This is a genomic window from Leisingera sp. S232 (genome assembly GCF_049800895.1).
Taxonomy (GTDB): Bacteria; Pseudomonadota; Alphaproteobacteria; order Rhodobacterales; family Rhodobacteraceae; genus Leisingera.
The window spans coordinates 56396-104466 of the sequence record NZ_JBNAFX010000008.1 but is presented as its reverse complement, the minus strand read 5'-3'; the positions used below and the strand labels follow the sequence as shown (position 1 = coordinate 104466).

47 protein-coding genes and 2 tRNA genes (1 of these 49 cut by a window edge) are annotated in these 48071 nt (G+C 61.2%); 25 read left to right on the top strand and 24 right to left on the bottom strand.

The window, feature by feature from the left end; genetic code table 11:
- Both ACP151_RS08175 and ACP151_RS08170 read right to left on the bottom strand, forming a co-directional pair.
- Positions 1-356 (bottom strand): transposase (locus ACP151_RS08175; protein WP_424978388.1); only part of this gene is annotated, 356 nt, incomplete at its 3' end.
- Between the two features lie 282 nt (positions 357-638).
- The gene (locus tag ACP151_RS08170) at positions 639-1958 is read right to left on the bottom strand and encodes an ATP-binding protein (protein ID WP_424978387.1); all 1320 of its coding nucleotides are present in this window, start codon (positions 1956-1958) and stop codon (positions 639-641) included.
- 72 nt (positions 1959-2030) lie between these two features.
- Here ACP151_RS08170 and ACP151_RS08165 point away from each other — a divergent pair, with 72 nt between their 5' ends.
- The 4 genes from ACP151_RS08165 (at position 2031) to ACP151_RS08150 (ending at position 4140) form a co-directional block, all read left to right on the top strand.
- Positions 2031-2948: an MBL fold metallo-hydrolase gene (locus tag ACP151_RS08165; protein ID WP_424978386.1), complete on the top strand. Its 918-nt coding sequence runs from the start codon at positions 2031-2033 to the stop codon at positions 2946-2948.
- Between the two features lie 68 nt (positions 2949-3016).
- Positions 3017-3091: transfer RNA gene (locus tag ACP151_RS08160), tRNA-Asn, on the top strand.
- Between the two features lie 155 nt (positions 3092-3246).
- Positions 3247-3930: a GntR family transcriptional regulator gene (locus ACP151_RS08155; protein WP_424978385.1), complete on the top strand. Its 684-nt coding sequence runs from the start codon at positions 3247-3249 to the stop codon at positions 3928-3930.
- A gap of 135 nt (positions 3931-4065) precedes the next feature.
- Positions 4066-4140, top strand: a tRNA-Asn gene (locus ACP151_RS08150).
- Between the two features lie 142 nt (positions 4141-4282).
- On the opposite strand, the gene dmdD is transcribed toward ACP151_RS08150, so the two are convergent.
- Both dmdD and ACP151_RS08140 read right to left on the bottom strand, forming a co-directional pair.
- Positions 4283-5089: a methylthioacryloyl-CoA hydratase gene (gene dmdD, locus ACP151_RS08145; RefSeq protein ID WP_424978384.1), complete on the bottom strand. Its 807-nt coding sequence runs from the start codon at positions 5087-5089 to the stop codon at positions 4283-4285.
- 55 nt (positions 5090-5144) lie between these two features.
- The gene (locus tag ACP151_RS08140; protein WP_424978383.1) at positions 5145-6899 is read right to left on the bottom strand and encodes an acyl-CoA dehydrogenase; all 1755 of its coding nucleotides are present in this window, start codon (positions 6897-6899) and stop codon (positions 5145-5147) included.
- Between the two features lie 104 nt (positions 6900-7003).
- Here ACP151_RS08140 and ACP151_RS08135 point away from each other — a divergent pair, with 104 nt between their 5' ends.
- Entirely contained in the window at positions 7004-8038 is a 1035-nt protein-coding gene (locus tag ACP151_RS08135; RefSeq protein ID WP_424978382.1) for an AraC family transcriptional regulator ligand-binding domain-containing protein, read from the top strand.
- Between the two features lie 165 nt (positions 8039-8203).
- Positions 8204-8566, top strand: a complete 363-nt coding sequence (locus tag ACP151_RS08130) for a TfoX/Sxy family protein (RefSeq protein ID WP_424978381.1) — start codon at positions 8204-8206, stop codon at positions 8564-8566.
- A gap of 72 nt (positions 8567-8638) precedes the next feature.
- On the opposite strand, the gene ndk is transcribed toward ACP151_RS08130, so the two are convergent.
- Complete coding sequence (ndk, locus tag ACP151_RS08125) at positions 8639-9061, bottom strand: nucleoside-diphosphate kinase (protein WP_019298521.1); 423 nt, start codon at positions 9059-9061, stop codon at positions 8639-8641.
- Positions 9062-9204: 143 nt separating this feature from the next.
- Positions 9205-10407 carry a multidrug effflux MFS transporter gene (locus ACP151_RS08120; protein ID WP_424978380.1) on the bottom strand — a complete coding sequence of 401 codons (1203 nt, stop codon included), beginning with the start codon at positions 10405-10407 and terminating at the stop codon, positions 9205-9207.
- Positions 10408-10524: 117 nt separating this feature from the next.
- Between ACP151_RS08120 and ACP151_RS08115 the strand changes: the two genes are divergently transcribed.
- From ACP151_RS08115 to ACP151_RS08105, 3 genes are read left to right on the top strand one after another with little or no spacing between them, the layout of a single operon-like run.
- Positions 10525-12381 (top strand): ABC-F family ATP-binding cassette domain-containing protein, encoded by a 1857-nt coding sequence (locus tag ACP151_RS08115; RefSeq protein WP_424978379.1) that lies wholly within the window; start codon positions 10525-10527, stop codon positions 12379-12381.
- Positions 12378-12998: a MarC family protein gene (locus ACP151_RS08110; RefSeq protein ID WP_424978378.1), complete on the top strand. Its 621-nt coding sequence runs from the start codon at positions 12378-12380 to the stop codon at positions 12996-12998. Before ACP151_RS08115 ends, ACP151_RS08110 begins: the two co-directional genes overlap by 4 nt.
- A gap of 44 nt (positions 12999-13042) precedes the next feature.
- Positions 13043-13624 (top strand): retropepsin-like aspartic protease family protein, encoded by a 582-nt coding sequence (locus ACP151_RS08105; RefSeq protein ID WP_424978377.1) that lies wholly within the window; start codon positions 13043-13045, stop codon positions 13622-13624.
- Between the two features lie 125 nt (positions 13625-13749).
- Here ACP151_RS08105 and ACP151_RS08100 read toward each other — a convergent pair whose 3' ends face one another.
- From ACP151_RS08100 to ACP151_RS08090, 3 genes are all read right to left on the bottom strand, one after another.
- Complete coding sequence (locus ACP151_RS08100) at positions 13750-14298, bottom strand: CHAP domain-containing protein (RefSeq protein ID WP_424978376.1); 549 nt, start codon at positions 14296-14298, stop codon at positions 13750-13752.
- 177 nt (positions 14299-14475) lie between these two features.
- Positions 14476-14934 carry a DNA polymerase III subunit chi gene (locus ACP151_RS08095; RefSeq protein WP_424978375.1) on the bottom strand — a complete coding sequence of 153 codons (459 nt, stop codon included), beginning with the start codon at positions 14932-14934 and terminating at the stop codon, positions 14476-14478.
- A gap of 6 nt (positions 14935-14940) precedes the next feature.
- Complete coding sequence (locus ACP151_RS08090) at positions 14941-16416, bottom strand: leucyl aminopeptidase (protein ID WP_424978374.1); 1476 nt, start codon at positions 16414-16416, stop codon at positions 14941-14943.
- A 200-nt stretch (positions 16417-16616) separates the two neighbouring features.
- On the opposite strand from ACP151_RS08090, the gene lptF reads away from it, so the two are divergent.
- The 8 genes from lptF to ACP151_RS08050 all read left to right on the top strand — a co-directional run bounded on the left by lptF (position 16617) and on the right by ACP151_RS08050 (position 25911).
- Positions 16617-17744 carry an LPS export ABC transporter permease LptF gene (gene lptF / locus ACP151_RS08085; RefSeq protein WP_424978396.1) on the top strand — a complete coding sequence of 376 codons (1128 nt, stop codon included), beginning with the start codon at positions 16617-16619 and terminating at the stop codon, positions 17742-17744.
- Positions 17741-18844 (top strand): LPS export ABC transporter permease LptG, encoded by a 1104-nt coding sequence (gene lptG, locus ACP151_RS08080; protein ID WP_424978373.1) that lies wholly within the window; start codon positions 17741-17743, stop codon positions 18842-18844. The genes lptF and lptG overlap by 4 nt, the downstream gene beginning before the upstream one ends.
- The gene (locus ACP151_RS08075) at positions 18828-21008 is read left to right on the top strand and encodes an LPS-assembly protein LptD (RefSeq protein WP_424978372.1); all 2181 of its coding nucleotides are present in this window, start codon (positions 18828-18830) and stop codon (positions 21006-21008) included. The genes lptG and ACP151_RS08075 overlap by 17 nt, the downstream gene beginning before the upstream one ends.
- Positions 20993-22252, top strand: a complete 1260-nt coding sequence (locus tag ACP151_RS08070) for a peptidylprolyl isomerase (protein WP_424978371.1) — start codon at positions 20993-20995, stop codon at positions 22250-22252. The genes ACP151_RS08075 and ACP151_RS08070 overlap by 16 nt, the downstream gene beginning before the upstream one ends.
- Positions 22249-23220, top strand: a complete 972-nt coding sequence (gene pdxA, locus ACP151_RS08065) for a 4-hydroxythreonine-4-phosphate dehydrogenase PdxA (RefSeq protein WP_424978370.1) — start codon at positions 22249-22251, stop codon at positions 23218-23220. Before ACP151_RS08070 ends, pdxA begins: the two co-directional genes overlap by 4 nt.
- A gap of 85 nt (positions 23221-23305) precedes the next feature.
- Positions 23306-24148: a 16S rRNA (adenine(1518)-N(6)/adenine(1519)-N(6))-dimethyltransferase RsmA gene (rsmA, locus tag ACP151_RS08060; RefSeq protein WP_424978369.1), complete on the top strand. Its 843-nt coding sequence runs from the start codon at positions 23306-23308 to the stop codon at positions 24146-24148.
- Positions 24149-24186: 38 nt separating this feature from the next.
- Positions 24187-24954, top strand: coding sequence for a pyridoxine 5'-phosphate synthase (locus ACP151_RS08055; RefSeq protein WP_424978368.1), 768 nt, complete (start codon positions 24187-24189; stop codon positions 24952-24954).
- Between the two features lie 117 nt (positions 24955-25071).
- A complete protein-coding gene (locus ACP151_RS08050) occupies positions 25072-25911 on the top strand; it encodes a substrate-binding periplasmic protein (RefSeq protein ID WP_424978367.1) in 840 nt (279 codons plus the stop codon).
- 68 nt (positions 25912-25979) lie between these two features.
- On the opposite strand, the gene ACP151_RS08045 is transcribed toward ACP151_RS08050, so the two are convergent.
- From ACP151_RS08045 to prfA, 3 genes are all read right to left on the bottom strand, one after another.
- The gene (locus tag ACP151_RS08045; protein WP_424978366.1) at positions 25980-26678 is read right to left on the bottom strand and encodes a DUF4167 domain-containing protein; all 699 of its coding nucleotides are present in this window, start codon (positions 26676-26678) and stop codon (positions 25980-25982) included.
- Between the two features lie 212 nt (positions 26679-26890).
- Positions 26891-27742 (bottom strand): peptide chain release factor N(5)-glutamine methyltransferase, encoded by an 852-nt coding sequence (gene prmC, locus ACP151_RS08040; RefSeq protein WP_424978365.1) that lies wholly within the window; start codon positions 27740-27742, stop codon positions 26891-26893.
- A 2-nt stretch (positions 27743-27744) separates the two neighbouring features.
- Positions 27745-28800: a peptide chain release factor 1 gene (gene prfA / locus ACP151_RS08035; RefSeq protein WP_424978395.1), complete on the bottom strand. Its 1056-nt coding sequence runs from the start codon at positions 28798-28800 to the stop codon at positions 27745-27747.
- 58 nt (positions 28801-28858) lie between these two features.
- Between prfA and ACP151_RS08030 the strand changes: the two genes are divergently transcribed.
- Positions 28859-29158 carry a hypothetical protein gene (locus ACP151_RS08030; RefSeq protein ID WP_424978364.1) on the top strand — a complete coding sequence of 100 codons (300 nt, stop codon included), beginning with the start codon at positions 28859-28861 and terminating at the stop codon, positions 29156-29158.
- A gap of 245 nt (positions 29159-29403) precedes the next feature.
- On the opposite strand, the gene ACP151_RS08025 is transcribed toward ACP151_RS08030, so the two are convergent.
- From ACP151_RS08025 to ACP151_RS08015, 3 genes are all read right to left on the bottom strand, one after another.
- Complete coding sequence (locus ACP151_RS08025; protein WP_424978362.1) at positions 29404-29844, bottom strand: DUF1499 domain-containing protein; 441 nt, start codon at positions 29842-29844, stop codon at positions 29404-29406.
- A gap of 72 nt (positions 29845-29916) precedes the next feature.
- Positions 29917-30864, bottom strand: a complete 948-nt coding sequence (gene speB / locus ACP151_RS08020; RefSeq protein WP_424978361.1) for an agmatinase — start codon at positions 30862-30864, stop codon at positions 29917-29919.
- Between the two features lie 652 nt (positions 30865-31516).
- The gene (locus ACP151_RS08015) at positions 31517-32683 is read right to left on the bottom strand and encodes a M20 aminoacylase family protein (protein ID WP_424978360.1); all 1167 of its coding nucleotides are present in this window, start codon (positions 32681-32683) and stop codon (positions 31517-31519) included.
- A 63-nt stretch (positions 32684-32746) separates the two neighbouring features.
- Between ACP151_RS08015 and mazG the strand changes: the two genes are divergently transcribed.
- Positions 32747-33562 carry a nucleoside triphosphate pyrophosphohydrolase gene (gene mazG / locus ACP151_RS08010; RefSeq protein WP_424978359.1) on the top strand — a complete coding sequence of 272 codons (816 nt, stop codon included), beginning with the start codon at positions 32747-32749 and terminating at the stop codon, positions 33560-33562.
- Positions 33563-33706: 144 nt separating this feature from the next.
- Here the strand turns inward: mazG and ACP151_RS08005 are convergent, their stop codons facing one another.
- On the bottom strand, positions 33707-33871 hold the full coding sequence (locus ACP151_RS08005) for a hypothetical protein (protein ID WP_424978358.1): 165 nt from the start codon (positions 33869-33871) through the stop codon (positions 33707-33709).
- Complete coding sequence (locus tag ACP151_RS08000) at positions 33844-34260, bottom strand: hypothetical protein (protein WP_424978357.1); 417 nt, start codon at positions 34258-34260, stop codon at positions 33844-33846. The genes ACP151_RS08005 and ACP151_RS08000 overlap by 28 nt, the downstream gene beginning before the upstream one ends.
- A gap of 262 nt (positions 34261-34522) precedes the next feature.
- On the opposite strand from ACP151_RS08000, the gene ACP151_RS07995 reads away from it, so the two are divergent.
- Complete coding sequence (locus tag ACP151_RS07995) at positions 34523-35464, top strand: nucleoside hydrolase (RefSeq protein ID WP_424978356.1); 942 nt, start codon at positions 34523-34525, stop codon at positions 35462-35464.
- The gene (locus ACP151_RS07990) at positions 35461-35910 is read left to right on the top strand and encodes a GNAT family N-acetyltransferase (RefSeq protein ID WP_424978355.1); all 450 of its coding nucleotides are present in this window, start codon (positions 35461-35463) and stop codon (positions 35908-35910) included. Before ACP151_RS07995 ends, ACP151_RS07990 begins: the two co-directional genes overlap by 4 nt.
- 901 nt (positions 35911-36811) lie before the next feature.
- Here the strand turns inward: ACP151_RS07990 and ACP151_RS07985 are convergent.
- The 5 genes from ACP151_RS07985 to ACP151_RS07965 all read right to left on the bottom strand — a co-directional run bounded on the left by ACP151_RS07985 (position 36812) and on the right by ACP151_RS07965 (position 40958).
- On the bottom strand, positions 36812-37273 hold the full coding sequence (locus ACP151_RS07985) for an MEKHLA domain-containing protein (RefSeq protein WP_424978354.1): 462 nt from the start codon (positions 37271-37273) through the stop codon (positions 36812-36814).
- The gene (locus ACP151_RS07980) at positions 37270-37932 is read right to left on the bottom strand and encodes a DUF2306 domain-containing protein (RefSeq protein ID WP_424978353.1); all 663 of its coding nucleotides are present in this window, start codon (positions 37930-37932) and stop codon (positions 37270-37272) included. Before ACP151_RS07980 ends, ACP151_RS07985 begins: the two co-directional genes overlap by 4 nt.
- A gap of 77 nt (positions 37933-38009) precedes the next feature.
- Positions 38010-39284, bottom strand: coding sequence for a phosphopyruvate hydratase (eno, locus tag ACP151_RS07975; RefSeq protein ID WP_424978352.1), 1275 nt, complete (start codon positions 39282-39284; stop codon positions 38010-38012).
- A 173-nt stretch (positions 39285-39457) separates the two neighbouring features.
- Positions 39458-40351, bottom strand: a complete 894-nt coding sequence (locus tag ACP151_RS07970; RefSeq protein ID WP_424978351.1) for a DMT family transporter — start codon at positions 40349-40351, stop codon at positions 39458-39460.
- Between the two features lie 193 nt (positions 40352-40544).
- The gene (locus ACP151_RS07965) at positions 40545-40958 is read right to left on the bottom strand and encodes a Fur family transcriptional regulator (protein WP_424978350.1); all 414 of its coding nucleotides are present in this window, start codon (positions 40956-40958) and stop codon (positions 40545-40547) included.
- Positions 40959-41303: 345 nt separating this feature from the next.
- Here ACP151_RS07965 and ACP151_RS07960 point away from each other — a divergent pair, with 345 nt between their 5' ends.
- Positions 41304-42617: a DEAD/DEAH box helicase gene (locus ACP151_RS07960; protein ID WP_424978349.1), complete on the top strand. Its 1314-nt coding sequence runs from the start codon at positions 41304-41306 to the stop codon at positions 42615-42617.
- 371 nt (positions 42618-42988) lie between these two features.
- Here the strand turns inward: ACP151_RS07960 and ACP151_RS07955 are convergent, their stop codons facing one another.
- Positions 42989-44407, bottom strand: a complete 1419-nt coding sequence (locus ACP151_RS07955; protein ID WP_424978348.1) for a protein adenylyltransferase SelO — start codon at positions 44405-44407, stop codon at positions 42989-42991.
- A gap of 57 nt (positions 44408-44464) precedes the next feature.
- Between ACP151_RS07955 and ACP151_RS07950 the strand changes: the two genes are divergently transcribed.
- Complete coding sequence (locus ACP151_RS07950; RefSeq protein WP_424978347.1) at positions 44465-44884, top strand: cupin domain-containing protein; 420 nt, start codon at positions 44465-44467, stop codon at positions 44882-44884.
- A 46-nt stretch (positions 44885-44930) separates the two neighbouring features.
- Positions 44931-45845, top strand: a complete 915-nt coding sequence (locus tag ACP151_RS07945; RefSeq protein ID WP_424978346.1) for a fatty acid desaturase — start codon at positions 44931-44933, stop codon at positions 45843-45845.
- A gap of 96 nt (positions 45846-45941) precedes the next feature.
- On the opposite strand, the gene ACP151_RS07940 is transcribed toward ACP151_RS07945, so the two are convergent.
- Positions 45942-47051, bottom strand: coding sequence for an anhydro-N-acetylmuramic acid kinase (locus ACP151_RS07940; protein ID WP_424978345.1), 1110 nt, complete (start codon positions 47049-47051; stop codon positions 45942-45944).
- A 142-nt stretch (positions 47052-47193) separates the two neighbouring features.
- Between ACP151_RS07940 and tyrS the strand changes: the two genes are divergently transcribed.
- Positions 47194-48071, top strand: partial view of a tyrosine--tRNA ligase gene (gene tyrS, locus ACP151_RS07935; protein WP_424978344.1) — the 5' portion only. Its footprint extends 379 nt past the window's final position; the window shows 878 of its 1257 coding nt (coding positions 1-878); the start codon lies at positions 47194-47196; its stop codon lies beyond the right edge, outside the window.

The window sequence follows — 48071 nt, the reverse complement described above, 5'->3', positions numbered from 1 at the left end:
CGCCCCCATCCCCGACCATGCTTTTTTTTGAGCAGTCGAAGTTCGAGTGTTTGCTCCGCCACAACCTCTTTCAGATCATGAGCTTCGCGCCGCAGTTCCTTGACCTCGTCGGGGGTCGCCGCTCGTGCTGTGTCACCGGCAAGCCGCTTCTTTCCAGCTTCCATGAAGTCTTTGGACCACTTGTCGTAAACGCCTTGGGAAATCCCTTCACGGCCGCAAAGCTCAGCAATGCTATCTGCGCCGCGCAGGCCATTCAGCACGATCCGGATCTTCTCTTCAGCTGAATACTGTTTGCGGGTTGCCCGTTTGATGTCTTTGACGACCTTCTCGCCGGGGCTCTTACTTGTCTTGCTCATCGTCCACTCCTCAGTGGTTACGATGAGCCAAGAACACTCCCTTATCAAACATCGCTATTTGGACCCATAGGCGCTGACGTCAGACATGGCGCATCAGGTTGCGACAATGGTGCAGCGTGGTTTGCAGCGCGAACGCATTGAAACCAGATAGCTGCTATCAACCCTGGAACTGCTCCCCCGCCCAATCTCTTGCAGCTGCGGCTGCCTTCAGCATCTCAGCAATGACCGGGCGATAGGATTATCAAAGCAGGCGAAACAGCCAGAACTTTGCTGCAGCGCATCCTAGCGGGCGATCACGATATCCGCCTTGAGGCCACCCAGATCGGCGCTTTCGCCCAGACGCAGAGTGCCGCCATGGGCGCGGGCTGTATCCGCCACAATGGCCAGCCCCAGCCCGACACCAGACCCCCGGTTCTGGTTCCGGGCCGGGTCCAGGCGCGTAAAGGGGCGCATCGCGTCGCCACGCAGCTCTGCAGGGATGCCGGGCCCGTCGTCTTCGACCCGGATCCGCATGGATTTATCTGTCACGGCAACCGATATCCGGGCGCAGGCACCATAGCGCACCGCATTGGAGATCAGGTTTGCCACTGCGCGGCGCATCGGCTGGCGGCGCAGCAAAACCTCCCCGGTTCCGCTCATTTCCCCTAGCACCACCTGTTTCTCCTGACGCTGCCAATCGCTGATGATGTCACGGACCAGCTCTTGCGGGTCCACAAGCTCGGGTTCGCTGACCGCCGCACCACGGGAGAAATCCAGGAATGCATCCAAAAGCGCCTGCATCTCATCGACATCGCGCAGCATCGGCGCGGCGTCTTCTTCATCCAGCATTGCCAGCTCCAGCTTCATCCGCGTCAGCGGGGTGCGCAGGTCATGGCTTACGCCCGACAGCATCAGCGTGCGCTGTTCAATCTGGCGTTCGATGCGGGCGCGCATGTCCAGAAACGCGCTTCCTGCAGCCCGCACTTCCGTTGCTCCGGCCGGTGAATACGGCACTGCGCGGCCGCGGCCAAAAGCTTCTGCGGCATTGGCCAGCCGCTTGATCGGACGCAGCTGATTGCGCATGTACAAAAAGGAGATCATCATCATCAGAAAGCCAAACAGCAGCATGGTGACAATCAGCTGGTGCGGCGCCGCTGCGGTCACTCTTCGGCGGTCAAAGCTCAGCTCAACCAGCCCATGGGCAGTGCCAAAGTAAACCAAAACCATCCGGTCCGACAAAAACCTTGCGGCCAAAAAGCCCGGAAAAGTCTTTTCCAGCTCCTCTCGCACGACCCGGCCCGAAAATTCGATCAGACTGAACCTATCCTCAGGCAGCGGCGCACCCGGTGGCAGAAATCGCGCCTGCATCTGCAAAGGCTGCAGCAACGGGGCAATCTGCACCAGTGCTGCCTCCTGATCCGGTGCTGCATCCGCGATCTGGCGCAGCAGCTCCATCTCACGCTGGATGGTTGCGGTCATCTGCACCGTCACATCCTCGAGGTCGCGCTTGATGAACACAACAGAGATCACAATCTGCAGCGCCACGATCGGCACCACCAGGATCAGGGCCGCCCGGGCATAAAGGCTGCGCGGCATATATCGTTTGAGCCATTGGAAGAACATGGGCTAAGCCTATAGGGCGCCGGGGAAAGAGGGAAGATTGCCCAGGCCGTGAAACAGCAATAGGGCAGAACTATGCAGGCACCGGACGATTTCAACCCGCAACCAGGCCTGGCAGAGGAGCTGGAGCCGGGCCTGCGCCGCATCCTGGCACCGAATCCATCGCCAATGACCTACCGGGGAACCAATACATACCTGCTTGGCACCGGTGGGCTGGCGGTGATTGATCCAGGCCCGGATTCGGAGGCACATCTTGCCGCGATCTTGGCTGCAGTGACGCCCGGCCAGCAGATCACCCATATCATTGTGACGCACAGCCACCTGGACCATTCGCCGCTTGCCCGCAGGCTGAGCAAGGCAACTGGTGCGGCAGTTTATGCATTCGGCGGACCGCAAGCCGGACGCAGTCAGGTGATGGCCCGTCTCGCGGCACAAGGGCCAGCCGGCGGCGGCGAGGGCATCGACAAAGAGTTCGCTCCCGATATCACTGTCGCGGATGGCGCCGTTATCAGCGGCGATGGATGGGCGCTGGAAGTGATCCACACACCCGGCCATCTCGGCAACCACATCGCACTGGCCTGGGGCGACGCCTGCTTTACTGCCGATCACGTGATGGGCTGGGCCAGTTCGCTGGTGTCGCCGCCGGATGGCGACCTGACCGACTTCATGGCCTCCTGCCGCCGCCTGCAGCAGCGCAGCTGGCGGGTCTTTCACGCCGGACATGGCGCGCCGATCACCGATCCGGCCGAACGCCTCGACTGGCTGATTGCGCACCGGGAATCGCGTGAGGCCGCGATTCTGGCCGCCTTGGCACAGGCCCCTGCCACGGCCCGCAGCCTGGCAGAGCAGATCTACACTGAAACGCCACCTGCCTTGCTCAACGCTGCGGAACGCAATGTCCTGGCGCATCTCGTCGACCTTACAGGCCGCGGCCAGACGACCCCGCACGGCGCCCTTTCGGCCACTTCGGTCTTTGCGCTCAGCCACGGCTAATTTTTTTGAAAAAGTGTCCGGTGCCCTCTGGACGGTCCAATTCGGGACCGCTATACGGCACAGACCGTTCCGGCGTAGCTCAGCGGTAGAGCAGTTGACTGTTAATCAATTGGTCGTAGGTTCGATCCCTACCGCCGGAGCCATAAAAAGCCCTCAAGCTTATCGCTTGAGGGCTTTTTTGCAATTATGTGCTGCCAACACCATTTCACCCCCTGGCCGCTTTCCAAGGATCTTATGTCTATATATAAAGCCATTTAGCCATTTTATTGGAGGCAGCATGGCCGCACCCCGGGCAAACATGAGCTATCGCGACATCAAGCAGGTGGTGCTGGATCGCATCCACAACAAAATCTGGGCTCCGGACAGCCTGCTGCCAAGTGAAATCGACCTGGCTGCGGAGTTCTCCAGCACCCGCACCACCGTCAACCGGGCGCTGCGGGAACTGGCAGAGGAAGGTTACCTGGAGCGCAAACGCAAAGCCGGCACCAGAGTCCTGAATGCGCCTGTTAGAAAAGCACAGTTTGCGATTCCGCTGATCCGGGATGAGATTTCAGAAACCGGGGCTGATTATCGTTACGCTCTGGTCGAACGCGCTGCCATGCCAGCGCCCGGCTGGCTTTCAGCCAGGATGAACATCGCCCAGGGCTGCGAGGTTTTATACCTCAGATGCATGCACTATGCGGGCAATGCGCCGTTTCAGTATGAAACCCGCTGGATCGTTCCGGACAGCATTCCTGAGGTATTGGAGGCGGATTTCTCCTGCTCCGGCCCAAACGACTGGCTGGTCCAGAAAGTGCCGTTCACCAATTTGGAGCTGAGTTTTCTGGCCACCAAGGCCGACCAGCCGGTTGCCGAATTTCTAGACACCCAAGTGGGCGAACCGATTTTCACCACCGAGCGCATCACCTGGCTGCGCAGCAAGCCTGTCACCCTGGCCAAACTATTTTTCGCCCCGGGCTACAGGATGACAACCCACCTTTGAGAGCAGATGCATACAGGAATTGGCGCCATCTGAGCCCCGGCACCACACTGCGGCCCAAGCCTCCAAAATTTTTCTGTTTGCACGAATTTTTCCTCTGGACGCAGCTAGCTGGAAATCCTATACGACGCCACATGTTCCGGCGTAGCTCAGCGGTAGAGCAGTTGACTGTTAATCAATTGGTCGTAGGTTCGATCCCTACCGCCGGAGCCAAAGAATTCAAGGGCTTAGCGTTTCACCGCTAAGCCCTTTTCTTTTCAGCATCGACATCGGCCAGCAATTGCAGAAGCGGCCAGTTTACACGGTATGACCTCGCCGCCAGGCACCTTTGCACCTGGCCGCATGTGCTTCAGTTTCAACTATTGGGGCGCACCCGCGCTGCAGTCTTGTTCGCAAAGGCCTCCAGCCGCTCCCGTGCTGCGGGCTGGGTGTTCACTACACCGGCCACTACTGCCTCGGCATAAGCCGCATCCATCCCGGACATATTGTTCAAATGGCTGATTGCAGAGCAGATCGCATAGTTTGTCAGCGGCAGGTTTTCGGCAATCTTGTCCGCCAGTTCCAACGCCCTGTCAAAACTGGAGCCTTCGGTGATGTATTGCGCCAGCCCCAGATCGACGGCCTCCTGGCCCTGATAAACACGGCCGGTCAGAATCATGTCGATCATCCGGTATTTTCCGATCATGTCAGACACCCGGATGGTGGCACCGCCGCCGGTGAAAATCCCCCGCTGGCCCTCTGGCAGCGCGAAATAAGTGCTCTGGTCGATGACCCGGATATGCGCTGCACTGGCCAGTTCCAACCCGCCGCCCACAACCGCGCCCTGCAAGGCAGCGATCACCGGCACCCCGCCGTATTCCATCTTGTTGAAAGCTTCATGCCAGCGCAGGCACACATGCATGAAGTCATCGGGGCTGCGGTCTGCCTTCCAATGTTCAACCAGATCAAGCCCCGCACAGAAATGATCCCCCTTCCCGGCCAGCACAACGGCCTTCACACCATTGCGATGGGCGCTGCTGAAGAAGCTGACCAATTCCTCGATGGTGGCTTCATCCAGCGCGTTGCGCTTGGTTGGCCGGTTCAGCCGGACGATGCTGACGCCGTTGTCCTGCTGTTTAATATCCAGGTTTTCATAAAGGTGCGCATTTGCCGCTTGGGTCATGGATTCGGCCTTTTCTTCGGTTCCGGCACAGAACTGTGCCGCTGTTGCTAAATATTCAGAGAGTGAGCGCGGCATCGCCAAGGCTGGCGCTGCCATCGGTAATGCGCTGGCTTTCGGCTGTGCATTCCACCAGGATGTGCTGTGCGTAAAACACTGCCGTGGCGATTTTCCGCGTCATGAAGGGCGTGTCTTCGCCCTGCTCCAGCTTGGCGGTTGCGGCCAGCACAGAGCGGCCCAACTGCCAGGCCGTGGCAAGATTGCCTGTCAGCATCAGGAATGGAACACTGGCGCCATAGGCTGCATTCGGGTCCTTTTCTGCGGTTTGCAGCAGCCAGTCCAGACTGGTCTCAAACATCCCTCGCGCCTGGCCCAGCCGTTTTGCCACGGCTTGCCCCTGGACAGTCCCGGCCAGCAGTTTCTGCTCTGTGTCTGCCACCAGCGCGGCAAAGCGGCGGGCAGTTGCACCGCCGTCCCGCAGCACCTTGCGGCCCAGAAGGTCGTTGGCCTGGATCGCAGTGGTGCCTTCATAGATCGGCAGGATTCGTGCGTCGCGGTAGAATTGGGCGACCCCTGTTTCTTCAATGAACCCCATGCCGCCGTGCACCTGCACCGCCAAAGAGGTCACCTCCAGGGACCGTTCTGTGCAGAAGGCCTTGACCAGCGGCACCAGAAATTCGGCCATATCCTCGGCCTCAGAACTGCCTTGCCCGGCCAGATCCAGCCAACCCGCTGTGGCAACCGCCAGCGCCCGCCCGCCTTCGGTCAAGGCCCGCATCCGCAACAGCATCCGCTGAACATCCGGATGACGGATGATCGACACGGCATCCTTGGCGCTGCCATCCACAGGGCGGCTTTGGACACGCTCCTGTGCATATTGCATGGCATGCTGACAGGCCCGTTCCGACACGGCTACCCCTTGCACGCCAACAGAAAAGCGCGCGGCGCGCATCATTACGAACATATATTCCAGGCCGCGATTTTCCTCTCCGACCAGAAAACCGGTCGCGTCATTGTATTCCAGCACGGCTGTCGGGCTGGCGCGGACCCCCAGCTTGTGTTCCAGGCTGATGCAAGTGACCGCATTCCGGCGGCCCGGCGTGCCATCTTCCTTCACCAGGAACTTGGGCACGATAAACAGGCTTAATCCTTTGGGGCCTGCCGGGGCACCTGGGGTGCGCGCCAGCACCAGGTGAATGATGTTTTCCGTCAGCCCATGCGCACCGTAAGTAATGAAAATCTTGGTGCCGGAAACGGCATAGCTGCCGTCACCAGCCGGTTCCGCCTTGCAGCGCACCCTGCCCAAGTCACTGCCAGCCTGTGGCTCGGTCAGGTTCATGGTGCCGGACCATTGACCAGAAATCATCCGCTGCAGATACAGCTGTTTCTGTGCATCCGACCCGGTCAGCAACAGCGCCTCTACTGCACCATCGGTCAAAAGCGGGCACAGGCCGAAACTCAGGTCAGCAGCATTCAAGACTTCGGTTGCAGCCGCCGCAGCCGCACGCGGCAGGCCCATGCCACCGAACGCCTCCGGATGCGGCAGGCTCTGCCAGCCCATCTCTGCAAACTGCGCATAGGCCTGCCTATAGGCTTCGGGCAGCACCGCCTCTGCCCCCTCCAGCCGCGCTCCGGTCTCATCCCCGATCCTGGACAGTGGCGCAATGACATCCGAACAGAACCGTCCCAGCGCATCCAGCGCGGCTTCAACATCCGCCAGCTCAATGCCGCCGCCTGCCGCATCCGGTTCGGGCATCGCTGCCAAATGCTCAATATTGAACATGATATCACGAATGGGTGCCTGATAGGTCATTTCCGCCGCTCCGGATTACTGTTCTTTCATGCCAGATACGCATTGTAAGATGCAGGTTCCACGTTCAAAATAGACAACATCCTTTCCTAAAGTGACAATCCACATTGACAGCCGCACAGCCCACCGCACCAGAGGCCGCCAGCCTTGCAACCCTGTCACCGCAATTTGCCGGGGATTGGATCGATGCGCTGCGGCTGTGCTGCAAGGACTGCCAGCTGAAGTCCCTTCTCAAGCGGTCCGGGCTGAACCTGTCAGACGGGCAGCTGACCCATCGGGTCACTCTGGATCAAATCGTCCGGCTGTATCAGATCGCCGCTGTTGAAACCGGTGACGAGATGACCGGTCTCTGGAGCCGCCCGGTGAGACCCAGAGCCCTGCAGCACCTGCTGACCACCGTCCGCGAGGCCAGCACACTGCCCGCTGCGCTGCACCGGTTTTCCACCTTCTGGAACCTGTTGCTGGACGACTACCAGGTTCACCTTATGGAAGACAGCACCGGCAGCGGGCTGCAGCTGGTGCCCCAGGGCACATCAACGGTTCAGCGGTTCGGTCACATGCTGATTCTGAAACTGGCGCATGGGCTGCTGTCATGGCTCGCAGGATACGAAGTGCCGGTCCACGCAGTTCATTTCGCCTTTGACCGTCCCGGTTTTGCACAGGACTACGCGGTCATTTTTCCGGCTCCCGTCAGTTTCGGCGCACCCTGCTCGTCGATTTCCTTTGAAGCCGGGAGTCTTGGCCTGCCCGGCCGCCGCAGCAACGCAGAGCTGAACACATTCCTGGCCCGTGCCCCCCGGGACTGGATTTTCACCGGGTTCCGCGAACATACTCAGTCTTTGAAAGTGCGGGAATTTCTGTATCGGAGCAGCTGGGAAAATTGCCATCTGGCAGAGACAGCGCAGGCGCTGAGTGTCACCCCCAGAACCTTGATGCGGCGGCTGGATGCAGAAGAGACTTCTTTTCAAGCCATCAAGGATGGGCTGCGGCGTGATCTGGCAATCCGGGATTTGCAATCAGGCCTAAAGAGTATCGAGGAGATTTCCCAGGACACCGGATTTTCCTCTGCGGCCAATTTCCACCGGGCTTTCCGCCGCTGGACCGGGGCTCCGCCAAGCGCCTATAAACCTCCCGCAGCTTAAGCACCCGCTGGCATTTCTGCATTGCAGGCACAGCCGCATTGGCCGGACATGCCGCTGTCCACCCCCGAACTTGAACCGCAGCCTGCGTCAACGCGGCGGAGTGAAACTTGGGGAGACCGCGGATTCTTTCGTGACAAAGGACAGTTGCACCAGTAGAAACAAACCATGAACACCCCTATTTCCTCGATCCGAAACCTTGGCCCCGCCTATGAGGAAGCTTGCCGCCAAGCTGGCATCGCCTCAGCTGAGGAATTGCGCGCGATTGGCGCTGATGCGGCCTATGCCAAACTGTTGGAAACCGGTACCCGGCCGCATTTCATCGGCTATTACGTTCTGGTTATGGCGTTGCAGGGGCGTCCCTGGAACGATTGCAAAGGCACGGAGAAGGAGGAGCTGCGCAAACGCTTTGACGCCATCAAAGCAGAGACGCGCCCGCAGCACAGCTCAGAACTGCTGGCTGAACTGGACGCGATCGGCGTACGGGCAACGCCGGCTGATCTGAAGATGTCCGAATCTCCGCCGCGCTGACGCTCAGCCCCTGCCAAAGGAAAAGGCCGCCCCAACAGGGACGGCCTTTAATTTTACCGACAATCTTGTGGCTTAGCCGACCAGCTCGAGGCCGGAGAAGAAGTAAGCGATTTCCACTGCTGCGGTTTCCGGAGCGTCGGAACCGTGCACGGAGTTTTCGCCAACCGATTCAGCAAACTCGGCGCGGATGGTGCCTGCCGCGGCATCTGCCGGGTTGGTGGCGCCCATCACTTCACGGTTCTTGGCAATGGCGTTCTCGCCTTCCAGAACCTGGGCGACGATCGGCGCAGAAGCCATGAATTCGCACAGTTCGTCGTAGAACGGACGCTCAGCATGCACCTTGTAGAATTCGCCCGCCTGGGCTTTGGTCAGGTGGATGCGCTTTTGCGCAACAACACGCAGGCCAGCTTCTTCAAACTTGGCGTTGATTGCGCCGGTCAGGTTGCGGCGGGTTGCATCGGGCTTGATGATCGAAAAGGTGCGTTCCAGAGCCATCGGGTGATCTCCTGAAAAAGGTTTCATGTCAGTTCTGCTGCGAAAACCAGCATAGCGTTCCGGCGCCGGGTAACATGGCTTTGGCGTCATGGAAAGGGGGGAGTTTGCCCGCCACCCAGCTTTGCGGCTTTTTTCGGGTGCTTTCAGCCGGCCTCAGGCAGCGGCTCCAGCCGGTCAATCCGAAGCACATATAATGCCGAAGCCATCGCCAGACTGTTGGTTCCCAGAATAACCCCCAATACCGCAAAGGGTGCGTTTTCCGGCGAAACCAGGGCCCCGGTTAATGTGGTCAGCACGGCGCCCACGGCAACCATCATGGCTCCCGATAATCCCGACGCGCTGCCAGCCAGCGCTGGCCGCACGGACATCAATCCTGCGGTGGCATTGGCAATTGTCAGCCCGTTTCCGAACCCGACAAAAACCGCCGCACCAAAAAACACCCAAAGCGACCCCAGCCCGGCCGAAAACAGCAACAGCCCGCCAATGGGACCGGCAAGCGCAAAGCAGCGCCCGGCAATGATCAGGGACAGCAGCCCAACCCGTGACACCAGCCGTCCGGTCACAAAATTGCCGGCCATAAACCCCCATGTGATGATCCCGATCCCCAGCCCCAGCATTGCCGGGCTGAGCTCGAACCAGGCCTCGGCCACCATTGGCGCCCCGGTGATAAAGGTATAAAAGCCCCCCACCGAAAAAGACGCGCAGAAGCTGTATCCCCAGAACCGGCGCGATGAGAACAGCTTGGGATACGTCCGCATCTGTGCTGCGAATGTGGCCGAGCGCTGGCTGTTGGTCTCGCCCCAGTCGCCCCAGCAGACCATCAGCATGACACAGCCCAAAAGCGAATACAGAACAAACCCCGAGCGCCAGCCAAAAGCCATATCCAGGAACCCGCCCAGCATCGGTCCCAGCATCGGCGCCAGCGCCATGGCCATCGATATATAGCCCAGCTTGCTTGCGGCCTCGGCGGTGGAATGCATATCGCGCACTGCAGCACGGCTGACCACGGCCCCGGCAATCACAGCCCCCTGCAACAGCCGGAAGCTCAGGAACACCCAGATATCCTGCGCCAGCACGCAGCCGATGGATGCAACCATGAAGATCATCAGCGACACCAGCATCACAGGCCTGCGGCCGTAGCGGTCCGACAGCGGCCCCATCGCGATCTGCAGCACCGCCGAGACTGCCAGATAGGCCGCAACTGACAGGTTGGCGAGTGCGTAATCGACCTGAAACTCCCCTGCGATCCGCCCCAGTGACGGCAGAAACATATTCGTCGACAACACCGCCAGACCTGTCACCAGGATCAGAGTGGCAATATGCGGCGGTGTCCGGACAGGGCGCATTCAGAAAAGACCGTCTGATAGGTGATGAATGGAATAAAATCAGCGTCATCAGACACAGCAGCTCTGCGGCTGTCAATGCCGCTGGCGGCACACACATCTCTCTGCTAAGAGCCGGATATGCTACGCATTCAGGACATCACTTATTCGGTCGCAGGCCGCCCGCTGATCGAGGGCGCATCCGCCACCATTCCAACCGGCCACAAGGTCGGGCTGGTCGGGCGCAACGGCACCGGCAAAACTACCCTGTTCCGGCTGATCCGGGGCGAGCTGGTGCTGGAGACCGGCAGCATCTCTCTGCCCTCCAAGGCCCGCATCGGCGGTGTGGCACAGGAAGCGCCAGCCTCGGATGTGTCGCTGGTCGAGACCGTGCTGACCGCCGACACAGAGCGTACCGCCCTGATGGCAGAGGCGGAAACCGCCACCGATGCGGCCCGCATCGCCGAAATCCAGACCCGCCTGTCCGATATTGACGCCTGGTCGGCCGAGGCACGCGCCTCCGCGATCCTCAAGGGCCTGGGCTTTGACGATGAAGACCAGAAACGTCCCTGCGCCGATTTCTCTGGTGGCTGGCGGATGCGGGTGGCGCTGGCAGCGGTGCTGTTTGCCCAGCCTGACCTTTTGCTCCTGGACGAACCAACCAACTACCTCGACATTGAGGGCGCGCTGTGGCTGGAAAGCTATCTGGCGAAATACCCGCATACGGTGGTGATCGTCAGTCACGACCGCGGACTGTTGAACCGGGCTGTCGGCGCGATCCTGCATCTGGAAGACAAGAAGCTCACCCTTTACCAGGGCAACTACGACACCTTCGCCGAAACCCGCGCCGCCCGTATTCTGGCGGCACAGGCGGAAGCCAAAAAACAGGATGCCCGCCGCGCCCACCTGCAAAGCTTTGTGGACAGGTTCCGGGCCAAGGCCACCAAAGCGGTGCAGGCCCAGTCGCGCCTGAAAATGATCGCCAAGATGAAGCCAATCACCACGCCGCAGGAAGCCGCCCTGCGCGCCTTCACTTTCCCTGAGCCAGAGGAAATGTCGCCTCCGATCATACATCTGGAAGGCGGCACAACCGGATATGGCGACACGGAAATCCTGAAACGGCTGAACCTGCGGATCGATCAGGACGATCGCATCGCTCTGTTGGGCAAAAACGGTCAGGGCAAATCGACACTTTCCAAGCTGCTCGCCGACCGGTTGCCCTTGATGTCGGGTAAGATGACACGGTCTTCCAAGCTGCGCATCGGCTATTTCGCCCAGCATCAGGTGGATGAGCTCTACGTTGACGAAACCCCTATCGAACACCTGCGCCGCCTGCGCCCCGATGAAGCACCTGCCAAACTGCGCGCGCGGCTTGCAGGCTTTGGCCTGGGGGCGGCGCAGGCCGAAACCGAAGTCGGGCGCCTGTCAGGCGGGCAGAAAGCACGGCTGAGCCTGCTGATCGCCACCCTCGACGCGCCGCATATGCTGATCCTGGATGAGCCGACAAACCACCTGGACATCGAAAGCCGCGAGGCGCTGGTGGAGGCACTGACCGCCTATTCAGGCGCAGTGATCCTTGTCAGCCATGACATGCATCTTCTTGGCCTTGTGGCAGACCGGCTGTGGCTGGTCGCAGGCGGCAGTGTCAAACCTTTTGATGGCGATCTGGAAAGCTACCGTGCTTTGCTGCTGGCCCGCGACAAGCCTGCGCCCAAGGCAGAGACACCCAAACCCGCCAAGCCCAAACGTGCCTCCCGCGATATGCTGCTGGGATTGCGCTCCGAGGTGCGCAAATCAGAGGCCCGCGTCGAAAAGCTCAGCGAAATGCGTGAAAAGCTTGACGAAAAGCTCGCCGACCCTAGCCTGTATGAACCGGGCAAGGCGGGCGATATTCAAGTCTGGCAAAAGAAACACGCCGAGTGCCTGGAGGCGCTGGAACGGGCCGAAGGTTTGTGGATGGAGGCGCTCGAAAAACTGGAGCAGGCTGAGACACAATGATAGACACCGCATTTCTGATCACGTCTTTCGTCACCCTCTTTGTCATCGTCGATCCGATTGGCCTGACGCCAGTCTTCATCGCCCTCACTCAGGGCATGCCCTCTGCCCGGCGCCGTTCCATCGCGCTGCGGGCAACGGTTACCGCAGTCATTCTGCTGGCGATCTTCGCCGCACTGGGCGAGGCGGTTCTGGGGTTCATCGGCATTTCCATGCCCGCCTTCCGTGTCGCTGGCGGCGTGCTTCTCTTCCTGACCGCACTCGACATGCTGTTTGAGCGCCGCAACAAACGGCGTGAAGACCGCAGCGAAGAAGATGACTTTGACGATCCTTCCGTTTTCCCGCTGGCAATCCCTCTAATGGCCGGCCCCGGCTCAATTGCAACCGTCATCCTGCTGACAGGCCAGCAGCCCGGCATTGCGGGCTTTGCCATGGTCATGGGCGTTGTGATCGCCGTACTGGCGATCCTTCTGGTGATGTGCCTGTTCTCAGGCCTGTTTGAACGCATGCTGGGGAAAATCGGCATCACCGTTGTCACCCGACTTCTGGGCATGCTTCTGGCGGCACTTTCGGTTCAGTTCGTGCTCGACGGTCTGCGTGACTTCGGCTTTGCAGGCTAGCAGAACGCGCTACCGCACCTACATTACCTTCAGGAGGTGAGCGCATGGGCGAATATGAAATCGGGCAGTTTGTCTATCTGATTGTCCTGCTGATCGCCGTCGGCTCCTGGGTGTTTGTTCAGAACCGCCAGAGCCTCGGCAGGACACTTCAGATGTTCGCGGTCTGGGGCTTCATCTTCCTTGGCGTCATCGCCTCTTACGGTCTGTGGGACGACATCCGCCAGACTGTCCGCCCGCAGCAAAGCGTGTCCGTGGATGCAGGGCGGGTTGAGGTGCCCCGGTCCCCGGACGGGCATTACTACCTGACCCTCAGCGTCAACGGCGCCCCGGTTGAGTTTCTGGTCGACACCGGCGCCACCCAGATCGTTCTCAATGAAAAGGATGCCAGGCGTGCGGGCATCGACACGGAAAACCTCGCCTATCTTGGCCGCGCAATGACTGCCAACGGCGAGGTAAGGACTGCCTCGGTCCGTGTGGACGACATCTCGCTCGGCGGCATTTCCGACAGCAACCTGAGGGTCTGGGTCAACGAGGGCCAACTGGACAAATCCCTGCTTGGCATGGGCTATCTGCAACGCTGGTCCAGCATCGAAATCCGCAGCGGCGCGCTGATGCTGACCCGCTGACCCTATTAGGGCCCCAGGCTTTGCATCAAGGTCTTTTGCAGACAGCAAGCCCGGCTTCTTTCTGGTCACCAATACCCTGGGGTGAATTGTCCCCAAAGGGACAAGAGGGGCAAAGCCCCTCCCCGTCAGCCGTTCTGCGGTGACAGGATGAAACCTGTTATCGGATAGACCCGCCCAAAGGCGCCCGGATTGCTTTCCAGCCGGACCGCAGACCAGTCGTTCTTTTCAGAGACATCAATCACTGCCATGCCAAGCGAGACTTTATTGCGCTGCCAATTGGCATGATTGACCCGGATTCTGCGCGCGTCCTCAACTTTCGAAACGACGGCGACATGCCCCAACGGATTGGAACGGGTGGCGCTGAATGCCATGACCGCGCCAGGCTGTGGTTCCTTGCTGCGGCTGTATTGCCCACTGGCCTGCGCCCACCAGGTCTTGGCATTTCCAAAAATTTCAATGCCGCTGGCATTGCGGGCAAAGGGCACGCACCAGACACGGCGGCCCTTGGATTGCAGGTACTGAACTTCCTGGACCGCATATTCCAGCCGCGCGGCGTCAACTTCTGCCCGGCTGACGGACCCATTCTGGAGGTCGCCGCAATTGGCCAAAACAAGCAGGCCGGCGCCAACAATAGAAAGCAGCCGCAGCCGCTTGACCGCATGTCCGAAATTCATCCGTCCCCCCAGTATTCTGGCCCAGTTTTCTGGTCGATTTCCGGTTTTCCGGAATTTGTGCAGGCAGGAATAATGGGTGAGTGATTAAAAATCGAGACATTGTTGCCCATGTGAAACATCCCACACAGGACTTCGGCGGTTTTCTGCCAAAGGCCGGGTTCAAAACCGGCAACCCGCCTATTTCTCGGCTTTCTTTTCCCAGCGACCGCTTTCCTCTGACCAATACTGGGCAGAACACCCCGCATCAGTCAGCGCTTTCCATTGCGTGCGGGCATGCTGCACAGCCTCGGGATCGGTGCCGTCAAACAGGATGCAGACACGGCTCAGCGCCTGCACTTCCACAGAACTGACAGCAGCGCCATCCACCGCCATCACGCAATCCGGGCTATTGGCCGCTTCCGGTCCTGCTGTCAGCAGGACCGGCTGCAAGGCATCATGAGGGCCACCCGCCAGCCCGTGCGCCAGAAAGCTGTCTTCCGGACCATGCCACAGGCGATCATCCAGCCACCCCATGCGCTCCGGGTCGCGGCCGCGCACCGCGATGCGCCAGCCCGCCCCGCGCGCCTTGTCCAGAAGGACCGGCAAGGTCTCTTCCAACGGCCTGCGCGTCAGATGGTAGAAATAGGCAGATCCCATAAGGTATTATTCCGCCTCAAACTTGTCCGCGACCAGCCGGTTCAGCGCCATCACACCCCAGCCGGTGGCCCCCTTGGGCGCATATGACGTGTCAGACTTCACCGAAGCGACGCCTGCGATGTCCAGATGGATCCAGGGCATTCCGTCCTGAATGAACCGCTGCAGGAACTGCGCTGCGGTGATCGACCCTGCTGGGCGGCCGCCCACGTTCTTCATATCGGCAATGCGCGACTTCAGCTGATCGTCATAGGCCTGCCCCAACGGCATCCGCCAGGCGCCTTCATCCTCGGATTTTGCAGCCTTCAGGAACGCGTTGCACAGATCGTCATCATTGGAGAAGACGCCGGCATTTTCATGCCCCAGTCCGATTATGACAGCGCCGGTCAGGGTTGCCAGATCAATGACGCCTGCCGGTTTGAACCGTTCCTGCGCGTACCAGAGCACATCACACAGCACCAAACGCCCTTCGGCATCCGTGTTGATGATCTCGACCGTATCGCCTTTCATCGATTTCACCACATCGCCCGGACGGGTGGCATTCCCGGACGGCATGTTTTCCACCAGGCCGACCAGCCCGACCACATTGGCCTTGGCCTTACGCAGCGCCAGCGCCTTCATGGTGCCGGTCACAACGCCCGCGCCGCCCATGTCCATGGTCATGTCTTCCATGCCTGCAGCCGGCTTCAGGGAGATACCGCCGGTATCAAACACCACGCCCTTGCCGACCAGCGCCAGCGGCGCTGCCCCCTCATCGCCGCCCTGCCATTGCATCACCGCCACCTTGGAGGGGCTGTCCGAGCCCTGGCCGACGCTCAGCAGCGTGCGCATGCCCAGCTTTTCCAGCTCTGCCTCTTCCAGAATCTCGACCTCCAGGCCGATCTCTTTCATTTCCTCAATGCGGCGGGCGAATTCAGTGGTGGTCAGAACATTTGCGGGTTCATTGACCAGATCGCGGGTCATATGCACCCCTTCGGCCAGGGCCAGCAGCGGCGCACAGGCAGCTTCCAGATCAGCAGGCGTCTTTGAGGTCACCACGACTTCGCCCCCTGATGTCTCCTCCTTCGGAGATTTATGGTCGTCAAAGGTATAATCCCGCAACGCCATGCCCAGCGTCAGATCCGCGGCCTTGTTCATGCTGCCCGCCATCACGGTCAGCCGCTTGCCTGCGGCGACCTTGGCCAGCTTGGCACCTGCCTGCCGCGCCTCCACAGGGGTCAGTTTGCGCGGCAGCACCAGCACATCCAGCGCCTCGGCCTGCATGCCTGCCGGCCAATTCAGCGAAATCACGTCTCCCGCTTTGGCCTTCTTGAACCCGTCTGACTCTATCAGTCTGGCAATGCCGCCTTTGGCCATCCGGTTGGCGCTGCGCGCAGCCTGATCCATGCTGCCCTCCGGCGTCACCAGGACCGCCACTCGGCCAGTCATCTCAGCCATCGCCTTAGGGTCGTAATCGGCAAAACGGATCGGGGTAAGGCTGCTCATCTTCGCGGACTCCTGCTGAATTCATGTGGTTCTTGCCACCAGAGGTATCCTGCCCGGCTGCGCTTGGAAAGAGCCTGCTCTGCAGGATGCGCTCTGCGGTCTCTCGCCAATCATGGCTTCCGGTGAGAATGCAGTTTTCCCCGCCAATCAAATCCACTAAGGTCCGCCGGAATATCAATGGCAAGATCTGGGGGGATCGGGTGTCACGCTACGACAGATATGTCCTGTCACAGTATCTGCTCTTCTTCGGCTTCTTTGCCCTGATTCTGGTGGCCGTGTTCTGGGTCAACCGGGCAGTTGTCCTGTTTGATACGCTGATCGGAAACGGGCAATCTGCGCTGGTGTTTCTGGAGTTTACCGCACTCACCCTGCCCAATCTGATCCGCATGGTGCTGCCGATCGCCGCCTTTGGCGCTGCGGTGTGGGTCACCAACCGGCTGAACAGCGAAAGCGAGCTGACCGTCCTGCGCGCCACCGGTACCAGCCCGTGGCAGATGGCCCGCCCTGCGCTGGCCTTTGGCGTCATTACCGCGCTGATGATGTCGGCGCTAACCCATTATCTTCTGCCCGCTTCGATCAGCCAGCTGGAGCAGCGCGAAAGCGAGGTCTCCCGCAACATCACCGCCAAGCTGCTGAGCGAAGGCGATTTTCTGCACCCGGCCGACGGCGTTACCTTCTACATCCGCCAAATTGACCCGGACGGCACTTTGAACGATGTCTTCCTGTCGGACCGCCGGGACCCCGCCGTTACGGTCACCTACACCGGCACCCGCGCGTTTCTGGTGCGGGACGGCGACAATGCGCATCTGATCATGGTCGAAGGCATGGCACAGCGGCTGGACCATACCACCCAGCGGCTATCGACCACTTTGTTCTCAGATTTTTCCTATAATATCAGCTCTTTGGCGCGGAAATCCGAGAATCCGGCGCGCAAAATCCGCGCCATTCCCAGTCTGGAACTTTTGACCCGCACCGCAAGCATTACTCAAAGCGACGGGCATTCTGCGGGGGCCCAAGCCGAAGAGCTGCACCTGCGCTTTGCCCGCGCATTGGTTTGCATCGCAGTGACATTGATTGGTTTCGCTTCTTTGATGCTGGGCACCTTCTCGCGCTTCGGCGTCTGGCGTCAGGCCTTCCTGGCCTTTGTCGTGCTGATCTTTATCGAAGGCTTGCGCGGCGTGGTTTCAGAGCCGGTGCTGCAAAACCCCAGTCTGTGGCCGCTGATTTACCTGCCGGCCCTGCTGGGCCTGGCTGTGTCGCTGGTCTTTTTGATCCTGTCCGCCCGTCCCAAGCGGATCGGAACACCGGCGCCGGAGGCCGCGGCATGAAGCTGGATATCTACTATGCGCGCCGCTTTCTGCAGTGGTTCCTGGTCATTGTTGCGGTGCTGATGACGCTGGTGGTGCTGATCGACCTGAATGAGCAGGTCCGCCGGTTCGAAGCCGCCGATCTCAGCCTTGCACAGCTGGTCGGGCTGACATTCCTGAACATTCCCGCCGCACTAAGCGAGTTTCTGCCTCTGATCATGATTCTCAGCACCATCGTGTTGTTTGTCGGACTGGCTCGCAGCAGTGAACTGGTGGTCACCCGCGCCATTGGCCGCTCCGGCATCCGTGCTCTGGCCGCGCCGGTGCTGATGGCCGCAGGGATTGGCGTCCTTGCTGTCACCACGCTCAATCCCATTGCTGCCGCGACGGCCAACCGGTATCAGGATCTGGCTGAAACCTACCATAACGGCGGCCCCTCGGCGCTGTCGCTCTCTGGCGAGGGCCTGTGGCTGCGCCAGGGCGGGCTGCGCGGACAATCTGTCATTCACGCAAAGGGTTACAGCGGTGATCCCGCCAACATAACTCTGCATAATGTGTCGATCCACGCCTATACCAACACAGGCGGCCCCATTCGCCGTATTGTTGCAGACAGCGCCCGGCTGGATGGCAGCAACTGGGTTCTGACAAACGCCAAGGCCTGGCCGCTGGCCGCCGGGCTCAACCCTGAAACCGGCGCCGGTAAATTCGACGAGCTGCACCTGCCGACAACGCTGACCACCGACCGGATCCGCGACACATTGGGCACCGCAAGCGGCATCTCGATCTATGACCTGCCCGCCACCATCCGCGAATTGTCTGCCGCAGGTTTCGCCACCAAACGCTACGAGGTGCGTTACCAGGCCGAACTGGCCCGGCCGCTGTTCCTGATCGCGATGGTGCTGGTTGGCGCAGCCTTCACCATGCGCCACGCCCGCTTTGGCGGCACCGGGCTGGCGGTGCTGATGGCGGTGCTTTTGGGATTCGGGCTTTATTTCATCCGCAATTTCGCGCAAATCCTTGGCGAGAACGGGCAAATTCCTGTCGCACTGGCGGCCTGGGCACCGCCTGCTGCCGCAATACTATTGACCTTGGGACTGCTTCTCCATGCCGAAGACGGGTAATCTGCGCCGCGCTCTGCTGCTTTCTGTCGTGCTGCCCTGGCTGGCGCTGTCCGCGCCCGCGCTGCATGCTCAGACAGCCCTGTCGCCGGATCCGGCCCAGCCCGCGATGCTGGTTGCAGATCACGTCTTTATCACGCCGGACCGAACCCTGGTGGCAGAAGGCAATGTCGAAGCCTTCCAGGGAGATATCCGCCTGCGCGCCCAGAAGATCACATTTGACCGGACCAGTGGCACCCTGCAGATCCAGGGGCCGATCCGCATTGACCAGGACGGCGACATCACGATTCTGGCCAATGCCGGGGAGCTGGACCAGGATTTGCGAAACGGCCTGCTGACCGGTGCCCGAATGGTGTTCCAGCAGCAGGTGCAGCTGGCCTCGCTGCAGATGACGCGGGTCAGCGGCCGCTACACACAACTGTATAAAACGGCTGTTACCTCCTGCCATGTCTGCGATGACGGCCGCCCGCCGCTTTGGCAGATCAGGGCTGAGCGCGTCACCCATGACCAGCAGGAACGGCAGCTTTACTTTGAAAGCGCCCAGCTGCGAGTGCTGGATGTCCCGGTCTTTTACTTCCCGGCAATCCGCCTGCCCGATCCTTCGCTGGAAAGGGCCAGCGGCTTTCTGGTGCCTTCGGTCCGGTCCACCTCGAACCTCGGCACCGGGCTGAAAGTCCCCTATTTCTTTGCTCTTGGCCCGCACAAAGACCTGACCGTGGCGCCCTATCTCTCGTCCAGCACAAAGACACTGGATCTGCGCTATCGCCAGGCCTTCCGCCGCGGCCGGATTGAATTCAACGGCGCCTACACGCGGGACGATCTGTTCCCGGGTCAGGACCGCGGCTACATCTTCGGCGAAGGGCAATTCGACCTGCCGCTCGGCTACCGGTTCACCTTCGATGTCAAAGCCGTTTCCGATGATGCCTATCTCGAAGACTACGGCCTGCCCGATCTTGACCGGTTGCGTTCGCGAGCAGAACTCGACCGGGTGCGCCGCGACAGCCTGTTCCGCCTTTCGCTGACCCATTACAAAACCCTGCGCGACAGCGAAGTTCAAAGCGATATTCCCTCCGGTATTGTCGAAGCATTCTACCAGAAACGTTACTTCCCTGCCGTGACCGGCGGTGAAATACGCCTGACGGTCCAGGGCCACGGTCATCACCGCAGTTCCGGCATTTCGGCGACATCGACAGACGCCAACGGCCGCGATCTCGCCCGGCTGAGCACCGATATAAGCTGGCACCGGACCTGGAAGCTGAGCCACGGCCTTTTGGCACAGGCTGAGCTGGGCGCCGCTGCGGATGCTTTCCGCGCTTTTGATGATGCTTTTTTCACCGAAGACGTCACCCGCCTGACGCCCCGCGGCAGCCTGACATTCCGGTTGCCTATGTCACGGCGCGAAGCCGGCGGTGCCAGCCAATATCTGGAACCAATCCTGCAACTGGGCTGGCGCGACGAAGGCGGAAGCGCTGCGATCAGCGAAGAAAGCCGGTTTGTCGAATTCGACCAGGGCAACCTGCTGTCCCTGTCACGTTTCCCGGCAACCGATGCGCATGAGGATGGCTTTACCCTGGTCTATGGCGCCAACTGGGCCCGCTATTCCCCCGATGGCTGGCAGGCTTATGCCACCGTCGGTCAGGTTTTGCGCAGCGAGGGCGACACCCGGTTCACCAAAAGCTCAGGTCTCAGCGGCACATCTTCGGATCTTCTGCTGGCCGGCCAGATCAAATTCGGCGACGGCCTGGCGATTTCCAGCCGCGGCCTTTTGAACGGGTCTCTGAACTTCTCCAAAGCCGAAGTGCGCGGCGAATGGCACACAGATCGCTCCAGCCTCTCCGGCACCTACCTGTGGCTTGGCACGGACCCGGACGAGGAGCGCCTTGAGGAAACCTCAGAGCTCTGGGTCGACGGACGTTACGACATCAACCCCAGCTGGTCTGCCAGCGCCCGGCTGCGGTATGACATTTCCGACGCCCGCGCCACCCGTGCGGGGCTCGGACTGGCCTACCAGAACGAGTGCGTAACGGTCGACCTTTCAGTCAACCGCCGCTATACCTCAACAACAAGTGTTGAGCCGACAACCGATTTCGGCTTTACCATCTCCCTTAGCGGTTTCTCCGTAAAGAGCGGCAACAAACAGTACAGGCGGTCATGCAGCAAGACGTGAATACCCGGTTCCCGGCTCCCTTTCTTTCCCGTGCTTTCAAATCTGCAGCAACAGTGGCGCTTGCCGCGGGGCTGTTGCTGACCGGCTTGCCGGCAGGTGCACAGAATCTTTTTGCGCCTGCAATCACCGTGAATGACGAGGTCATCACCCGCTACGAGCTGGAACAGCGCGCCCGCTTTCAAGCGGCGCTGCGGGTGCCGGGCGATCCGCTGGAAACCGCCCGTGAAGAGCTGATCAACGACCGGCTCAAACTGGAAGTCCTGAAACAAGTCGGCCTTGAACTGTCTGACGAAGACGTCACAGCCGGCATGGAAGAACTGGCGGGCCGTGCCAATCTGTCGCTGAATGAATTCCTGTCGGCCTTGCAACAGCAGGGCGTGGCTCCGCAAACTCTGCGCGATTTCACCAAGATCGGCCTGGGCTGGCGTGAATACACCCGCGCCCGCTTCCTGGCGCAGGCCCGTCCGACGCCGGAAGAGATCGACCGTGCGATGGGCACGGCCGGCTCCGGCAGCGTCCAGGTGCTGCTGAGCGAATTCATCGTGCCGATCAATGAACAGAACGCAGCCCAAGTAGAAGAGCTGATCGAACAGGTTGCGCGTCTCAAGGGCTATGACAGCTTTTCCGCTGCAGCCGCGCAATACTCCGCAGCTGCCAGCCGCAACGAAGGCGGCCGCCTGCCCTGGATGCCGCTGACCAAGCTACCGCCGCAGCTGCAGGAAATCGTTCTAGCCCTGAAGCCGGGCGAAATCTCCGAGCCAACGCCGCTGCAAAACGCGGTGGCGCTGTTCCAGATGCGCGGCGTACGTGAAGTAGAAGGCGCGGCTCCGCGCTATACTGCAATTGAATATGCGGCCTACTACCTGCCGGGCGGCCGCACTCCCGAAGGGCTTGCAGCAGCACAGAAAACCGTGAACAGCGTCGACACCTGCGAAGATTTCTATGGCCTTGCCCAGGGTCAGGACCCGTCGGTGCTTGAAATCCAGAGCCTGCCGCCTGCGGATATCCCGCGTGACATCGCATTGGAACTGGCCAAACTCGACCCGAATGAGACCTCGACCGCACTGACCCGCAACAATGGCCAGACCCTGATGGTTCTGATGCTCTGCGGCCGCACTGCTGATCTCGGCGAAGGCGCCAACCGCGAAACCGTGGCCAACGCGCTCGCCTCGCAACGGATGGGCTCGCTCACCCAAAGCTATCTGGAACAGCTGCGCGCCGACGCGCGGATCGACATCAAATGACCCACTCCGGGCCTGTTGCGCTCAGCTGCGGCGAACCCGCAGGCATCGGCCCGGAAATCGCCGTCAAGGCCTGGGAGACACTGCGCGGGGACTGCCCGTTCTTCTGGATCGGGGATCCGCGCCATCTGCCCGCAGGCACACCTGTCCGGGAAATCGCAGCCCCTGCCGAAGCCGCAGCAGCCTGCACGGACAGTTTTCCAGTGTTGCCCCTGGCCTTTGACGGCTCGGACCGCAAAGGCCGCGCCGATCCTGCCAATGCCACAGGCGTCATCCAATCCATCAAAACCGCTGTGTCGCTGGTCCAATCTGGCCAAGCCTCTGCCCTCTGCACCGCCCCCATCCACAAAAAAGCGCTGATCGATGGCGCCGGTTTTGCCTATCCCGGCCATACTGAGTTTCTGGCAGCACTGGCAGGATGCGAACGAGTTGTGATGATGCTGGCCAGCGAACAGCTGCGGGTGGTGCCTGCAACCATCCATATCGCCCTGTCTGATGTGCCCAAGGCGCTGACGCCGGAAGGCGTGCGCGAAACCATCGAAATCACGGCAGCAGGCCTGCGCCGCCAGTTCGGCCTTGCTGCGCCACGCATTGCCGTTGCGGGCCTCAACCCGCACGCAGGCGAAGGCGGCGCCATGGGCCGCGAAGAGCTGGACTGGATCAACACCCTGATCAGGCAAATGCAGACCGAAGGGCTGGACGTCACTGGCCCGCATCCGGCTGACACCCTGTTCCACGCCGCCGCCCGCGCCCGCTATGACGCAGCGGTCTGCATGTACCACGACCAGGCCCTGATCCCGATCAAGACGCTGGATTTCGACCGCGGCGTAAATGTGACTCTGGGGTTGCCGTTCATCCGCACTTCGCCTGACCATGGCACCGCCTTTGACATCGCAGGCACCGGCCAGGCCAATCCTTCCAGCCTGATCGAAGCGCTCAAGCTGGCCCAGCGGATGGCTGCCGGCACTTGATTCTTCTTCTGGCGGCAAATATCCCCGCCGGAGGCATGAAAGTTCCGGCGCGCCGCCCCGCGCCCAGCCCCAGGGTCCAGATGACATGAGCGCTATCGACAGCCTTCCCCCCTTGCGTGAAGTGATCGCAACGCATCAGCTGTCAGCGCGCAAGTCGCTGGGCCAGAACTTTCTGCTGGATCTGAACCTGACAGCCAAAATCGCACGGCAGGCCGGCGACCTGAGCGGCTGCGATGTGCTGGAAATCGGCCCCGGCCCCGGCGGCCTGACACGCGGATTGCTGGCCGAAGGCGCGCGCCGCGTGCTGGCGGTGGAAAAAGACCAGCGCTGCCTGCCGGCCCTGCAGGAAATTGCAGCGGCTTATCCCGGGCAATTCGACGTGATCAACGGCGATGCGCTGGAGATCGACCCTCTCGACCATCTCACGCCGCCGATCCGGATCGCCGCCAACCTGCCCTATAACGTCGGCACCGAACTTCTGGTGCGCTGGCTGACGCCCAAGGAATGGCCGCCTTTCTGGCAGAGCCTGACCCTGATGTTCCAGCGCGAAGTGGCCGAGCGCATCGTGGCGCAGCCCGGCTCCAAAGCCTATGGCCGCCTGGCGATACTGGCGCAATGGCGGGCCGATGCGCGTATCGTGCTGTCCCTGCCGCCCGGCGCCTTTACCCCGCCGCCCAAAGTCTCCAGCGCCGTGGTACATCTGGACGCCCTGCCCGCGCCCCGCTTTGAGGCAGATGCGGCGGTCCTGTCGCGGGTGGTGGCGGCGGCCTTCAATCAGCGACGCAAGATGCTGCGGGCCTCGCTCAAGGGCATCTCGCCCGATATCGAGGCGCATCTGACCGCTGTCGGCATCCCCCCCACCGAACGCGCCGAGCAGGTAAGCCTCGAGGCCTTCTGTGCGCTCGCCCGCGAAGTGGCCAAGCGCTGATCCCCTTTGTTCCGATTTGAACCGGAGACCGTCTTTCAATGACACAGACCGTTACCCCCCGCCCGACGCTTCTGTCCGTGAACGTCAATGCCGTTGCCTACCTGCGCAACCGGCGCGCGGTGCCATGGCCAAACCTGATCGACATCTCCCGCGCCATTCTGGCCGCCGGCGCCCATGGTATCACCGTGCATCCTCGCCCGGATGAGCGCCACATCCGTTTTTGCGACCTGCCTGCTCTGTCCCGGCTGATCGCCGAGGAGTTTCCGCAGGCCGAGTTCAACATCGAGGGCTATCCGACCCGCCACTTCATCGACCTGGTACTGGAAAACAAACCGCATCAAGTGACACTGGTGCCGGACACACCAGAGCAGTCCACCTCCGACCACGGCTGGGATTTTGCCCAGGACGGCGAGATGCTGCGGCCTATTGCAGAAGAATTCAGAGCGGCCGGTATCCGGGTCTCCTATTTCGTGGACACAAACCCGGATGAACCTGCACTGGCGATGGCAGCAGGCGCCGACCGGATCGAGTTCTACACCGGCCCCTACGCGGATCTATGCAGCGCAGAGACCGCCCAGCAGGAGCTTGAAAACATCCGCCGGACCGCTGATCAGGCCCGCGCGCTTGGCGGGCTGATGATGAATGCGGGCCACGACCTGACAGTCGAAAACCTGCCCGGCCTGCGGCAGGCCGTGCCGGATCTGGCCGAAGTGTCCATCGGTCATGGGTTGACGGCTGACGCGCTGATGCTGGGCTTTCCCGAAGCAGTCCGCCGTTACCTGCGGGTTCTGGGTCACCCGGCCTGACCCCAGCCTGCACAGCGTAACAAATAGCCAACGCTTTGCAGATGGTTTGCTATAACGGCTGGCTCGCAAAAGGTTTTTCTGCCAGCCTCTCGGAAAACATAACTCCAAGAGGCAGCTTTGATCCCGCGAGACAGCAGAAAACCCATCCGCGGCGGCAAGTGGCTGCGCACCGCCCTGCCGCGGCTGCGCAACCATCTGAACGCCCTGCTGCTGGGCATCCTGCTTCCTGCTGGAGCTTTTGCGCAATCCGCAGAGCCGGTGCAGCTGTGGTCCTACCACAACTTTCCGCCTTTTGTGACCGACCTGACAGCAGAGCAAGGGCTGACCTTCGACCTGGCCGCAGAACTGACACGTCGGTCAGCTGGTAAGTTCGTTTTTGAGGTCACCGTCCTGCCCCGGTTCCGGCTGAATGAATTTCTCAGCCAAGATCTTCCCGGCCTTGTGCCCTGGGTCAATCCGATTTGGTTCGCGGACCGTGATCAGACCAGATATCTGTGGAGCAGGCAGATCATGCAGGACCGGAATTCCGTGATCTCCCCAGCCGGATCACCGGTTGACTACAGTGGGCCGGAATCCCTGGACGGAATGGTCCTGGCTGCGGTGCAGGGGCACAGATACTCTGGTGTTCAGGACCTGATTGAACAGGGGCGTGTCACCCGCACCGACCTGCGGTCGGAAAAGAGCCTGGTCCAGTTTGTTGCAGCCGGGCGCGGCAGCGTTGCCATTCTGGCAACCTCGGCGCTGGATTACTATCTGCAGGACGCAGATCTTCAGGAACAGCTCGCAGTTTCCCGCCGCCCCCACGCGACCTATCACCGGCATATCATGACACAAAAGGACCTGCCCCATGTGCATGCCTTTGTTGAAAGCGTCATGGATGAGCTGATGCAGTCCGGCGCCTGGCAGGACACTTTGCAGGAATATGGCGCCCGCAGCCAGGCTGACCTTCCACAATAGGCCCGAAAGAGAAAAACCCCCGGGCCGCTGCGGCACCGGGGGTTTTCAATGTTGTCAAGCTGCGACAGTTACTCTGCCGCTTCAGGCGCGCCGTCTTCGGCTTTGGGTTTGGGTTTCGGCTTGGCCCGCGGACGCGGAGCCCGCTTTGGAGCCGACTTCCCATCGTCTTCACCGTCTTCCGCCGCAGGCGCCTCTGCATCCTGTGCAGCCGGTTTGCGGCTGCGCGGCTTGCGCGCCGGAGCTTTCTTGGGTGCATCCGCCGCCGGGGCCTCGGCCGCTGCAGGCGCATCGCCCTGGCTTTCCGGGGTTTCCACCAGACCGGTTCCGCCGCCACTGCCGTTGCTGCTGTCGCCGCGCGGATCAATCACTTCGGGCTGCGGGGCCGCAGCAGGATCGGTGGCAGGTGCGGCCGCCGAAGCCTCGCGTTCCTGACGCTCCAGCCGTTCGGCGCGTTCGCGGTCGCGCTCAGCCTGACGCTCGCGGTTCTGGCGCTCCTGCTCTTCGCGGCGTGCATCGATTTCGCGCTGCGCTTCGTTAAGCAGCCGCAGATAATGTTCTGCATGCTGCTGGAAATTCTCTGCCGCAACCCGGTCATTGCTCAGCTGTGCGTCCCGCGCAAGCTGATTGTATTTATCAATGATCTGCTGCGGAGTTCCGCGCACCTTGCCTTCGGGACCGGAGCTGTCGAACACCCGGTTGACAACATTGACACCATTGGGGCGGTTCCGGTTCGACTTGGAACGTGAACGTGATTTGGAAGATCTCATCAGCCTAACGTCAGCCTTGAATTAATGTGCCGTAGACCCAATCATGCGCGCCTCTGCGCCGGATCATCAGCTATTTTGGGCTTGCAGCCGCGGGAAGCGTGGTAAGCTTTCTCCGAAAGCGGCTATCTCTGAGTAATCATGTTCCGCCCTCCCGCACAAGGGGCACAAGCGGATTTTCTGCGCTAATTCTTTAGAAACCGCGCATTTCCCCGTTAAAAACCATCCGCTGGGCCGGATTGTGCACAAACCACCCGGTCGCGACCATCAAGGTCCTGAAGCACTGCAATGCCTCTCAGGCCTGCGGCTTCGAACAGGGCACTGACCGCGGCGCCCTGGGTAGGGCCGGTTTCCACCAGCAGCCGTCCACCCGGGGCAAGATAGCCCATGACCGACGCTGCAATCCTGCGATAGGCCCCCAGACCATCGCCACCATCGGTCAAGGCGATGCCCGGTTCATGGCCGCGCACCTCGGCTGACAGGCCATCCATTTCATCCAGCGCAATATAAGGCGGGTTAGAGACGATCAGATCGAACTGCCCCTCAACAGTTTCAAACCAGTCGGATTGCTGGATATCTGCCCGCGCCTCGACCCGATGCAGCACCGCATTGGCGCTGGCCTGCAGGCAGGCAGCCTCGCTGATGTCCACCCCAAGACCCGTCGCATCGGCCCGTTCCGCCAGCAATGTCACCAGAATGCAGCCCGAGCCGGTGCCCAGATCCAAGACCCGGGCATAAGGCTGCGCCAGCGCCGCTTCGATCAGGATCTCGGTTTCCGGGCGCGGGTCCAGCACATCGGACGACACCTTGAAGCGGCGGCCATAGAATTCCCGTTCACCAATCAGATGCGAAACCGGCACCCGCACAGCCCGCAGCGCAATCAGCTGTTCATAGCGTTCGGCGATTTCCGGCGCCAGATCCTCAGGGGCGATCAGGGTGACGCGGCTGGCCTCGATCCGCGCGGCATGGGCCAGCAGCACCCGCGCATCCCGCGCCGGATCCTGCACGCCTGCAGCCCTTAGCCGGGCTGTGGCAGCTGCCATCGCCTGCGCTGCGGTCTCTGCCATCATCACTGCCCCATCTCGGCCAGCAGCCGCGCCTGATTGTCGGCCGTCAGCGCATCGATGATTTCCGTCAGGTCGCCGCCCATCACCTGATCCAGCTTGTAAAGCGTCAGGTTGATGCGGTGGTCGGTCATGCGGCCCTGCGGAAAATTGTAGGTGCGGATACGCTCTGACCGGTCACCGGAGCCCACCTGGCTGGCGCGATCGGCGGAACGTTCGCTGTCGATCCGCTGACGTTCCAGATCATACAGTCGTGTTTTCAGCACCTGCATCGCGATCTCGCGGTTGCGGTGCTGGGATTTCTCCGAGGATGTCACAATCAGCCCCGTCGGCAGATGGGTGATGCGCACGGCCGAATCGGTGGTGTTCACATGCTGCCCGCCCGCACCAGAGGCGCGCATGGTGTCGATACGGATGTCATTCGGATCGACATGAATATCCACGTCTTCGGCCTCGGGCAGCACTGCCACGGTCGCCGCCGAAGTATGGATGCGCCCGCCGCTTTCCGTGGTCGGCACCCGCTGCACCCGGTGCACCCCGGATTCGTATTTCAGCCGCGCAAAGACGTTCTCGCCTTTGATATGGGCCACCACTTCCTTGATGCCGCCCAGTTCGGTTGCCTGCTCCTCGATGATGTCGACCTTCCAGCCCTGCGCTTCGGCATAGCGCTGGTACATGCGCAAAAGGTCGCCCGCAAACAACGCTGCCTCATCGCCGCCGGTACCGGGACGGATTTCCAGCATCGCAGGGCGGGTATCTGCGGCGTCCTTGGGCAAAAGCGCCAGCTGCAGCGCATGCTCGACTTCGGGGATCGCTGCCTTCAGGGCCGGGATTTCTTCCTCCGCCAGATCCTTCATATCCGGATCCGCCAGCATCGCTTCCGCCTCTTCCAGATCACCTTGCAGCTTGCGGTAGGCGGCCACCTGCTCTGCCACCGGGCGCAGGTCGGAATATTCCTTGGCCAACGCCGCAATATCCCCGCCCCCGGCGCCATCCGCCATCGCGGCTTCAAGATACTGAAACCGCTGCAGGATCTGTTCCAGGCGTTCTTCGGGGATCATGGCGGACCTGTTTCCGTTCTTGTTTTGCCGATCTTCCCCCATGTGATATGCTAGTGCCATGCGACATGCCAGAGTCCTTATTGCCACAATCCTCCTCAGCCTGCCCGGCCTGGGGCTGGCGGATGTGAAAGGGCCAGGCGGCAAAACCATCGACTGCTACTGCACCGACAAATCCGGTTCCCGCGTCGAACTGGGCGAGCTGCGCTGCCTGCAGGTGGACGGCCGCATGTTCATGGCGCAATGCCAGATGTCCCTGAACGTGCCGATGTGGCGCGAGGTGCAAAACAGCTGCCTGTCGGCATCGCTGGAAGAAATGCCCGGCACATCTGCCGCCTCTTCAGCATTGCCTAAGATCTGACCTGAAACCACATGTCGTTTCCCCCGCTGTTCAATCACTGAACAGTGAACCAAACCCGCCCATCTGATAGGGTCGCCATGCAACGCGTCTTCAGGGGCAGCCCTGCCCCTCAATCGCGTCTCAGTAAAAAAAAACGGTGGCTCATCGGCCATAGGCCGATGAGCCTGCGCCGCGCATATGCGCGGCGCCACGCCCAACTGCGAGGGGCTTTTTCCAAAAGCCCGCGAACAGGCGGGAGCCCCGCGTTAATCTTGCGCGGAAACAGCCCCGGCACCCTCTTCCATCTCTGCCAGCCAGGTGTTGATCCGTTCCCGGTTTGCGCCCAGGTCCGATCGGCCAAAGCGCAGCCTGGCATAGACTTTCAGCAGGTCGCCATCCTGTGCCGCAGTGGTGTAGTCGGGAAAGCCCAGCACCTGAGTGCGGGTGATATATGTGGCCATGCCATCCGCCGGGCCACCTGCCAGCACGCTGGTGCGCGAGGCGCTGCTGGCGATCTGATGGAACCGCTCCAGCCCATCCGGCCCGCTGCGCACCACCCGGAACACGCCGCCGCGAAATTCCTTGTCCTCGGTAAACTCGGGCTGGGTGTTCCAGTCCAGCGGATCACTTGGTGCCAGGCGGATGAACCCCAGCCCGGCAACAATTGCAGCCAGCAGAACCCAGCCAAACAGCATAAGCCGCTTCATTGCGGTTTCAAGGTCAACCCTTGCCTCCTCCCTCTGCGGCCCTCCCCCGGCCTGACATACAGGCCGGACCGCTTATTTTGTCACCACTCCCGGCAGCACGCACAGAAGCTCATACAGCAGGTTCGCACCCACCAAGGCCGTGTTGCCAGAGGGATCATAAGGCGGCGACACCTCCACCAGGTCGCAGCCCACGATGTTCACCCCCTTCAGCGACCGGATCAGCTCCAGCGCCTGCGGCGTGGTCAACCCGCCGATTTCCGGCGTGCCGGTGCCCGGCGCATAAGCCGGGTCCAGACTATCGATATCATAAGACACATAGACCGGCCTATTGCCGATATCGCGGCGAATTTCCGCACCCATCTGGTGCAGAGACCGGTTCCACAGCTCCTGCGCCGGGAAATGCTGAAAGCCCCAGCTTTGCGCCTCGGTGAAATCGGTGGCGGCGTAGCCGGTGCCGCGAATGCCGATCTGATAGGTCTTGTCGGGAACGATCAGACCTTCTTCAAAAGCGCGGCGGAACACGGTGCCATGGGTTTCGCGCTCGCCGAACATATCATCGTTCACATCCGCATGGGCATCCACATGCACCAGGGCAACAGGCCCGTATTTCTTGGCGATGGCCCGCAGGATCGGCAGGGTGATCGAATGATCGCCGCCCATTGCCACCGGAACCACCTCGCCCGTCAGGATTGCCTCATAGCTTTCCTGAATGATCCTGAGCGAATCCGGCAACGAGAAAGTATTGATCGCCAGATCGCCAATATCGGCGATGTTCAGACTGTCAAAAGGCGCCGCCCCCGTCGCCATATTATATGGGCGCAGCATCGCACTTTCAGCACGGATCTGTTTGGGGCCAAATCTTGTGCCCGACCGCCAGGAGGTGCCGATGTCCATCGGCACGCCCAGAACCGCAACATCAAGCCCCTCCAGAGAGGTTGCTTGCGGCAGCCGCATAAACGTGTTGGGCCCGGAAAATCGGGCCAGATCGTTGCCGCTGATCGGCTGATTGAAGTCAGTCATTTTCTCTCATGTTCCAGCCAAGAAGGCAGATGGTTTTCGTCGCCACATGTACCCCGGCAATAGCAGTTGCGCCGGTTGTGTCAAAGGGGGGAGAGACCGCGACCGCACCGCCGCCCCTGATACTGATGCCGACAATCCGCGCTAGAGACGCCGACCTGCGCTGGAATGCCCCGGGATGCGCCTGCTCCAGTCCGACATGCCGATGCCCGGCGCATAAGTCGGATGTCAAAGATCGGTCCGCCACAACCGGTCATCACCGGCGTGCTCAAACGGTTGTGCCGCCAGCCGCAAGGCGCGGCAAGGCTCTGCAGCGCAGATGACCTGCGGATCACCCGCAGTCCCAGACAGGTACCGGGGCGGTTTGTCAGTGCCTGATCACCGGCCATACCGGTGACAGCAATATCAACACCGGTCAGATCCTTGGTGTATTTTCCGCACAGACAAAAGACCGCCCCGCCAACAGTGTTTTCCGGCCTCATCCCGTTCAGAAGCGCAGAGATCAACACCAGATCAAAGAATTCTTTTGCGCCCTCCAGTGCCATGCCAGCGCACCTCCCAAGGCTTTTGGTCAAACAGCCGCATTGCTGGCGCCTGCCATCTGGCCCAAACTGCGCTGGCACTGACCTGCACTGACCCGCTGCCTGTCCGGCGCTTACCCGGTCGTCGGCTGTGCCCGCTCCACCAACCTTGCAAAGAACGACGCTCCAACAGGGGCGATTGCGTCATTGAAATCATACTTCGGATGATGCAGCCCCGCACTGTCCCCCTGGCCCAGGAACAGATATGAGCCAGGCCGCGCTTCCAGCATATAGGCAAAATCCTCCGCGCCCATTTCGCGCCCGCCATCAGCCTCGACACCGCCCGCACCGGAAATCTCCCTGGCAACCTCCACCGCAAAGGCAGTCTTTTCCGCGTCATTGAAGGTTGCCGGATAGCCGACCTCGTACTCCAGCTCCGCCTCGACGCCATAGCTTGCAGCCTGCCCGGCCACAATCTCCTCCATCCGGCGCATCACCATCTTCTGCACGTCAGGGTTAAAGGTGCGTACGGTGCCATTGATATAGGCGGTGTCCGGGATCACATTGTCCACGGTGCCGGTGTGGATCTGCGTGACCGAGACCACCAGATCCTCCAGCGTATGATGATTGCGGCTGACGATCGTCTGAATAGCCTGGGCCATCCCGCAGGCGGCCATCACCGGGTCGCGGGTTTCATGCGGCATCGCCCCATGCCCCCCCTTGCCCTGAATATGGATGTGAAACGTATCCACCGCCGCCATCAGCGCGCCCGGTGTGGTCAGGAAATGCCCTTCCGGCAGGCCCGGCGCATTGTGCAGCGCATAAACCTCGCCAATGTCGAAACGCTCCATGATACCTTCCTCGACCATGATGCGCGCACCGCCGATCGCCTCCTCTGCAGGCTGAAAGATCAGCGCAACCCGGCCGCTGAAATTGCGCGTCTCCGCCAGATATTTCGCGGCCCCCAGCAGCATCGTGGTATGGCCGTCATGGCCGCAGGCATGCATGTTGCCCGCATGACCAGAGGCATATTCAACGCCAGTCTCCTCGGGGATAGGCAGCGCGTCCATGTCAGCACGCAGGCCAATCGTCGCCCCCGCGCCCTGGCCGTTGATGATCGCCACCATCCCGGTCTGCGCAATGCCCTCATGCAGTTCATCCACGCCGAATTCGCGCAGCCGCTCCGCCACAAAGGCGGCGGTCTTGGGCAGGTCCAGCGCCAGTTCCGGGATCTGATGCAGATGCTGCCGCCATGCCTTCATCTCCTCGGCATAATCGGCAATACGGTTCACAATGGGCATCGGGCTGGACTCCTGCATCAGACTCGGGATGATGCATCTGACACCCTTAGAAGAGCAGCCGCAATGCCCCAAACCGATCTGATCCACGATGAAGCCGCAGGTATCGAGCGCCTGCTGGAAATCATGCGCGCCCTGCGCGATCCGCAGACAGGCTGCCCCTGGGACATCGAACAGAATTTTGCAACAATCGCCCCCTATACTATTGAAGAGGCTTACGAAGTTGCCGACGCGATCGAACGCGAGGCCTGGGATGAACTCAAAGGGGAGCTGGGCGACCTGTTGTTCCAATCCGTCTTTCACGCGCAAATGGCGCAGGAGGCCGGCCATTTTTCATTTCAGGACGTGGTCGCCACCATGTCCAACAAGATGGTCTCGCGCCACCCGCATGTCTTCGGCGCCGAAAGCCGCGAAAAATCCGCCCAGCAGCAGACCCGCGACTGGGAGGCGATCAAGGCCGCGGAACGGGCCGACAAAGAACAGAAAGGCACGCTGGACGGGGTCGCCGTTGGCCTGCCTGCCCTCTTGCGCGCCTACAAGCTACAGCAACGCGCGGCGCGGGTCGGCTTTGACTGGCCATCAGTCAGCAATGTGATTTCCAAAGTCACCGAAGAATGCGCCGAACTGGTCGAGGCACGCGACACCCTTTCCCACGACAAGGTCGAAGAGGAATACGGCGACCTGCTGTTCGTCATGGCCAACCTCGGCCGCCACCTGGGGATCGAACCCGAAGCCGCCCTGCGCGCCGCCAATGCCAAATTCACCCGCCGTTTCGAATCTGTCGAGGTCAAACTCGCCGCCCGCGGCAAACGTCCCGAGGACAGCGATCTGGCCGAGATGGACGCCCTGTGGGATGAGGTGAAAGCAGACGAGCGCAGCTGAACGCGCCCGGCATTTTCATCTTTCTTCAAATACTCAAATCCCGGCGGCAGCGCCGCCGGGCAGCCAAAGGCTTCTGCACCAGCTTAAGGCCCGGAGTCAGTCTCAGTTTCAGGCCTAACCTCAGGCCCAATCTCAGGCCTGGTCTCAGGCCATCCCGGCCTTTTTCAGATTGGCCATGATGGTCTTGAAGTCCTCGATGACCTTTTCCTTCTTCATCAGATCCTTCCACAGCTTTTCTGCGGTCTTCTTGTCGTCCACAGCAATATTGACCATCACGTCTTTCAGCTTCTTGGCATCGGTAATGCCCAACAGTTTGGCCCCTTCTTGGGGTCTCCCATCCCGGTCTCGGCAACGTATTTCTTGTATTCGTCACTGCCGGTGAAGCCTGTCACATCCTTGTTCAGCATCTTCACAACCTCGTCCTTGCCAGTGGCGATGATCTTCTTCCAGTCGCTGCTCTTGAAATCGCCTTTGTCAGCCAGCGTCTGCGCCGCCTTATAGGTCTTGGAGGTGATATTGACCGGCTCTTTGCCCTTCTTCTGGTCCAAATAGCGGCTCCAGAGCGATTCCGGATTGCCCTTGTTCTGCGTGAACATGAATTCATTCAGGCAATAGCGCCGCTTGCAATATTCCATGTAAGCGGCGGTCATCTTCTTGTCTTTCAGAATGTCGCCGACAATCCCAGGCCCTTTTGGCATGCCTTTTTCCTATGCTGATCAATGTCTTTGCGGCCAAACACGCCGTACCAACAACGCCTTCAAACAGGCTCAGTAAGAATGGTCTGCGCCTGCGGCTGCTCCCGCTCATGACGTTACGTCAGGAAACTATAGAAAGCACACCCAGCAGCAGCAAACCCCAGTCGCAGAAAATCTGCGGAAATTTGCAAAGACACTCCCGGCGGCTGTTCTATCCCGGACAAACCCGGCGTAGTCTCATGGCGCACGGAATGCGGAGACAGCCATGGGCGCCAGGAAAATCATCATCGACACCGATCCGGGCCAGGACGATGCGGTTGCTCTCCTGCTGGCGCTGGCCAGCCCTCAAGAGCTGGATCTGCTGGGCATTACCTGCGTCGCCGGAAATGTGCCGCTGGACCTCACCGCCAAGAACGCCCGTATCGTCTGCGAGGCGGCCGGCAAGACGGATGTGCCAGTTTATGCAGGCAAAAAGGCGCCGCTGAACCGCCCGCTTGTCACTGCAGAACATGTGCACGGGCAAACCGGGCTGGACGGGCCGGAGCTATGGGAACCGCAGATGCCGCTGGCCGCTGGCAACGGTGTCGATTTCATCATCGACACCCTGCGCCACGAGGCCCCCGGCACGGTGACTCTCTGCACGCTTGGCCCGCTCACAAATATTGCCGCCGCTTTCAATACCGCGCCCGACATCATCGACCGGGTGCAGGAGATCGTGATGATGGGTGGCGCCTATTTCGAAGTGGGCAACATCACCCCGGCGGCTGAATTCAACATCTACGTTGACCCAGAAGCCGCTGAGATCATTTTCAGATCCGGCGCCCCGATCACTGTTATGCCGCTGGATGTGACGCATAAGGTGCTGGCCACCAAACCGCGCGTCGCGGCGATTCGGGCGCTGGGCAGCAAGGCGGGCCATTTCACCGCAGAGATGCTCGACTTCTTCGAACGCTTCGATGTCGAGAAATACGGGTCCGAAGGCGGGCCGCTGCATGACCCCTGTGTGATTGCCTGGCTGCTGAAACCCGAACTGTTTTCCGGCCGCCATGTGAATGTGGAAATTGAAACACAGTCCGACCTCACCCTTGGCATGACCGTTGCCGACTGGTGGGGCGTCACAGACCGCCAGCCCAATGCGCTGTTCATCGGCGATGCGGATGCGGAGGGTTTTTTCAAACTTTTGACCGAAAGGCTTGCCCGCCTATGAGCGCCGCCCTGCATCTCGCCAAGCCCGAGCATCTGGACACGGTGCTGGCATTGGTTGCCGCATTTCACGCCGAAGAAGATCTGGAAAGCAGCGACGCGCATCGCCGCGCAGGCATCGAGCCCTTGCTGAACGGCCACCCCTACGGCGCGGTCTACCTGATCGGCCCAACCCGCGCGCCGATCGGCTATATCGTCATCACTTTTGGCTGGTCGGTGGAATTCGGCGGCATGGATGGTTTTGTGGATGAGCTTTACATCCGCCCCGCCGTGCGCGGCCGCGGCATCGCCACCGAAGTGCTGACAGAACTGCCAAAATCATTGGCCAGCGCAGGCATGCGTGCCCTGCATCTGGAAGTAGACCGCGAGAACGAAACCGCTCAGCGCCTGTATCTGCGCACCCGTTTTCAGCCGCGCAAGAATTACATCCTGATGACCAAACAACTCTGACACGCTGCTGCAAAACCGTTCCTTTGAATGGCATCCGCCCAAAGACCGCCAGATCTCCGGGCGGATGCCAGCTGCGGCTCCCGGCTCCCCGCAGCTGGCCAGCCCCGCCTTGGCCAAACCCACCACAGGCGGCAGCAGTTGGAACGTGTCGGACTGCCGCCGCCGGTCCCCCCCGGTGCGCGTATCTATGCGGAACCATCCCCCGCGACTGCGCCATAGTCCCGCCTGCGGCCTGAAATACAGCCGTCTTCGAGCTGAAAATGAAGTCATCAAATAGCTTTGCGATGGGCACCTGCATATGCAGGCTCCGTCAAAATCGGCCTGGACAAAATCAGCCTGGGCAAAACCGGCCTGGGCAAAACCGGCCTGACCTAAATCGGCCCGACCAAGATCGGCCAGGGCGCACGCACCAGCCTGACGCCAAAACAGCCCAGCCGGTGCAGCAGACAGAGCCGCCAACGCGCTCAATCACAACTGACGACTGGCCAAAAAGACAAAACCGCCAATACACCTATTCCCGCGGCGGCGGCATCCATTGCTCCGCCCTTTGCTGAAATTCCCGATCTGGCGCCCTCCCCCCGGTGCGGGCGCCAGATCGCCGGATGCAGTCCCCCCGTCATGCTGCACCCTGTTATCAGCGTGTTTGACCGCCCAGTTGCATCCTGTGAACCGGATCATTCGGCGACGCAGTCTGACCGCTGAAGGGATAACTCCCCGGTCCGCTGCAGCCCAAAAGGCCGGCAAGAACTGTACAGATTGCGATTGTGCGCATTGCCCGCATCGTCATAGCCTGCTCCCCTTCTCTGCGGCGTCCACTGAGCCGCGCAAGAAACAGGTAACATAACGCCCGCGTGACCGTCTGTGATCCGGGCCACACATGCAGCTTGTGGAAGATAACCGTTCAGAGGAACGCGTACTCCCGGAAAGTTGCCGCCTCTCCCAGCTTTTCCCCCGCCGCTCCCAGCAGCGGCCAGATCACCGCGCCCCGGATCTCAAACCGCGTGCCGGTCGCGCTGACACGAACCCCTGCGTAATTGCTGATGAACCCTTTGGCGCGCATCTCGGCAAACATCGCGTCGCGCTGGCTGCGGTGGGCCGGTTCCGCCGTCAACCGCGACGGCATTGACGTCAACTGCTCCCAGCCCATCTCCCACAGCGCCTGCGCCGCCAGATTGCCGTATGTCAGCACCGGGTCGGCATCGATACTGTGAGACAATACAGGGAATGGGGCGTGATACAGCGCTTCGGCCGTCGCGGGATCGACCAGAGGCCGCTCCAGCAGCCGGGCAAAACTGGTCATCATCAGCCCTGCATGGTCGGCACGAAAATCATTCCGGCAATTAGGTTCGGCAGAGGCAATCATGACTTTCCCTTACGGCCCCTACCAAGGATGTTCCAGCCGATTTTCCCCTTGGACCTAAATACTTCATACGTGGTAGCAACTGCCAGATTGACTATGACCCCCAGTGCCGAAGCCACAGAAAAGCTCTGTTCAAACGGCACCCCGAACACTGTATCGGCGGCGTGAATGAAATAGCGGGCAGTCGAGACGCTCATCCCAATGGCGAAGGCCAGACGCATCAGCCGTTGATGGGTTTGCATGTCCCTCTGCCGGATCTTCAATACGGCCAGGATCATCATTCCGCTCATGCCAAGACAAAGCACATAGGTCACGACCTGTGTCAGAAATCCGCCAAGCGCTGGAAAGACCAGCACCATATGCATGACCCCAACGCTGGAGAACAGGCCTGCGACGACAAACACATAGCCCAATACGCGGTGCAAACGCCGATACCGCCGCAACCTTGCGTGAAACTGCAAGGGACCGATCAGAAAAAAGACCAACCCCGGCAACAGATGCACCGCGCTGCTGATAGGATGATCGGCATAGCGCTGATCCACGTAATTCAACGTCTCATGGGGTAGAGACAGAAACCACAGCCGGTGGATGCTATCCCGCAGAACCGGCCAGCACAAAATGTAGAGAAACACCGTTGGCACACTTGCCTGCAAGAAAGTCATGGCGCTCCCTTCGATACCTGGCAGACAAAAAAGGGTGGGTCAAACACCCACCCTCTCCTTAGCCTATCTTCCGCGCCTCACTTCAGGATCGAACGGCCCGCGTATTCGGCCACTTCGCCCAATGCTTCCTCGATACGGATCAGCTGGTTGTATTTCGCCAGCCGGTCCGAACGCGCCAGCGAGCCGGTCTTGATCTGGCCACAGTTGGTGGCCACGGCCAGGTCGGCAATGGTGGCATCCTCGGTCTCGCCAGAGCGGTGCGACATCACGTTGGTGTAGCGGGCGCGGTGCGCCATATCGACGGCCTTCAGCGTCTCGGTCAGAGAGCCGATCTGGTTCACCTTCACCAGCATCGAGTTGGCGACGCCGCGCTCGATACCATCGGCCAAACGTGCCGGGTTGGTCACGAACAGGTCGTCGCCCACCAGCTGAACAGAATTGCCGATCTTGTCGGTCAGCAGCTTCCAGCCGTCCCAGTCGTCTTCGGACATGCCGTCTTCGATCGAGATGATCGGATAGTCGTTGACCAGCGCCGCCAGATAGTCGGCGTTTTCCTCAGAGGTCAGGCTCTTGCCCTCACCCGCCAGAACGTATTTGCCGTCCTTGTAGTATTCAGTCGCCGCGCAATCCAGCGCCAGATAGATCTCTTCACCCGGCTTATAGCCTGCCTTTTCAATGGACTTCAGGATAAAGTCCAGCGCCTCGCGGGAGGAGCCGATGTTGGGGGCAAAGCCGCCCTCGTCGCCGATGCCGGTGGAAAGACCTGCGGCCGACAGCTCTTTCTTCAGGGTGTGGAACACCTCGGAGCCCATGCGTACGGCTTCGCGGATGTTGTCCGCAGCGACCGGCATGATCATGAATTCCTGAATGTCGATCGGATTGTCGGCATGCTCGCCGCCGTTGATGATGTTCATCATCGGCACCGGCAGCACACGGGCCGAAGTGCCGCCAATGTAACGGTAAAGCGGCTGGGTGGTGAAATCAGCGGCGGCCTTGGCCACGGCCATGGAAACACCCAGAATGGCATTGGCGCCCAGGCGGCCCTTGTTTTCGGTGCCATCCAGTTCGATCATCGCCTGATCGACCGCGACCTGCTCGGTGGCGTCAAAACCGGCCAGCTCTTCGGCGATCTCACCGTTTACCGCGGCGACCGCCTCCAGCACGCCTTTGCCCAGATAACGGGATTTGTCACCATCACGCTTTTCCACCGCCTCATAAGCCCCGGTCGATGCGCCCGACGGCACGGCTGCGCGGCCCATGGTGCCGTCTTCCAGGATCACGTCGACCTCAACCGTCGGGTTGCCCCGGCTGTCGAGAATCTCGCGGGCGTGAATGTCGATAATGGTGCTCATCTGTCCATCCTTATGTGGTGCCGGAAAGCGGCGCATTGGGTTGCCAGCGTCATACCAGCCGGTGCCGGAAAGTAAACCGGCATCGTTATCGCTAACACGCATAAAAGCGGCAGGTTAGGGCTAACAAGGCGCTGTTTGCGCCAACAGGCAGAGCTTTTCCGCGAACCGGGACGTCAGGCCGCAGCAACCGCTTCGCGGCGGGCGCGGCGCGCCAGCCGCTGCTCGCGCACAAAGGTATAAAGACCTGATCCGATAATAAGCGCAGCACCTGTCAGCGTCAGCGCATCAGGCCGCTCGCCGAAAACCAGCATGCCTGCCAGGATTGAAAACAGCAGCCTTGTATAGCGAAACGGCGTCACCGCCGAAGCATCCCCGACCCGCATCGCAATGACAATGCCGTAATAGCCCAGAACTCCGAACAGCACCCCGCCTGCCATCATCAGGTATTCGTTCTGCTCCATCACCTGCACCTCGCCTGGTGTGAAGACCAGCAGCAGCAGCCCCGCCGGGATGACTGCCAGGAACGCCTGAAAGCTGACAATGGAAGACGGCACCGCACTGTCCATGACCCGGGTCATCAGATCCCGCGTGGCAACCCCCAGCACCGCGATCACCACCAGCAGTGCGGCAGGTTCAAAACTGTCCAGCCCCGGCCGGATGATCAGCAGCACACCGGCAAAGCCGACGCAAATCGCCAGCCAGCGCCGCCAGCCAACCTGTTCCCCCAGAAACAGCGCCGCCCCCATGGTGATCACCAGCGGCGTTGCCTGAAACACCGCTGCCACCACCGAGATGTCGACCAGCGCCAGCGCAGAGGCAAAGCCCATCGCAGAGACCGCCTCAGTCGCCGCCCGCAGCACCGGCCGCAGCCGCCAGGAGCGCGGGGCAAACAGGCGGTGCCCCTGCATCCGCGCCATCACCGCAAAGACCAGCCCGCTGCCGATGCCCAGCAAGATCAGGATCTGCCCCACCGGCAATGTGCTGGACAGCCGCTTGATGAACATGTCTTCCAGCGTGAAAAAGGCCATCGAGGCGATGACCAGCAGAATGCCGTGCAGGTTGTTCATAATTGCGCGCCCCAATCAGTGCAGACCGGCAGATGCCGGGCCATCCCGGCACACAACATCACACCCGGGGCGCGGGCAACTCCGTTTCCGACCCTGCCCCATGACAAGACGTGCGCATATATATCAAAATCTGTGAAGTGTCGGGCCTCTGACAGGTGACCAGGTGGCAAACACCGGGCGCTAACAGAGCTTGTCAGCCTTTCTTGGCTGGCACCCCGTAAAGCTCCAGCTTATGGCCGCGCAGCTCATACCCCAGCTTGCGGGCAATCCGCTCCTGCAATTCCTCGATGTCCGGGTCACAGAACTCGATCACTTCACCGGTATTCATGTCGATCAGATGGTCGTGATGCTCGCGTTCTGCGTCCTCATAGCGGGCCCGCCCGTCGCCGAACTCCAGCCGCTCCAGAATACCTGCCTCTTCGAACAGCTTCACAGTGCGATAAACCGTGGCGATCGAAATGCCTGCATCCATGGCGCTGGCGCGGGCATACAGCTCCTCGACATCCGGGTGATCATCGCTGTCCTGCAGCACCTGCGCAATCACCCGGCGCTGGCCGGTCATGCGCAGCCCTTTGGTCTCGCAGCGGGCGATAATCGTCTTTTGCATTTCTTCCTCACGGTGTTCTGATCTTCCTCTTTAAAGGATGCAATCTGCGGCGAAAACAGACTTTTCACCCCGAACGAAGGTTGACAAACAGCTTATCCACAGCCATTTGGCGCACAGGCATCCCTCCCTGCCGCGTGAGCAGAGACCAAGACCGGCCGCGCCGCAGGCGCAACCAATACCGGGGTCAAGTGATATGCCGCCATTCCCAAAATCACGCGTGGGGATTGCAGAGGCCAGCGGCCTGGCATCCGGCCAGCGTGCGCCCGAGGTCCCTGCCCCGCATGAACCCGCTGTGCATCAGCGGATCCGGCCCGTGCTGAATGCAGGGCTGTGAAAGGACGATACGTGACTGAATTTTCGACCATGGGGCTTCCTGAAAAGCTCCTGAACCGCCTCAAAGACCTGGGCCTCAATGACCCGACCCCGATCCAGGCCCGCGCCATTCCGCATGCGCTGAACGGCCAGGACGTGCTGGGGCTGGCGCAGACCGGCACTGGCAAAACCGCCGCTTTCGGCGTGCCGCTGATCGCGCGGATGCTGGAATACGGCCGCAAGCCCGCCGCCCATACCGTGCGCGGCCTGGTGCTGGCACCGACCCGCGAACTGGCCAACCAGATCGCAGATACGCTGAAAGGCCTGACCGAGGGCACCCCGATGAAGGTCGGGCTGGTGGTGGGCGGTGTGTCCATCAATCCGCAGATCTCGCGCATCGCCAAGGGCACCGATATCCTGGTCGCCACCCCGGGCCGCCTCATTGATATCCTGGACCGCGGCGCGCTGGACCTTGGCTCCTGTGACTTCCTGGTGCTGGACGAGGCCGACCAGATGCTGGACCTCGGCTTCATCCACACCCTGCGCAAAATCGCGGCGCTGATCCCCGCCGAGCGCCAGACCATGCTGTTCTCGGCCACCATGCCCAAGCAGATGAACGAGATCGCCAACTCCTACCTGCAAAGCCCGGTCCGGATCGAAGTTTCGCCCCCGGGCAAGGCCGCAGACAAGGTCACCCAGTCGGTTCATTTCATCGCCAAAGCGGAAAAGCTGAACTTGCTGAAAGAGCTGCTGGGCGATCACAAGGATGAACGCACGCTGGTCTTCGGCCGCACCAAATGGGGCATGGAAAAGCTGATGAAGACGCTGGAAAAGGCGGGCTTTGCGGCCGCAGCCATCCATGGCAACAAATCCCAGGGCCAGCGCGAGCGGGCTTTGTCGGCCTTCAAGGCCGGTGAGATCAAAGTGCTGGTGGCCACAGATGTGGCGGCGCGCGGGCTGGATATTCCGGATGTGAAATACGTCTACAACTACGAGCTGCCGAATGTGCCGGACGCCTATGTCCACCGCATTGGCCGTACCGCCCGCGCAGGCAAGGACGGCCAGGCAGTGGCTTTCTGCGCGCCGGATGAGATGGACGAGCTGAAAGCGATCCAGAAGGTGATGAAACTCACCATCCCCACCGCCTCGGGTCGCCCGTGGGAAGCGATGCCGGATCCGGCAGCGCCCGCTGGCAAACCGGGCGGCCGTCCCGGCGGACGCCGCGGCGGCGGCAAACCCGGCGGCCAGCGCCGCCGTGGCGGCGGCGGCAACGGCGGCCAGGGCAAACCCCAGGGCGGACAGGACGGCGCCTCTCAGCGCCGCGGCCAGAAACAGCGCGCACGCTAAGCCTGCCGTGCTGCTCGGGGTCAAGGACGGCAAAGCCGCAGCGCGTCAGCGCTGTTCATCCTTGACGCTGAGCAGTACATAAACACTGGAATTGGCGCCTAAGGGCAAACCTGCCCTTAGCCGCCTCTCAGCAAAAACTGCGCTGCGCAGCAGCGCCTGGCCCAAAGCCGCCAAGGGGTATCAGGCGCAGCCTGAGCACCTGCGGGTGCGGGAGCGCTTCCAGTCTCACACAGCCCGCAAATCCGCCCGGACCGGCACATGATCAGAAGCCATATGCGCTGGACGGGCTTTTTGCACCCCATGCCCCATACTGCGGCGGCAGCAGCCTCTGGCACAACCGGGTTTTCCCGCCGGAACGGCGCGAAACAGGATCAAGTGCCGCAGAAGGTCGCCTGCACCACTTCTTGCGGCAATGGCGGGCGCTGCAGGTCGGCATGTTCCGGCTGATCCTCAAAAGGCTTTGCCAACACCCTGTTCAACTTGTTGAACAGCGCGTAATCTCCGGCAACCGCAGCGGCAATCATCTCTTCGATCCGGTGATTGCGCGGGATGAAAGCCGGGTTGGCGCTGCGCATCACGGCCTGCGGGTCCGGCGCGCCTTCCAGCCGGGCCTGCCAGTCCGGCGCCCAAGTATCAAAGGCCGCCGGATCGGTGAACTGATCCCGCGCGGTGCCATCCGCCAACGCCCGGAATGTATTGGTAAAATCGCTTTGGTTCTCTGCCATCCGTTCCAGCAGGCCGGTCACCAGCTCCAGATCGCCATCCCCTGCCGCGCTGATCCCGAGTTTTGCCCGGAACCGGCTCAGCCAGGCCTCTTCGGTGCGCGCAGGCATGGCATGGACGATTTCTGTTGCCTCTTCGACACCTGCCTCCGGGTCATCCATCTGCTGGATCAGCGCCGTGGCCAGCTGCGCCAGATTCCACACCGCAATGGACGGCTGATTGGCATAGGCATAGCGCCGCCCGCGGTCGATCGAGGAAAACACCCTGTGCGGATGGTAATCATCCATGAAGGCGCAAGGCCCGTAATCGATAGTTTCGCCCGGGATTGAGGAATTGTCAGTGTTCATCACCCCGTGGATGAAACCCACAGACATCCAGGCCGCGATCAGCTCCGACTGCGCATCGCGCACTGCGCGCAGCAATCCCATCGGGCCATCTGCCTCCGGGAAATGGCGGGCAATGGCATAATCCGTCAGCTGCCGCAGGCTGGCCTTGTCGCCGCGCGCCGCAAAGATCTGGAAGCTGCCGACCCGCAGATGGCTCGCCGCCACCCTTGCCAGCACCGCACCGGGCAACCCGCCCTCGCGCCACACGGTCTCGCCGGTTTCCACCGCCGCCAGCGCCCGGGTGGTGGGTATGCCAAGCGCGTGCATCGCCTCGCTGACAACATATTCCCGCAACACCGGCCCCAGCCAGGCCCGGCCGTCACCATTGCGGGAATATGGCGTGCGCCCCGCGCCCTTCAGCTGGATATCCCGGCGTTTGCCGTCGACCCCCAGAACCTCTCCCAGCAGGATTGCACGGCCATCACCCAGCTGTGGATTATAGGTGCCGAACTGATGCCCGGCGTAAAGCTGCGCCAGCGGATCAGCCCCTTCAGGCACCAGATTGCCGCCAAACACCTGCGCCATTTCCCCGGCGTCACCGGGCGTGATTCCCATGATCCGCGCCAGATCCTCGTTGAATGCCGCCAGCCGCGGCGCCGTCACCGCCTGCGGCGGCAATTTGGAGTAGAACTGCCCCGGCAGGGCGGCATAGGTGTTGTCAAAGGGGATCGTGAATGTCATGGCCCAAACATATGACCGGGATAGAGATTTACCAGCACCAAAACAGGCAGAGCAGATATGAATGCAGATCAGATCATTGCCCATCTTGGCTTGCAGCCGCATCCCGAAGGCGGCTGGTACAAGGAAACCTGGCGCGCCGAGAATGAAGGACGGGCCGCAGGCACCTGTATCTACTTTCTTTTGACAGAGGGCGAGCACAGCCACTGGCACCGTGTGGATGCCGCCGAGATCTGGCTCTACCACGCCGGCGCACCGCTGGTGCTGTCGATGGCAGCAACCGATGCCGGACCGGCACAGGACCACCTGCTGACCCCGGACCTGACCAAGGGCGCGCCGCAGCTGATCGTGCCCATGGGCCACTGGCAGGCTGCCCGCACGACTGGCGCCTATACGTTGGTCAGCTGCACCGTCTCGCCGGGTTTTCAATTCGAAGGCTTTGAACTCGCCCCTCCCGGTTTCGACATCCCGCGCAGCTGAAATTTCCGCCTTGCGGCGAATCCCCTTACTGGACCAGGCTGTCCAAATGTCTGCGCAAAGGGATCACAGCCTGGATCACACGGGCCTCGTCAAATCGCTGCCGCCTGAAACCAAGGCAGCGCTGACCGCCCGTTCCGACGCAGTCGGCCTCCGGCATCTTGCGCTGTATCTTGCGGCGCTGGCAGCCTGTACCGTCGGCATTGCCCTGCAACTGCCTTACTGGCCGCTGCTGATGCTGCCGCAGGGGGTGCTGCTGGTCTTCCTGTTCACGCTCAGCCACGAGTGCACCCACAAAACCCCGTTCCGCAGCGCCTGGATGAATGAGGCCGCAGGCCATATCTGCGCCCTGGCGATTGCCCTGCCCTTTGTCTGGTTCCGCTATTTTCATCTGGCGCATCACAAATTCACCAACGACCCCAAACGCGATCCAGAGCTGGAACAGGGCGGACGGCCTGAAACACTTGGTTCGTGGATTAAATACCTCAGCGGCTGGGGGTACTGGAAAGGCGTGGCCCAGACCATCTGGCGCAACGCCTTTGGCACCATCACCGCGCCCTATCTGCCGGAGCGCCGCCACGCGGACATGCGGCTGGAAGCCCGGCTGCTGCTGGCGGTCTACGCCGCCGCCCTGCTGAGCCTGCTGGTCTCCCTCCTGGTGCTGTGGCTGTGGATCGTGCCGCTGCTGATCGGCCAGCCAGCCCTGCGCGCCTATCTGCTGGCAGAACACGGCCTCTGTCCGCCAGTTGCCAATATGCTGGAAAACTCCCGCACCACCTTTACCACCCGGCTGGTGCGGTTTCTGGCCTGGAACATGCCCTACCACGCCGAACATCATGCCTTCCCCAATGTGCCCTTCCACCAGCTGCCTGCCTTCCACGCAATCACACAAGATCATCTCAAGTCGACGTCGAACGGGTATAGAGAGTTCACAGCAAACTATATGAAGCAGCTGACACGCTGAACCACCAACAGAGCCCGCAAATTTCTTCGAAGAAACTTGGCAAGAAACGTCGCAGTTTCCTGCTCGTTTTCCTGCCCGTTGAACTTTGGCCCCGGCCTATTTCTCCGGCACGCTCACCACCCCGCCGCCGACACAGGCGCGGACACCCGTGGTTCCCGGCGCCGAGGTCGGCAGGCCGCGCGCCACCCGCACCGCCAGATGGGCAAAGGCCTGCGCTTCCAGCATGTCGCCGTCCAGGCCAGCGTCTTCGATGGGCTTCACCGGGCAGTCAAGCGACACCTGCAGCATCTCCATCAGAACCGGATTTCGGCGCCCGCCACCCGTGACCAGGACCACCTCCGGCGGCTCCGGGCAATGCTGCATGCCCTGCGCAACCGACGCCGCGCACATCGCCGTCAAAGTGGCCGCCGCATCCGCATCGCTCAGCTCGTTCACCAGAGTGACCATTTCTGCAAAATCGTTCCGGTCCAGCGACTTGGGCGGCATTCTTGCGAAATAGGGCTCGGCCAGAAACAGCTCCAGCGCGCCGGTTTCCACGGTGCCGGTCTTGGCCACCTTGCCATCCGCGTCCCAGGGAATGCCCAGGCGCTCCTGCATCAGATCATTGACCGGCGCGTTGGCAGGACCGGTGTCAAAAGCCAAAAGCGCCCCCGGCTCCTCCGGGTGTTGATACTGCGGGTCCACATAGGTGATATTGCCGACCCCGCCCAAGTTCAGGAAACACAAAGGGTTTTGCGCACCAATGTACTTCGCACAGGCAAAGTGAAAGAACGGCGCCAGCGGCGCGCCTTCGCCGCCCATCGCCACATCGTCAGTGCGGAAATCCCAGACTACCGGTTTGCCCAATGCCGCAGCCAAAGCCGCCCCGTCCCCCACCTGCAGCGTTCCCCGCTGCCGCGGAGCATGGGCCAGGGTCTGGCCGTGAAAGCCGATAATCTCCGCATCCCGGAACGCTGCCAGCGCTGCCGCATGCGCTGTGTCGCAAACGTCTGCTGCGGCCGCGACCTCCGGTCCGGTCCATTTGCCGAGGCCCGCGCGCAGGACGCTGCGTTCTTCGGCCGAATACTCACGGTAGCTGCTTTTGCCAAAACTATGGATGCAATTCCCGTCAGTCACCACCATGGCTGCGTCGACCCCGTCCAGCGAGGTGCCGCTCATCGCGCCCAATGCCCGGACGGCGCCGGTTTTTCCGATGGCCTTGCTCATGGCCGCTGCCCCTTCATAGGTTTCGGGCCGTGCCGCCCGTTGTACAGGATACTACAGCGCATAATTTGCCGGGAAAACAGGTTCCAACCAGCGCCAATGCGATTTATAGGGCATGGTGCAAAACCATAGACCGAGGCATGTTATGACCTACACACCGAAATCGGATTTCATCGCAGTCATGATGGAACGCGGGTTCCTCGCGGACTGCACCGATTACCAGGGCCTGGATGACGCCCTGATCAGCGGTGTGCGCCCGGCCTATATCGGCTTTGACGCCACAGCGAAATCTCTGCATGTCGGCTCGCTGATCCAGATCATGATGTTGCGCTGGTTCCAGAAGACCGGCCATCAGCCTATCACCCTGATGGGCGGCGGCACCACCAAGGTGGGCGACCCATCTTTCCGCGCCGACGAACGCCCGCTGCTGACCGAAGCCCAGATCGACGACAATATCGCCGGCATCAAGAAGGTGTTTTCGGCCTATATCGACTATGACACCGACGCGCCGAACAAGGCGCTGATGCTGAACAATGCCGAATGGCTGGACGGCTTGAACTACCTGGAGTTCCTGCGCGACATCGGTCGCCATTTCTCGGTCAACCGGATGCTGTCATTTGAGTCCGTGAAATCCCGCCTCGACCGCGAGCAGTCGCTGTCGTTCCTCGAATTCAACTACATGATCCTGCAGGCCTATGACTTCATGGAGCTGAACCGCCGCTATGGCTGCATCCTGCAGATGGGTGGCTCGGATCAATGGGGCAATATCGTCAACGGCATCGATCTGACACGCCGCACCATCGAGCATGAGGTCTACGGCCTCACCTCTCCACTGCTGACCACATCGGACGGCAAGAAGATGGGCAAATCGCAGGATGGTGCTGTCTGGCTCAACGCCGAGATGCGCAGCCCTTATGAGTTCTGGCAGTTCTGGCGCAACACCACCGACGCTGACGTCGGCCGCTTCCTGAAGCTCTATACCGAGCTGCCGGTGGACGAATGCGAACGCCTCGGCGCGCTGGC

Excerpts from the sequence above, each read along its gene's own strand:
- ACP151_RS08015 (WP_424978360.1), bottom strand. The coding sequence starts at position 32,683 with ATGCCCATTGTGAACCGTATTGCCGATTATGCCGAGGAGATGAAGGCA.
- ACP151_RS08165 (WP_424978386.1), top strand. The coding sequence starts at position 2,031 with ATGCAGGCACCGGACGATTTCAACCCGCAACCAGGCCTGGCAGAGGAG.
- ACP151_RS08090 (WP_424978374.1), bottom strand. The coding sequence starts at position 16,416 with ATGAGCAGCCTTACCCCGATCCGTTTTGCCGATTACGACCCTAAGGCG.
- ACP151_RS08140 (WP_424978383.1), bottom strand. The coding sequence starts at position 6,899 with ATGACCTATCAGGCACCCATTCGTGATATCATGTTCAATATTGAGCAT.
- ACP151_RS08000 (WP_424978357.1), bottom strand. The coding sequence starts at position 34,260 with ATGCCAAAAGGGCCTGGGATTGTCGGCGACATTCTGAAAGACAAGAAG.
- ACP151_RS08130 (WP_424978381.1), top strand. The coding sequence starts at position 8,204 with ATGAACACCCCTATTTCCTCGATCCGAAACCTTGGCCCCGCCTATGAG.
- ACP151_RS07995 (WP_424978356.1), top strand. The coding sequence starts at position 34,523 with ATGGGCGCCAGGAAAATCATCATCGACACCGATCCGGGCCAGGACGAT.
- mazG (WP_424978359.1), top strand. The coding sequence starts at position 32,747 with ATGCCCCAAACCGATCTGATCCACGATGAAGCCGCAGGTATCGAGCGC.
- ndk (WP_019298521.1), bottom strand. The coding sequence starts at position 9,061 with ATGGCTCTGGAACGCACCTTTTCGATCATCAAGCCCGATGCAACCCGC.
- ACP151_RS08030 (WP_424978364.1), top strand. The coding sequence starts at position 28,859 with ATGCGACATGCCAGAGTCCTTATTGCCACAATCCTCCTCAGCCTGCCC.
- ACP151_RS08095 (WP_424978375.1), bottom strand. The coding sequence starts at position 14,934 with ATGGGATCTGCCTATTTCTACCATCTGACGCGCAGGCCGTTGGAAGAG.
- ACP151_RS08120 (WP_424978380.1), bottom strand. The coding sequence starts at position 10,407 with ATGCGCCCTGTCCGGACACCGCCGCATATTGCCACTCTGATCCTGGTG.
- ACP151_RS08110 (WP_424978378.1), top strand. The coding sequence starts at position 12,378 with ATGATAGACACCGCATTTCTGATCACGTCTTTCGTCACCCTCTTTGTC.
- ACP151_RS07950 (WP_424978347.1), top strand. The coding sequence starts at position 44,465 with ATGAATGCAGATCAGATCATTGCCCATCTTGGCTTGCAGCCGCATCCC.
- ACP151_RS08100 (WP_424978376.1), bottom strand. The coding sequence starts at position 14,298 with ATGAATTTCGGACATGCGGTCAAGCGGCTGCGGCTGCTTTCTATTGTT.
- ACP151_RS07980 (WP_424978353.1), bottom strand. The coding sequence starts at position 37,932 with ATGACTTTCTTGCAGGCAAGTGTGCCAACGGTGTTTCTCTACATTTTG.
- ACP151_RS08075 (WP_424978372.1), top strand. The coding sequence starts at position 18,828 with ATGCCGAAGACGGGTAATCTGCGCCGCGCTCTGCTGCTTTCTGTCGTG.
- prfA (WP_424978395.1), bottom strand. The coding sequence starts at position 28,800 with ATGATCCCCGAAGAACGCCTGGAACAGATCCTGCAGCGGTTTCAGTAT.
- dmdD (WP_424978384.1), bottom strand. The coding sequence starts at position 5,089 with ATGACCCAAGCGGCAAATGCGCACCTTTATGAAAACCTGGATATTAAA.
- ACP151_RS08155 (WP_424978385.1), top strand. The coding sequence starts at position 3,247 with ATGAGCTATCGCGACATCAAGCAGGTGGTGCTGGATCGCATCCACAAC.
- ACP151_RS08105 (WP_424978377.1), top strand. The coding sequence starts at position 13,043 with ATGGGCGAATATGAAATCGGGCAGTTTGTCTATCTGATTGTCCTGCTG.
- ACP151_RS08070 (WP_424978371.1), top strand. The coding sequence starts at position 20,993 with ATGCAGCAAGACGTGAATACCCGGTTCCCGGCTCCCTTTCTTTCCCGT.
- ACP151_RS07970 (WP_424978351.1), bottom strand. The coding sequence starts at position 40,351 with ATGAACAACCTGCACGGCATTCTGCTGGTCATCGCCTCGATGGCCTTT.
- ACP151_RS08115 (WP_424978379.1), top strand. The coding sequence starts at position 10,525 with ATGCTACGCATTCAGGACATCACTTATTCGGTCGCAGGCCGCCCGCTG.
- ACP151_RS07940 (WP_424978345.1), bottom strand. The coding sequence starts at position 47,051 with ATGAGCAAGGCCATCGGAAAAACCGGCGCCGTCCGGGCATTGGGCGCG.
- ACP151_RS08045 (WP_424978366.1), bottom strand. The coding sequence starts at position 26,678 with ATGAGATCTTCCAAATCACGTTCACGTTCCAAGTCGAACCGGAACCGC.
- ACP151_RS07990 (WP_424978355.1), top strand. The coding sequence starts at position 35,461 with ATGAGCGCCGCCCTGCATCTCGCCAAGCCCGAGCATCTGGACACGGTG.
- rsmA (WP_424978369.1), top strand. The coding sequence starts at position 23,306 with ATGAGCGCTATCGACAGCCTTCCCCCCTTGCGTGAAGTGATCGCAACG.
- ACP151_RS08025 (WP_424978362.1), bottom strand. The coding sequence starts at position 29,844 with ATGAAGCGGCTTATGCTGTTTGGCTGGGTTCTGCTGGCTGCAATTGTT.
- prmC (WP_424978365.1), bottom strand. The coding sequence starts at position 27,742 with ATGGCAGAGACCGCAGCGCAGGCGATGGCAGCTGCCACAGCCCGGCTA.
- speB (WP_424978361.1), bottom strand. The coding sequence starts at position 30,864 with ATGACTGACTTCAATCAGCCGATCAGCGGCAACGATCTGGCCCGATTT.
- eno (WP_424978352.1), bottom strand. The coding sequence starts at position 39,284 with ATGAGCACCATTATCGACATTCACGCCCGCGAGATTCTCGACAGCCGG.
- ACP151_RS08170 (WP_424978387.1), bottom strand. The coding sequence starts at position 1,958 with ATGTTCTTCCAATGGCTCAAACGATATATGCCGCGCAGCCTTTATGCC.
- lptG (WP_424978373.1), top strand. The coding sequence starts at position 17,741 with ATGAAGCTGGATATCTACTATGCGCGCCGCTTTCTGCAGTGGTTCCTG.
- ACP151_RS08055 (WP_424978368.1), top strand. The coding sequence starts at position 24,187 with ATGACACAGACCGTTACCCCCCGCCCGACGCTTCTGTCCGTGAACGTC.
- ACP151_RS07985 (WP_424978354.1), bottom strand. The coding sequence starts at position 37,273 with ATGATTGCCTCTGCCGAACCTAATTGCCGGAATGATTTTCGTGCCGAC.
- ACP151_RS07955 (WP_424978348.1), bottom strand. The coding sequence starts at position 44,407 with ATGACATTCACGATCCCCTTTGACAACACCTATGCCGCCCTGCCGGGG.
- ACP151_RS07945 (WP_424978346.1), top strand. The coding sequence starts at position 44,931 with ATGTCTGCGCAAAGGGATCACAGCCTGGATCACACGGGCCTCGTCAAA.
- pdxA (WP_424978370.1), top strand. The coding sequence starts at position 22,249 with ATGACCCACTCCGGGCCTGTTGCGCTCAGCTGCGGCGAACCCGCAGGC.
- ACP151_RS07965 (WP_424978350.1), bottom strand. The coding sequence starts at position 40,958 with ATGCAAAAGACGATTATCGCCCGCTGCGAGACCAAAGGGCTGCGCATG.